This window comes from Sphingobium yanoikuyae (assembly GCF_034424525.1).
GTDB lineage: Bacteria > Pseudomonadota > Alphaproteobacteria > Sphingomonadales > Sphingomonadaceae > Sphingobium > Sphingobium yanoikuyae.
On record NZ_CP139979.1, the window covers coordinates 3299985 to 3357655 of the forward strand.

The window sequence follows — 57671 nt, forward strand, 5'->3', positions numbered from 1 at the left end:
ACGAGCCAGGTCATGATATCACCGGACATCAGCACGCCCCTTTCTGCAGTGCGCGACCGGCGCGCATGATGGAGCGATCGCCTTTTTGGATCAAGGCGGCGAATGTGGGGAAATCGACCATGATGTTAAACCATGCCTCTCTTCGGCGGAACCAGGATGCATGGGGGGCATGTGGTCATGTCCCCCTGCCCGACTAGACGAACGAGATCTTGGAACCCGCAAGAGAATCCATGGCGTTTATTTGACAATCGGGAAACAAAGCCCGGCGACGCGACGTCGCGCCAGACGAAAAACGGCGCAAAATAAAAGGACGCCAGCCCCGCAAGGGAGGGCTGGCGTCCTTTTGCCCGGCGCCTGTCGGGGACGCCGGGAAACAGGGGGCGGCGCGATCAGGCGATCGCGTCTTCCGCCGGGGTGTAGGGCAGGCCGAGATCGTCGGCGACGGCCTTGTAGGTGACCTTGCCGTCCCAGACATTGAGGCCCGCGAGCAGGTGCGGATCGCGGCGCAGCGCGTCCTTCCAGCCCAGTTCGGCGATGCGCAGCGCATGCGGCAGGGTCACGTTATTGAGTGCATAGGTGCTGGTGCGGGCGACCGCACCGGGCATGTTGGCGACGCAATAATGGACGATGCCGTCGATGATGTAGGTCGGGTCGGCATGGGTCGTGGCATGGCTGGTTTCGAAGCAGCCGCCCTGGTCGATCGCGACGTCGACCAGCACTGCGCCCTTCTTCATGGTCTTGAGCATGTCGGCGCTGACCAGCTTGGGCGCAGCGGCGCCCGGAATCAGCACCGCACCGATCACCAGATCCGCCTCGGCCACGCATTCGGCCAGGTTCGCGCGGTTCGAGAAACGGGTCTTGGCGCGCGCCTCGAAATACATGCCCAGCTTTTCGAGCACTTCGGGATTGCGGTCGAGAATGGTGACGTCGGCGCCAAGACCGGCCGCCATCTGCGCCGCGTTGAAGCCGACGACGCCGCCGCCGATCACGACGACCTTGGCCGGCAGCACGCCCGGCACGCCGCCCAGCAGCACGCCGCGGCCGCCATGCGCCTTTTCAAGGGCTGTGGCACCGGCCTGGATCGACATGCGGCCGGCCACCTGGCTCATGGGCTTCAGCAGCGGCAGGCCGCCGCTCGCATCGGTCACGGTTTCATAGGCGATGCAGGTCGCACCCGAGGCGATCAGGTCGCGGGTCTGCTCCGGATCGGGCGCGAGGTGGAGATAGGTGTAGAGGATCTGGCCGGGGCGCAGCATCGCGCGCTCGACGGCCTGGGGCTCCTTCACCTTGACGATCATCTCGGCGCGCGCGAACACTTCGGCGGCCGTCGCGATGATGGTGGCGCCGGCCCGCTCATAGAGCGCGTCATGCGCGCCGATGCCCTCACCCGCGCCGGTCTCGACCAGAACCGCATGGCCATGGGCCGTCAGTTCATGGACGCTCTCGGGGGTCAGGCCGACGCGATATTCGTGATTCTTGATTTCCTTGACGGTGCCGACGATCATGAGACGCTCTCCATTTTGCAGCGGGATGGCCCATCCTGAAAGGACAACGCAGCCCCGCCGGTTGTGGCCTCATCATATCGCCAAGCGGGTGGCGATTGTTCCCTGATTTGCGCTTGCGATCGCCCGCATGCAGGACGATATATTGCGAAATCTTATTTCATCGGGATGACATTGCATGGATCGGTTCGACATCGCGTTGCTGGAGGCGCTGCAAAGCGATTCCCGCCGGTCGATGAACGAGCTGGGCGAGCAGATCGGCCTCTCCTCCTCCGCCTGCCATCGCCGCATCCGCGCGCTGGAGGATGCCGGCATGATCGAGGGCTATGCCGCCCGGCTCGATCCGGCGGCGCTGGGCCTGACGCTCCAGGCCTTTGTCGAAATTTCGCTGACCAGCCAGAGCCGCGAGGCGATGGAACGGTTCGAGAGCGCGGTCGCGGGCTTCCCGGAAATATTGGAATGCCATCTGATGGCGGGCCAGGCCGACTATCTGCTGCGGGTCGCCGCCGCCGACCTCAAGGGCTTCGACGCGGTCCATCGCGACTGCCTCGCCCGCCTGCCTGGCGTGTCGGCGATCCGCACCAGCTTCGCCATCCGCCGCATCCGCGACTGGCGCGGCTATCGGCTCCGTGATCTGCCTATTTAGGGCGCGGGACGCACCGGCACCGGCGCGTTGCACAGATCAACGCCCCCGGCAGGCCGGTCGTAGAAATCATCCTTCCGGTTGGCGCGCAGCCGCAGATAGTCGGCAAAACTGGCCGAACCGGTATCCATCACCTGGAAGCTAGGGCGCTCCGTTTCGGGCAGATCGCTTGCCAGCCGCACCGAGATGATCGGCAGCTTGCGCTCGGCGTCGGTGTAGAAACCCAGTTCACCACTGCCGCGCGGCAGGCTGGTGAGCGCGGTCATCCCCTCGACGATACGGCCTACCACCGCGATGTTGCGATCGAGCTGGCGCGGCGCCTGACCGATCACTGTGTAGAGTTCCGCGCCCGTGCCAGCGTCGGGCGACATGTTGCGACCGACGCCGATCATGCCATAGCAGTGCGGCAGCCAGGCGGCCTCCCCGTCGATCGCCACCGGCCAGCCATCGATGAAGCCGGTCGCGCGCGCATAGGGATCGGGATAGGGCAGCGGCGTCAGCTTCGCCTTCATGCCTCCAAGCGACTGGACATAGTCCACCGGACTGGTCGGCGCGAGGCCGGCGGGCAGCGGCTTCTTCTCGGTCGCGTCGCCCCATTGGACGACATAATTGTCCTGCACCCGGTTGATGCTGGTGCCGTCCCACCAATGGGCGGTGGCAAGCGCGCGGATATTGGCGACATGGCGCGGACCGAATTGCGGCGCCAGCTGGATCACCACGCGCTTGCCACCCTCGATCGTCATCACCAGCAAATCCTGCGCCGGGACGGTGCGCCAGGCACTGGCCGGCGCCTGCGCCACGACCGCGCTGGGCGTGGCCGGCGGATCGGCCGCATCGGCAGCGGCAAGGGGCAGGATGGCGATGAAGGGCGCAAGCAGCGCAACACGGCGGCGAAGGGTCATGACCCGATCAAACAATTGCTGCGCAAGAAAGTAAAGCATCCCCTTGCCTAGTGCGTTGTCGCGCGATAGGGAGCCGCCTCCAGTGCATGCGGAGCGGTGGCCGAGTGGTCGAAGGCGCTCGCCTGGAAAGTGAGTATACGTCAAAAGCGTATCGAGGGTTCGAATCCCTCCCGCTCCGCCAAATTTTCCCGACCAAATCCGATACGATGCCCAAATTCGCAATTTGACAAGAATTCAGGCGTCCGCCTGTCCTGCCCGCCCAGGCCTGCCTAGATCGATATATCTCGGGCCCATCAGGATAAAATTTGGAGGGGTCGCGCTGGCTGAAAGAGTCAGCCACCAGGCAAAATCTAAGTACATATCTTCGATTTTCGTAAATATAACCTTAGATGGTCCGGAATTATTCGGACAGCCAACGCCAATTTTACGAAATATATTCAATCTCTACACGTCAACAAGCGCCTTGAGTGCCGTATCGACATCTGCCAAATTCGCAATGTCAGGTCTGACTCCTGCCTCGACCAGCTTGCGCCCCTGCACATAGTCCTTCACGCTGTTCACGCAGTCGAGCGCGATGACCTTGCCTTCCCTGAGGTAGACGATCGAGAAGGCGCCGTCGGCGGACGTGCCGCGCATCACCGTCTGGTCGAAACCTGCGTTTATCCCGGCGGTCTGGAGCTTGAGATCATATTGGTTCGACCAGAACCAGGGGAAGGCGCGATAGGGCCGTTCGTCGCCGCAGATCGCCTTCGCCACGCAGGTCGCCATGTCATTGGCATTCTGGACCGATTCCACCCGCATCACCTGCCCGCCGGCAAAGTCGCAGGCGAAGGCGGCGCAGTCGCCGATGGCATAGATGTCGGGCAGCGAGGTCCGGCATCCGGCATCGACATCGACGCCATTGGCGCCCTTGGCCCCGGCACGGATCAGCGGCTCGACCGCCGGTATGATGCCAATACCCACGATGACCGCCTGCGCGGGGATGCGCTCGCCATCCGCCATTCGCACCGCCGTCACCTGGCCGTCCGCCCCCTCCAGGCAATCGACCCTGGCATCCAGGCGCAGGTCGACGCCATGGTCGCGATGGACCTGCTGGTAGAAGGCGGACAATTCCTCGCCCGCCACCCGCGCCAGCACGCGCGGCAACGCTTCCAGCAAAGTGACCTTGAGGCCCATCTTGCTCAGCACCGCGGCCGCCTCAAGCCCGATATAGCCGCCGCCGATGACCACGATCTCGCGCTTGCCCGCGTCGATTTCGGCCATCAGCGCGTCGCAGTCGGCGCGGGTCCGCACCGCATGCACGCCGGCCAGATTGGCGCCAGCGCAGCTCAGCCGGCGCGGATCGCCGCCGGTCGCCCAAATGAGCTTGCCATAGCCAAGGCTACGCCCGTCGGAGAGCGTCAGTTGCTTGCCGGCCGGATCGACCGCCGTCACTTCGGTGCCGAGCAGGAAGTTCACATCCTTTTCCGCCCAGAAAGCGGCCGGCCGGATCAGCAGCCGCTCGAACGCCTTTTCCCGCGCGAAATAATCCTTCGACAGCGGCGGCCGTTCATAGGGATATTCCGGCTCGCGGCCGATCACCATGATGGTCCCGGCAAATCCGTTCTGGCGCAGCGCGATCGCGCATTGCGCGCCGCCATGGCCGGCCCCGACGATGACAATATCTGCGCGGTCCATCACACCCGCTCCAGCAGCAGGGCGAGGCCCTGGCCCACGCCGATGCACATGAAGGCCAGCGCATGGCGGCCGCCGGTCCGATGCAGTTGCTCGACCGCCGACAGGGCGATGCGCGCGCCCGACATGCCGAGCGGATGGCCGAGCGCAATCGCGCCGCCATTGGGATTGACGCGCGGGTCGAAGGGATCGACGGCCAGGTCGCGCAGCGTGGCGATCGCCTGGCTGGCAAAGGCCTCATTGAGTTCGATCACATCCAGTTGATCGACGGTCATGTCGTTACGGGCGAGCAGCTTGCGCGCCGCCTCGATCGGACCGGCGCCCATGATGCGGGGTGCGATGCCGGCCGCCGCCATGCCGATCACCCGAGCACGCGGCGTCAGGCCGTGCGTCACCGCAGCCGCTTCCGACGCGACCAACATCGCCGCCGCCCCATCATTCAGGCCCGACGCATTGCCCGCCGTCACCGTGCCGTCGGCCTTCACTACCGGCTTCAGCTTCGCCAGCGCCTCCAGGCTGGTGGCGCGCAGATGCTCGTCCGCCTCGAACAGCAGCGGATCGCCCCTCTTCTGCGGGATCGAGACCGGCACGATCTCGGCAGCGAAGCGCCCGTTCGCCTGCGCGCGTGCGGCCTTTTCCTGGCTGGCCAGGGCAAAGCGATCCTGCTCCTCGCGGCTGACGCCCCATTGTTCGGCGACATTCTCGCCAGTCTGGGGCATGGTATCGACGCCATAGGCGGCCTGCATCGCCGGATTGATGAAGCGCCAGCCGAGCGTCGTGTCTTCAATCTTCTGGTCGCGGCCAAAGGCGCTGCCGGCCTTGCCCAGCACATAGGGCGCGCGGGTCATGCTCTCGGCGCCACCGGCGATCAGGAAATCGGCGTCGCCGCTGCGGATCGCCTGCGCCGCCATGCCCAGCGCATTGAGGCCGGAGCTGCAAAGCCGATTGACGGTCACGCCCGGCACGGCCTCACCCATGCCCGCCAGCAGCACCGCCATGCGCGCGCAGATAGGCCAGCACATAGGCGCGAAAGGTGCCGATGTTGGTCAGCCGCCGACCATCCAGCCTGTTGCCCGCTGCATGATCCCCATTCCAGCGCGAGAGATCATCCTGCTTGTCGTGCAGATAGGTCCGGAGCAGGCCGAAGCGCGCGACCGCCGCCAACCCTGCCTCATCGAGAAACCCGACGCTGTTCTGGTCGATCACCAGCGCCCGCATGATCCGGCGGCCGCCCGATTCCTGCATCCCGCGCCAGTTGCGAAAACTCTCGCTGATCAGCCTGTGCGTCGGGATGGTGGTGATGGTGCGATCGAAATTCTGGACCTTCACCGTGTGCAGCGCGATGTCGATCACGTCGCCATTGGCGTCGAGTTGCGGCATCTCGATCCAGTCGCCCACCCGGACCATGTCGTTGGAGCCGATCTGGACGGATGCGACCAGCGACAGGATCGTGTCCTTGAACACCAGCATCAGCACGGCCGCCATCGCCCCCAGCCCCGACAATAGCAGCAAGGGCGACTGGTCCATCAGCGCCGCGATCATCAGGATGCTCGCCGCGCCATAGACCAGCAGCTTGGCCACCTGGACATAGCCCTTGATCGGCCGGTTCGCAGCGTCAGGGCGGCGCTGATACAGATCGTTGCCGAGCGTCAGCAGGCCGCTCAAGGCGATGGCCAAGGTCAGGATGATGAAGGCGGCGCACAGGCTGGCGATGAAGCCGGCGAGCCGCACCGGCAGATGCGGGACGGCGGCGACGCCCGACTGGATGATGAGCGCCGGCACGATGTTGGACAGGCGCGCGACGACGGCGCCGATATGCGCGGCCTCGACCCGGAACGGCAGGTGATCGATCAGCCGCAGCAACAGGGCCAGGACGATACGCTTGGCCACCCAGTTGGCCGCCCAGGCGAATGCGCCAAGCAGCAGCAATCCCGTCACGGCCTGCAACCAGACATTGTCGACATAGCCGCGGGTCAGGATCTGGAGGCTGTCCGACGCGATGTAGAGCTGACTGATCATGCGGCACGCTCCCGTCCGAACGGATCGTCATGGAGCGACCGGCCTGCCGTTTCCGGCATGAAGCGCAGCGCTATCAGGCCGATGATGCAGGCCGCCATCATGTAGAAGGCCGGCATGAGTTCATTGCCGGTCATGCCGATCAGCGCGCTGCCGATCGCCGGCGCGGTGCCGCCGAACAGCGAGGTCGACAGATTATAGGCGATCGCGAAGCCGGCGAAGCGCGCGGCGGTGGGGAACAGCGCCGGGAAGGTCGCCGAAATCGTCGACAGTTGCGGCACATAGAGCAGGCCGAGCAGGACAAAGCCGATGATCGCGCCGACCAGGCCCGTCGCCATCAGCATGTAGAGCGGCACCACCGCGACCAGCAGGCCGATCAGCGACAGCCGCCACATCGGACGCCTACCCACCCGATCGGACATATGGCCGGCGATCGGCAGGAAGATCATCATGAAGAGCATGCCGATGATCGGCACCACCAGCGCCTCGTCCGGAGACAGGCCGATGCGGCGCTGCAAATAGGTCGGCATGTAGCTGAGCAGCGTATAATTGACGACGTTGAGCGCCACGACCAGCCCGCCCACGACCAGCATCGGCCGCTTATGATCACGCAGCAGCCGGGAAAGGGACGGCGATCCACTGCCTTCGGCCGCCTGCTCGCGAAAGACCGGCGTGTCCTCCATCCTCGACCGCAGATACATGCCGATGAGGCCCATGGGCGCGGCCACCAGGAAGGGAATGCGCCAGCCCCAGGCATGCATGACCGCGTCCCCCAGCAGCAGCGAAAAGCCCAGCATCAGCGCCGCGCCGAAGGAGAAGCCGGCGAGCGTGCCGAACTCCAGGAAGCTGCCATAGAAGCCGCGCCGCTCGTCGGGCGCATATTCGGCCATGAAGGTCGCGGCCCCGCCATATTCGCCGCCAGTCGAAAAACCTTGCACCATGCGCAGGATGATGAGCAGCGCGGGCGCCGCCCAGCCAATCTGCGCATAGGAAGGGATGAGGCCGACGGCCAGCGTCGCGCCCGACATCAGCAAGATGGTCAGCGCGAGCACCGACTTGCGCCCCAGCCGGTCACCCAGCGGTCCCCAGAACAAGCCACCCAATGGCCGGACGAGGAAGGAAATGGCAAAGGTCGCCAGCGCGAACAAAATGGCATCGTCCACCGCGCCGGGAAAGAGCGCGGCGGAAATATAGGTCACGCCATAGGCATAGATGCCATAGTCGAACCATTCGGTGGCATTGCCCAGCGCCGACGCGGCGATGGCCCGGCGCAAGGTGGCCTTGTCGGCCTGCATCGGGGCAGCAGCGGTGGCAGGAACGGCGGAAGCGGTCATTCGGTCAGTCCGTCTACGGTATTGGGATCGAGCAGCGAGGCCACCGGCGTGGTGCGCGGCACGATCTGGAAGTCCTGCTGTTCGGGCACCGGCACGGGCGGGGTCGCCGTCTGGCGCCAGAGGCCGAAGGCCAGCGTCGCGCCGGCACACAGGGCAATGAAGAGAAAGAGGCCGCTCGTCGGCGCCAGGCTCATCAGCAGCGCAGCGCCGAGCGGACCGATCGCCGCGCCAACCGAATAGAGCAGCACCAGCCGCCCGCTCGCCGCGACCCGCTCGGTCGCCAGCAGCCGGTCGTTGCAGTGCGCGACGCAGAGCGGATAGAGGGCGAAGCTGAGGCCGCCGAACAGGGCGCCAAGCGCCAGCAGCAGCGGGCCGCCCGACACCAGCATCGCCAGCGCCGTGCAGACCGCCAGCGTCGCGGCAAAGCAGCCGACGATCACCCGCCGCCGGTCGAGCCGGTCCGACAGGCGCCCCAGCGGCCATTGCAGCGCGACGCCGCCCAGGATGACGATCATCATGAAGCTGGCGGTCGCGCCAAGATCCAGCCCCAGCCGGCGCACATGCACCGCCGCCATGCCATAGAAGGCGCCCAGCATCAGCCCGGTCGCGACCGAGCCGACCGTGCCAAGCGGTGACGCGGCATAGAGGGCGCGGATGGTGAAGGCCTGCGCATCGACCGGCGCGGGGGCGCTGCTGCGGGTCAGACATAACGGGATGATGGCCAGGGAAATGAGAATGGAGGCGATCTGGAACGGCACCGCCGGCAAGGCGCCGCTGGCGCCCAGCAGCAATTGCCCGACCGCCTGCCCCGAATAGAGGGCGACCATATAGGCTGCGAGCACGCTGCCGCGCGTTTCCGCCTCCGCCCGGTCGTTGAGCCAGCTTTCAAGGCAAATAAACACGCCCGCGACGCAGATGCCGTCGATCAGGCGCAGGCAGGCCCAGAAGAGCGGATATTGGACCAGCGCATAGGCCAATGTGCTGGCCGACAGCAGCGAGACAAAGGCGGCGAAGGCGCGGATATGCCCCACCTGTCGCACGATCGCTCCGGCCCGCAACGCGCCCACCACAAGTCCGCCGAAATAGGCGGTGGCGACCGCACCGATCGCCATCGTGCCTGCCCCTGCCCGCTCCAGCCGCAGGCCGATCAGCGTGGACAGGAAGCCGCTGCCCGCCATCAGCATGAAGATGGCGAGCAGCAGGCTGCGGACGGGGTGGATCGCGGCGAACATGGGGATGACCGGGAGCGGATCAGGCCGCGCGCCGATCCTCCGCCGGTTCCGCCCCGTCCTCCACCAGGGCACGGTGCAGCGCGCCCACGGCGGTCTCATAATGATCGACATCGACGATGAACTGCAGGTCGACATTGCGGATCTGGTGCTGCATCGCGACGATCGGCACATGGGCATCGGCCAGCGCCTGCAGGGCGTCGGGCACCAGCCCCGGCCGGGATATGTCGCTGCCGATGACCGACACGATCGCCACCGGCTGGGCCGATATGGCAGCGTCGGGATAGCGCGCCTGCAAATCGGCGATCACCCGCTTCACCGTCGCCGCATCGGCGGACAGATAATGGGTGATGGTGTTGGCGTTCGACGCCTTGCTGACGATCCAGGCGCCATGGCGGGCCAGCGCGTCCAATATCGCCGCGTCATAGCCTTTCACGCCGACCATATCCTGCTCGAAGAACATAAGCGCCTGCGCATGGCGCACGCCGGTGACGATCTCGACGCGCGGCGTGTCGGACACATAGGCGCCGCAGATCAGCGTCCCGCCATCCTCCCGGTCGAATGTGTTGCGCACCCGCAGCGGAATGTCGGTCTGGCGCAGCCCCCGGCCGGCGCCGGGATGGATCGCCTCCATGCCCAGATTGGCAAGCTGGTCCGCCACATCATAATTGGTGCGGCCGATCTTGCGCGCCTTGTCCGTGCCGACCAGGCGCGGGTCGGCGCTCGACAGGTGGAACTCCTTGTGGATGATCGCCTCGCGCGCCTTGGTCAGCACGGCAATGCGCGAAAAGGTCATTTCCGAATAGCCACGGGCATAAAGGCGCACCATGCCCTCGCTGCATCCGGCATAGCCGGTGACGATCGGCAGGGTGGTGGAAAGGTCGATCGGCGCGAACGCCTGGCCGATCCGGTCGTCCAGCTCGCGCATGTCCTGCTGGTCCCACAGGGTCAGGTCGACAAACTGCGCATTGACGCCCCGGTCGCGCAGCAGCAGCGCGGTCGAATGCGCGCTATGCGCTTCGCCGAGACCCGCCAGCAGTTCCCGCACCGTCACCAGTTGTTCCTTGACGCAGAAGCGACCATGGCTGCGCAGCCGCGCCAGATCGTCGAGACAGGCGGCGACCGCATCGATCCGCATGTCGACAAAGGCATTGGCCTCCGCCAGCCGGTCGGCGCGGACGAACATCGTCGCATTGCGCTCCTGCATGGCGCGGCGCACCGCCTCCATCGCCTGGCGCCAGCCGTCCGCATCCTCGTCCGCCACGAAACGGGCATAGACACCCGGCTCGCCGCTTTTCTTGTGCTCCAGCAGCAGGTCGGTCATGCCGGCATAGGCCGACACGACGAAGATGCGATGATAGAGGTCCGCGCCCTTGCGGCCGGCGATCAGCACATTGTCGAACAATGTCGCGGTCGCGGCCATGGATGTGCCGCCGATCTTCTCGACGCTATGCAGGCTGCTCATGCCAGCGCCTCCTGCATCAGGGGGCCGCTGATCGGCGTGATGACCGGCGGTTCGCCGCGCGCGGCGATGAACGCAGGGCGCGGCCGGTCGACACCAAAGGGCGCCTCCAGCCGGTTGGACACCGCATTATAGACCAGGAAGGCATTGGCGCGCGGGAATGGCGTGATGTTGCCGTTCGACCCGTGCATGATGTTGCAGTCGAAGATCACCACCGATCCGGGCTTGCCGGTCGGCGCGACGATGCCATGATGATGCGCCAGTTCGGCCAGGCTGTCCTCGTCGGGAACGCCATATTCCTGGCGCTTGAGCGACTGGCGATAATGGTCCTCGGGCGTCTCGCCGACGCAGGTCAGATATTGGCGATGCGATCCGGGGATCAGCATCAGCGGGCCGTTATGCGGCGTGTTTTCGGCCAGCAGCACCGACATGGACAGCGCGCGCATGCGCGGCATGCCATCCTCCACATGCCAGGTCTCGAAATCGCTGTGCCAGTAGAATTCCTTGCCCTGGAAACCGGGCTTATAATTGAGTCGTGACTGGTGGATATAGACATCGTCACCCAGCAGGAAGCGGGCCACGCCGACCAGGCGGCTGTCCGCCGCCAGCCGCTCGATCACCCGGCTCTGGGCATGGATGCGGAAGATGGAACGGACTTCCTTGCCGCCCGGTTCGGTGATCACCGTTTCGGCTTCCAGCGCATCGGGATCAGCCAGCAGCTTGCGGGCCTCGTGCTGGAGGAAGGCGACTTCCGCGTCGGAGAAAATGTCTTCCAGCACCAGATAGCCGTCGCGCTCGAAGGCATCGGCCTGGTCGCGGCTGATCGGCGCGCCGGCGCTCCAGTCGGCATGGACGACCGGATCGTGGCGCGGCAGGAATTCCGCCATGTCGGCATGGCGGGACGGGTAGAGGTCTTTCATGGGACTCCCCCTTTTTCAATCTAAGGTAATAAGGGCGTGGCTGGCTCAGGCAGCGCCCAAGCCAGAGCTTGATCCGTTCATACTGAACCGGATCAAGCTCCAATTTTCGTTGTTGTCCGCATTTTCCGAGTCAGCAGATGTGGCCATCTGCTTTGAAAATGCTGGAGCGTCACGCATCAGTCGGCCAGCGCAGGCTCGCGCGCGGCGCTGATATCGGCGGGATAGGCGCCATTCTCGTCATGCACTTCCTTACCGGTGACCGGCGGATTGAAGGTGCAGGCGCACAATATGTCGGTTTCCGGCCGCACGATATGCTGGTCATGGGCATTGAGCGCATACATGACGCCGGGCGCCAGCTGATGGGTGATGCCGGTGCCCAGATCCTCGATCGTGCCGGTGCCCTTGAGCACGAGCACCGCCTCCAGATGGTTCTGGTAGTGCATGTGCAATTCCTCGCCCGCGTACATGGTGGTGACGTGGAAGGAAAAGCCCATATTGTCGTCCTTCAGCAGAAGGCGGGCACTTTCCCAGCCCTTGGACTTCACATTGCGGTCGGACTTGCGGATGTCCTGAAGCTTGCGAACGATCATGTCTGAAATCTCCTCTTATTCTGCGGCGACGCCATAGGTGACGGTCAGCGCGGACCGGATGCTCTCCTCGAGAATGTCGAGCCCGGCCGACAGCACGGCGTCCTCGATCACGAGGGGCGCCAGCACTTTGACGATCTCGTCATGCGCGCCGCTGGTTTCGATGATGAGCCCCTGCGCAAAGCAGGCGGCGGTGATGGTCTGAGCGACTTCGCCCGATCCGACGTCGATGCCGCGCATCATGCCGCGGCCGCGCGTCGACAGGCCATGTTCGGCCGCCATCGCGTCCAGCCGCCGTTCCAGCAGCGCGCCGCGACGGGCGATATCCTGTTCGAACTGCGCATCGCCCCAGAAATGGCGCAGCGCGGCGGTGGCGGTGACGAAGGCATGGTTATTGCCCCGGAAGGTGCCATTATGTTCGCCCGGCGCCCATTGATCCAGTTCCGGACGGAACAGGGTGAGCGCAAAGGGCAGGCCCATGCCCGACAGCGACTTCGCCATGGTGACGATGTCGGGGGTGAAGCCCATGCCTTCGAAGCTGAAGAAATTGCCGGTACGGCCACAGCCGGCCTGGATGTCGTCGACGATCATCAGCGCGCCATGGCGCCTGGCGATCTCGGCGATCCGGCGCAGCCATTGCGGCGAGGCGGCATTGAGGCCACCTTCGCCCTGCACTGTCTCCACCAGGATGGCGGCCGGCGCGTCGAGGCCGCTCGACGGATCGGACAGGCGCCGCTCCAGCAGGTCGGCGGTATCGACATCGGGACCATGATAGCCGTCATAGGGTTCATGGGCGACATGGCTCAGCGGCACGCCCGCGCCGCCGCGCTTGGCGGCATTGCCGGTGCAGGCGAGCGCGCCCAGCGTCATGCCGTGGAAACCGTTGGTGAAGGCGATCACCAGTTCGCGACCCGTGATCTTGCGCGCCAGCTTGATCGCGGCCTCGACCGCATTGGTGCCGGTCGGCCCGGTGAACATGGCGCGATAATCAAGCCCGCGGGGACGCAGGATCACATCCTCCAGCGTGGCAAGGAAGTCGGCCTTGGCATCGGTGTGCAGGTCGAGGCCATGGGTGATACCGTCGCCGGCGATATAGTCGACCAGCGCGGCCTTCAGGACCGGGTGATTGTGGCCATAATTGAGCGTGGAGCAACCCGACAGGAAGTCGAGATAGCGGCCGCCCTGATTGTCGTGCATCCACACGCCTTCCGCACGGTTGAACTGGCGCGGCATGGCGCGGGCATAGCTGCGCACGGCGGACTCGCGTCGCTCATAAATGGCCGTGTCGGGCATGGCGCTGGTGGGTTTGGGCTGGGTCGTGACGGTCATGCTTTTCAATCTCTCTCAACTCTGTGCCGGGGTCGGCAACGGGCCGATGCGCGCCTGCCATTCGGTGGCGCGGGCGCCGGCAAAATGGGCCTGTTCTTCAAAGCGGGCGGTCTTTTCGATCCGAACGCCCCACCGCCGCGCCAGCCCCTGGAACAGGGCCCAGGAGGCGCGATTATCGTCGGTGATGGTCGTCGTCAGATGGGTGACGCCGGCCTGCGCGGGCCGGGCCAGCAGCGCCTCGATCATGCGCCCGGCAAGGCGCTGGCCACGCGCGGCGGACGACACCGCGACCTGCCAGACGAAGAAATTCTCGGGCGCTGCCGGCGGGCGATAGCCCGATACCCAGCCGACCACCCCACCGCCGCGCTCGGCGACGATGCAGCTGTCGGCAAAGTCCGTGCATTGCAGCAGGTTGCAATAGGCCGAATTGGGATCAAGCGGCGGACAGGCCGCAATCAATCCGCTGATGGCTGGCCCATCCGTGGCGACGGGCTTGCGTAAGACGATATCCTGCCCCTCGCCCGATCGAGAGCGCGCAGAAGCCCGTGGCGGCGAAGCAGCCGCTGTAGCTTGGGAATCGAAGATTGTTCATCTCCCGAATTATATTTTACTCGGAGAAGCAGATTCTCCGGCGAGACGGGCGGTTATATGCCGATCATCGACGCCACCTTCAACCCCAAAGCCGAAATTATATTTCATATGATGAAGTATATGATGAGGAACTTTTGGCCCCGTTGGCGCTTTGCGGGACTTCGCGCTATGCGCCTTCCCATGGATTCCGAAATCGCCTCCCTGACCCTGCGCGCGCTGCGCCGCGTCCTGCGCGCGACCGAAATCGGCAGCCGTCAGCTGGCGACGACGACCGGGCTCACGCCGTCGCAATTGCTGGTGCTGCGGGAAATCGACGCGCGCCTGTCCGTCACCCCCTCCGCCGTGGCGCAGGCGCTGCAATTCAGCCAGGCGACGATCACCGCGATCGTCGACCGGCTGGTCGCGCTCGGCTTCGTCCAGCGCCAGCGCGGCGAGCGCGACAAGCGCCAGATCCACCTGACCCTGCTGCCCGCCGGTCGTGATGCCCTGGCCGATGCCCCCGACCCGCTGCAGAAGCGCTTCACCGATCGCTTCGACGCCCTCCCCACCTGGGAACAGGCCATGATCCTTGCCGCGACGGAAAGGCTGGCGATGCTGATGGACGCAGATTCGATCGACGCCGCGCCCCTGCTCGACAGCGGCAGGATCGACCGGTCGGAGCCGCTTTGACGCCCCACGGCGCCCCGCCGTCAGCGTCCCCCCTTCATAGACTATGCATAGATTCCCTATTCGACGCATCGTCTGCCCTTCGGCCGCCGGTCAGGAATCGCTGTCAGTTGCCGCTTCGATCCGTTAGGAGGGCGCGATGAACGGGGTTATTTGCATGTTGCGCCATTCCGGCCGCACCCTCCTGATTGCAGGATCGATGGCCATCGGCACTGCTGCGCCTGCGCAGCAGGCCGCGCATGGCTCGCTGCTGGTCGGCGCGGTGGTCGTGCAGCCCTGCCGCATTTCCAGCGACCAGGCTGCTGGAAATTGTGGACAATATCATTATCGCATGGTGAAATCGTCCAGCGACAACGGAACTGTCGCCTCCCTTCGCAGCGGCAATATGGATCACAGCCGGCAGGACGACATCCTGTCCTATGAGTTCTGAGGGACCGCTCCCTTGTCTTGCGACGAACGCGATTTACGCAAAATATTGGTAAAGCCGCCTTTTGCCCAAAAGCGCGTTATTAACCGACATTGACGATACTCCCTCCATCAAAGCTTGAGGTGTTGGAGGACACATGTTTCGTTTCAAACTGGCCGCATCCCTCGCAGCCGCGGCCCTGCTGACGGGTCTTGCAGGCACGGCCCAGGCAGCCACCACCACCACGACCTTCCCGGTTACCGCAACCGTGATCAAGGCCTGCGTCGTGTCGGCGACGGCGCTGGCGTTCGGCAATTATGACCCGACCGCAACCGGACCGACCGACGCCACCTCCACCCTGTCGGTTCTCTGCACGGTCGGCACCACCTACACGGTCGGCCTGACCGCGGGCACTGCATCGGGCGCGACCGTGACCACGCGCAAGATGTCGAGCGGAAGCAATCTGCTGAGCTATGCGCTGTATCAGGATTCGGCGCACACGACGAACTGGGGCAACACACCTGCAACCGACACCGCCGCCGCGACGGCGCCGGTCGGCACCAATGCCCTGACCGTCTATGGCCGGATCACGGCCGGCCAGAATGTCCCGATCGGTTCCTATAGCGACACCATCACCGTCAACGTCGTCTATTGATCGATCCGGAGCGAGGCAGCCATGCCCAAGATGTTCGCACGATGCGCGGCGGCGGCCCTGCTCGCCCTGGCGCAGCCCGCCACCGCCTGGGCCGCGACGCTGAAAATCTATCCGGTCCTGGTCGCGCTTGACGACAAGACCCCGGTCGAGACGATGACGATCGAAAATAGCGGCGATGCGCCGGCCCGCATGCAGGTGCGGGTCGTGGCATGGCGGCAGGATAATGGGCAGGATCTGTTCGAGGAAACACGCGACATCCTGGCCAATCCGCCGCTGTTCGAAATAGCCGCAGGCGGGCAGCAGATTGCGCGCTTCGGCCTGCGCACGGCCGCCTCACCGACCGAGAAAAGCTATCGCGTCTTCCTGGAGGAAATCCCGACCGATCGCCCGACCGCCGCTGGCGAGATCCGCACATTGCTGCGCGTCAGCATCCCCATCTTCGTGACCGCGCCCGGTGCGCAGGCATCCCTGGCGTGGCAGCTGACCGCCACCAATGACAGGCAGCTGACGCTGACCGCACGCAATGAAGGCAGCGCGCACGTCCACCTCAATCGCCTCGACCTGAAGCGGGCCGACGGCACCGCATTGGCGACGAGGCAGGAATCGATCTACATCCTTCCCGGCGCGACACGCAGCTTCCTGTTCGACATGCAACGGCCGGTGCGCGGCGGAGAGAAGCTGACGCTGGAGGCGGCCACCGGCCAGCGCAGCCTGACCGCAGAGCTCGTCCTCCAGTCGGCATCCCATGCCGGTGGGACGCGCTAGCACCCTTCTTGTCCTGCCCTGCGTCGTGGCCAGTTGCGGCATTGCCAGCGCGCAAGACAGCGCGCCGACGACAGGCGCGGTTGCGACGACGGCAGACGCGACGGCGCCCACAATGATGCTGGCCTCGGTCACACTCAACGGCCGGCTGTTGCCAGGCGACTATCTGCTTGCGCGGCGCGCCGGCGCATTCCTGGTGCGCGTGAAGGATCTGGCCGCCTGGCGGATGCGCCCGCCGACCGGCACGGCAATGATGATCGATGGCGACGCCTTTGTCGCGCTATCCGCGCTCGGCGGCGTCGCGGCCGCCTTCGACGAGCCCAATCAGGCCTTGTTGCTGACGGTGTCGCCCGAAGCCTTCGAAGCGACCAGCGTTGCGCCCGCCAGCACCGTCGCCGCGCCCAGCGACAATATGCTCGCCGCCTTCCTCAACTATGACATTTCGGCCGAATATGCCGGCAAGGCGCGCCTGGGCGCCTTCGTGGAGGCGGGGCTGTCCGATGACTGGGGCGTGGTGTCGAACAGCATGCTGCTGGGCAACGGCACGGTCTATGGCCGGGCGACCCGGCTGGACAGCTATTATCTGCGTGACGATCCGATCAACCTGACGCGCCTCGTCATCGGCGATGGCGTGACGGACGCGCGCGACTGGACGCGGCAGATCCGCTTTGGCGGCGTGCGCTTCGGCACCGAGTTCGCCCTGCAGCCAAGCCTCCTGACCTTTCCGACCCCGTCCCTTGCCGGCAGCGCCGCCGTGCCGTCGAACGTGGAACTGCTGGTGAACGGCACCCAACGCTTCCAGACCGACGTCGGCCAGGGGCCCTTCTCCATCAACCAGGTGCCGCTAGTCACGGGTGCCGGCCAGGTGACGCTGGTGATCCGCGATCCGCTGGGTGTGGAGCGGCACGTCACGTCCAGCTACTATGTGAGTTCCCACCTGCTGCGCGCGGGCCTGGCGTCCTGGTCGATGGAGGCAGGAGCCGAACGGCGCGGCTATGGGCTGCGCAGCTTCGGCTATGACAATCCCTTCCTGGCCGGCACCTATCGCCGCGGCCTGACCGACCGGCTGACGATCGAGGGACGGGCCGAAGCCAGCGCCGACGTCACCATGGCCGGCGGCGGCGTCAACATGATCATCGTTCCGATCGGCGAGATCAGCCTGGCGGCAGCGGGATCGACGAGCCAGGCCGGTGAGGGCCTGTTGTATCGGGCAGCCTTTGCCCGCAACGCGCCGACCTGGAACGTCGCTCTCAGTTACCAGCGGGCGTCGAACCGCTATCGCGAAATCGGCGTGGAGCGCGACAGCGAGCGGATCGTGGAACAGGTGCAAGGCTCTGCCGGATGGAGCCTGGGCACCATGGGCACGATCGGCGCATCCTATACCAGCCTGACCTATGCCGACAGCCAGTCCGCCCGCGTCCTGTCGGGCAATTACAGCCTGTCCCTGCGCGACAAGGCCTTTGTCAGCGCCTACGCGATCCGCAGTCGCTTTTCGGAAAGCGGCCATGAAAACAGCATCGGCTTCAACCTGACCATCCCCTTCGGCCCGCGCAGCAGCGCCTATCTCCAGGCCGACCGGGGTGGCGTGCGGGCGGAAATGCGCAGCACCCCGCCGCAAAGCGGAGGCTGGGGCTATCGGGCGGCGATTTCGACCGGCAGCAACGCGCAACAGCAGGGCGAGATTCTGTGGCGCGGCAATGCGGCGGAGATGACCGCGCAGGTGGACCGTGCCGGCGGACAAACCGGCTGGCGTGTCACCGGCCAGGGCGGCCTGTTGCTGGCCGATGGCGCGCTGTTCCCGACCCGCCGGGTGGAAAGCGGCTTTGCCGTGGTGCGCGTGCCCGGCCAGGCCGATGTGCGCATCTATCAGGAAAACCGCCTGGTCGCGCGGACCGACGCCCATGGCATGGCCGTCATTCCCGACCTGCGCCCCTATGAAATCAATCGCCTCAGCATCGCGGCGGCGGACGTGCCGATCGACATCCGGATGCCCAATGACCAGATCAGGGTGGTGCCGCGCTACCGTGGCGCCGTCAGCGCGCGTTTCGTCGCGGTCCGGGAGCATCCGGCGACATTGCGCATCGTGATGCCGGACGGCGCGCCGGCGGAAATCGGCGCCAGCGTCACCGCGGAAGATGAAAGATCCTTCGTCGGCAATGATGGTGCCGTCTTCATCCGCAGCCTTCACCCCGGCATGATGCTGACCGTCGATACGGGGGACGGCCCCTGCCATGTTCGGGTCGACGCCGTGCCGGACGAAATGCTACCAGTGATCGGGCCGCTGACATGCGTGCCATAAGGAGGATGAGGATGCGCACTGGCCATGCCCTCTACGCCGTTGCGGTCGCGCTGGCGGCCCTGATCATGGCGCCCCCCGCGCAGGCGGCGTGCGATCCCCTGGCCCTGTGCACCTGTACCGTATCGGCAAGCGGCCTGAGCTTCGGCAATTACAACCCGGTCGCCAGCGGGGATAATGATTCATCGGGAACGGTGCGCGTGCGCTGCTCGCTGGTGGTCGCGCTGGGCGGCAGTTACACGATCCAGCTCAGCAAAGGGACATCGTCCACCTATGCGCCGCGCGTCCTGACCAGTGGCGGCTCGACGCTCGCCTATAATCTCTACACCAGCAATGCGCGCAACCAGGTCTGGGGCGATGGGACCGGCGGATCGCAGACGGTGACCAGCAATTTCATCGCGCTGCTGAACCTGGACCAGACCACGACGGTATATGGCCGTATCCCGGCCGGGCAGAATGTCCCGCCCGGCAGCTATTCGGACACGATACTGGTCACGGTCATCTTCTGATCAGGCGCCTCTGAACCCGGTCATGCGCGCCTGACAGCGCCTATTCATTGGCTGCCAGGGAATAGCCATGGCAGGTCTGCGCGTCGAACTGGATGGTCGTGATGCAATCGCGGCCGCGCTGCTTGCTGGCGTAAAGCTGGCGATCGGCTTCCGCCATCCACAGCTCGGCGGGCAGGTCGGCATGGCAACGGGCACTGGCGACGCCGATGCTGACGGTGATGAAGGGGCTGACCTGCGACTGGGCATGGGGAATGTTGAGCGACTGGATCTGCAGCCGGATTTCCTGCGCAACCAGTTCTGCCCCCTGGGGGTCCGCGCCGGGCAGGATGCAGGCGAACTCCTCGCCGCCATAGCGCGCCGGCAGGTCGGTCGCGCGCTTGACTGCACGGGTCAGCGCGGCACCGACCATCGCGATGCAGCGATCCCCGGCGGGATGTCCATAGGTATCGTTGAACTGCTTGAAGAAATCGATGTCGAGCATGATGACCGACATCCATTCCCCGGTCCGGGTCAAGCGCGCGCTTTCCGCCTGCAGCGACCGTTCCATGTGGCGACGATTGCTCAGGCCCGTCAGCGCATCGGTGACGGCCAGCGTCGCGAGCTGATCGCGCAGGCGCTTGAGTTCGACATGGTTGCCGACCCGCGCGCGCAATATCGCCGGCTGGATCGGCTTGGTCACATAGTCGATCGCGCCCAGCGACAGGCCGCGCATCTCATCTTCCGTATCGCCAAGCCCGGTGGTGAAGATGATCGGTATGTCGACCAGCATGATGTCCGCCTTGATCTGGCGACAGACTTCGAACCCGTCGATGCCCGGCATCAGCACATCCAGCAGGATCAGGTCGGGCTGCACCGTGCGCGCAATGTCCAGCGCCTGCTGGCCCGACGTGGCGAAGCAGATCTCATAATCATCCTCCAGCACGGCGTTCATGATTTCGATATTCGAAATCTCGTCATCGACGATCAGGATGGTGGCCTTGCTCATGATGTCGCTCCTGCCGGATCGATCGACCGGCCTGCTGTGCCCGCGCCCGGCGCATCGGCATCGATCAGCGCGAGGGCAGTTTCATAATCCAGTTGCTCCAGCGCCCGCTGAACCGGATGGCCAGCGCGCTGATCGGCCGTCAGCCCCATCGCCTGGGCCAGCCGCTCGAACCCGGCGCGGGCGCTCAGGCTCCGGCGCGCGATCAGCCCGCGCAATTCGGTGCGCGCCTGTTCGACCGCGCCATCATCCTGGTCGGTGACGATCGCGACGTCCGATGCCTCCGCGCCCCCCGTCAGGCTGCGCGCAGCGGCGATCGCTGGTGCTATCGCCACCTCCAGATCGACGACCGCGGCCAGCGCCGGCCCGGTTTCGCCCGCCGCCAGCATCCGTTCGATGTCCGACGCGATCTGCTGGACGCCGGGCAGTTCCAGCGATCCGGCCACGCCCTTCAGGCTATGGGCCAGGCGCCGCGCATCGGGCAGCAACCCTGCCGCCAAATGCGCCCGCAAATCCCGGCCGACATGGTCATAGCTGTCACCGAAGGTGACGATCAGCTTGCGCAGCAGCCCGGTCTTGCCATTGACCCGCGCCAGTGCGGCGGGCAGGTCGAAGGGCGGCAGCCGATCGGGCAGCGACGAACTGGCAACCGTCGGCACGACCGGCGACGGCAGCGGCGTGGTCACTCGTCCCGCCTTCAGCCAGCGATCCAGCACCCTGACCAGCACCGGCGGCTCGACCGGCTTGGCGATATGATCGTTCATGCCCGCAGCCTTGCAGCGCTGCTTTTCCTCCTCATAGGCATGGGCGGTCATGGCGATGATCGGCAGATCCTCGGCGCTCCACTGCTCGCGGATGATCCGGGTGGCGCTGATGCCGTCCATTTCGGGCATCTGCACGTCCATCAGCACGGCGGCATAACCCGCCCCCTTCTCGCGCACCATGTCGCAGGCGATGCGGCCATTTTCCGCGAAATCCACCTTCAACCCGGCATCGTCCAGCAGTTCGGCCGCAATCTCGCGGTTGATCTCATTATCCTCGACCAGCAGCACGCGCAGCCCGCGCAGCGCTTCGGCCACCATCGGCAGGGCGGGCGTGGCCGGCGCGGCGACATGGACGACGGGCGCATGTTCCTCGGCGAAAATCTCGGTGATCGTATCCAGCAATATCTTGGGCACGACCGGCTTGGTCAGGAAGGCGGCAACCTTGTCGGTATCGACACCCTGCAACAGATCGTCCGCGCCATAGGCGGTGATGATCAATGCCTTGGGCTGGGGATGGCGCAGCGCCGTGGCACGCAGCGCATCGACCGTCTCCATCCCGTCCAGGCCGGGCATCTTCCAGTCGAGCAGGGCCAGGTCATAGGGCTCGCCCCGTTCGTCGGCATGTTCGATCGCGGCGATCGCCTCGCCACCCGACGCCACCAGATCCACCGCCATGCCCCAGCCGGCAAAGACGTCATGGATGATCTGGCGCGACGCCGGATTGTCGTCGGCGGCCAGCACGCGCAGCCGGCGGACATGCGCCGACATCGGCATTTCCAGCCCCATCGCCCGGTCGTCCGCATCCATCAGCATGTGGCAGATGAAGCTGCTGCCCTGGCCGGGTGCGCTCTCGACCGCGATGTCACCGCCCATCTGCTCCACGATCTGACGGCAGATGGCGAGGCCAAGGCCGGTGCCACCGAACCGCCGCGTGGTCGAACTGTCCGCCTGGGTGAAGGAATGGAACAGCGATTTCTGCTGCTCGGGCGTCATGCCGATGCCGGTGTCGCGCACCGTCAGCTTCAGCCGCACCCGGCCATTCTGCTCGGACGCCGACAGGCCGATGGTGACGGTGCCTTCCTCGGAAAATTTGACGGCATTGCTCATCAGGTTGAGCACGACCTGACAGAAGCGCATTTCGTCGCCTATCAGCCGCTCGGGCACATCGGCGTCGACCCGCGAGACAACCCTGACCTGCTTTGCCTCGGCATTGGCCGCGACCAGTTGGATCTGGTTCTCGATCGCGCTGCGCAGGGTGAAGGGATGCGCCTCCAGCGTCAGCTTGCCCGCTTCATTCTTCGAGAAATCGAGGATGTCGTTGATCAGCCGCAGCAGCGACACGCCAGCCTGGTTGATCTTGCCGATATAATCCTGCTGCTTGGGGTCGAGGTCGGTCCGGGCGACCAGATGGCAGAAGCCCAATATGGCATTCATCGGCGTGCGGATTTCATGGCTCATATTGGCCAGGAACAGGCTCTTCGCGCGATTGGCCTCCTCCGCCTCGCGGGTCCGCGCCTCCAGCGCCTGATTCTTGGCCAATATCTCCTCGCCCATCTTCTGGTTGCGCTGAAAACTCTCGACCAGCTTGTCGCTCAGCCAGACCAGCACTGCCGTCTGGAAGGCAACGATGCCGGCATGCAGCAGCACCCGTTCCAGATTACCCTGCCCCGGAAACACCGCATAGGGCAGCAGATAGAGCAGCAGCAGATGATGCAGCGCCGTCGCCGTCGCCGCCGCCAGGATGGCCCGCTTGTCGCACCAGGCGATGGTCAGCGCCAGCATGGCGAAGAAATACATGTGCATGTCCATCTGCCAGGCATGGCCGCGCAGCAGGAACAGCAGGATCGCCGGCTCGCCCATCAGTGCGACGGCGGACAGATAGCGGGTCGCAGGGGCAATCCCCTGCCGCCACCAGGTCAGATGATAGGCCCCCGCCAGCAATGTGCCGCCCAGCGCCGCCGCGATCGGCGAATGGCCCGTGAGCAGGGCCACCGTCGCCAGCAACGGCACATGCGCCCAGAAGAGCGGCACGAGGAAGCGGCCGAAATGGAAACGCAGCTTGTCCAGCTCGATAATCATGATGCCTGCCCCCCCGGCAATGGTTCGCCGCATTCGATCCGCGACGGCGTCGCGATCACGCCCCAGGCCCCCGCCCTGCGCAACGCCGCCGCGAAATCCGGCCGGTTCGACCCGGCAATGATGATGTTGGACAGGCGCCCCATGCCGACCAGCCCCCCGTCGGCCGCCCGCACCAGGTTGATCGCCTCGGCCCGCGACGCACCCCAGGGCGCGATCACCAGATAGCGTCCCGAGCCGCTGCCGCTCATGATCCAGGCGGCCGCCAGCCCGACCAGCCCCGCCAGCAGCAGCAAAGCCGCAGGCAAATAGGCGGACATGGCGCAGGACGCGTCCATGCTGCCCGCGCGCGCGGGACGGTTCAAACCCTTGAGCAACCCTGCCTCATCCATCGCATTATTAAGCCATGGAAGCATTTTACAATGGTTAAGAGGCCTTTGCCTGTTCTGTTCGCAAAATGATCGCCTGCCTTTCTCGACATACCCAATATTTACATATGAAATTACAGAAAACGGGCTTGGATTGGCGGCATAATTTACAAGTTATACGTCAACCGCGCTCCCTTTTCTGCAATTCCGGCATCGGCTTGCCCGGCTCGCCCGAACATGGCATCTGCGCCGCCCGAACCCATATTTTTGCCGGACGAGCCCCTGTCTATGGTCGTGCGCAACGCTGCGCCCGGCCCTTGGAGGCGCTTCTCCGGCATTGCCGAGGACAATGCGCCAGCCTGCCCGTCATCCGTCCCTGTCTGCCCCTCAGCGCACCGGCGATGTCTCCATCGTCGCGGCTACGCCGGATCGCGCGTCCCGTCCGGCCGCGCGTGGTGCCGCCTGATGCTGTTCGGCCAACTCCATTCCGATATCTTCGCGCTGTTCGCCGGGTCGAACCGCTTTCTCTACGAGCGCGTGCTGATCGGCCTCTATGAAGGCTTCTACCGTTCCGACCTGCATTTCCCGACCCAGGGTGAGGTCGTCCAGCTGATCTATACGCTGCTGGGCGACAATGCGGAGCTGTGGCGCGAGGATGAAAGCCCGGTGGTGCTGGACAAGCTGGCCGCGCGACCGGGCCGCCGCGTGCGCCGGCACAAGCTGGAAGCCGCCGACGCACAGGCGACCAGCGCGGCGATGATGCGCGCCCGGCACATCTACAACCGGCTGCAGGCAACCGGCTGGATCGAGGAAAGCCGCTATGGCCTGAAGGTCACGGTCGACATGTCCGCCGGCGCCATGCGTCTGGCCGAATTTCTCTGCAGCCTGCGCGAAGGCCTGTCCGACCAGCTTGGCGGCCTTGTCATCCAGGTGAAGAACGAGCTGGAAGCGCTGCAGCGCAATGCGCGGGAAAATGCCCCCGGCCTGCACAAGGCGGCGCGCGATGCCGCCAGCTTCGGCCGCTATCTGCGCAGCGTGCTGAGCGCGCTGCGCGACATCGACAAGCGGGTGGTGGAAAGCGACAGCGTGGGCCGCCGGCTGCGCCATTATTTCGAGGATTTCGTCGAGAAGCTGCTGCTGCAGGATTATGCGGCCATCTCGACCACCTCCCACCCCTATCGCTTCCGCCATCGCATCTTCACCGCGCTGGACGCGATCGAGGATTCGATCGCCGACGTCGCCGCCATCGCCGAAGCCTATCATGAGGCCCGGCTGGCGCCCGATCCGTCCGCCGCCCGCGATCTGGTCTATGACGATCTGCACAAGGTGCGGCGCGTGTTCGACCAGATAGAGGAGGCTTTCGAGCGCATCCAGCAGCATCGCAGCCGGCTGGAGACGCGGCTGCGCAACACCGTCCGCTATGCCGGACGGCGCGGCAACAGCTTTCTCCAGCGCAGCGAGCCGATGCTGCTGCAACTCGACCGGCTGCTCGCGCGCACGGATGGGCAGGATATGGCGCCGTCCATGTCCGGCCTGCTGGAACCGCGCCGGTCCTATTGGTCCCCCGCCCTGCTCGCGCGGCCGCGCACCTATCGTTCGACGGTTTCGGGCGGCCTGCTGGTCCTGCCGCCGCCCGATCCCCTGCGCGAATGGCGCAAACGGCTGGACCGGGACTATCTGGCCCGCCTTGCCGTCACGCCCGAACAGGTCAGTCGATTCCTCGAACGGCGCGTGGCGCCCTTCGGATCGGGCGAGGCCAGCCGCTTCGCGATCGAGACGGTCGATGATTTCCTGACGCTCGAAGCCCTGCGCCTGTCCGTGCTGGCCGCTGATGCCGACGGCCGGGGCAATGCCATCGCCAACCATCTGGCGCCCCATTTCCGCTTCTCGGTCGATACCGGATCGACCATCGACAATGACTGGCTGCACTGCGCGGGCTTCACCGTCTCGCGCATCGGCGATGCCGTGACCCCAGAGATACAAGATGCTCAGTGAATTTCAGACCCTGGAGGCGCGCGATCCGCGCCGGATGCACCGCGTGACCCAGGCGATCAGCCAGTTGCTGCGCCATCAGTTCCTGCATGTGCAGGATCGCGGTTCATCGGCCCTGCTCGAAGTCCTGCTCCGCCCCGAGGTCGAGCGGCTGGTGGCGGATTATTTCGAAGTTGCGGGCTATCGGCTGGTGGTGCGCGAAAGCGAAGGCTGGGCCGGCATCCTGCCCGATACCGAACAGATCGGCCATCCGCGCATGCGGATCGACGAGACGCTGGTGCTGCTGCTGTTCCGCCGATTGTGGGAAGAGGGCATCCAGGAAGGCGATGTCGAACGCTATGGCAGCGTGATGGTGACGCTCAACGCCGCCTATGACGCCTATCAGGACATGGTCGCCCGCGCCCGCCGCGCGACGCTGGGCATCAACGAGTTCAAGGCGCTGGTCACCGCGCTCGACCGCCGGGCGATCGTCCATATGGGCGACATCGACGAAGAGCTGGAGGACATGCCGATCACCATCCGCGCGCTGATCGCGACCGTCGCGGGCGAGGAGTTCATGGCCCATCTCGAACAATTGCTGGCCGGCGGCGACTATCAGGAAAGCGAGACGGAGGAGCCCGTCATCGATCTGGATGATGCCGACGAGGAGGAGGTCGCATGATGCAGCTTGCCCATATCGCACTGGTGCAATGGCATCTGTTCGGTCGCGAGGACCTGGCCGTCGGCGGCGACACCGCCGTGCTGGGCCAGAACCGCTCCGGCAAATCGACGCTGATCGACCTCATCCAGGCGGTGATGACCGGCGGCTCGCGGCGCTGGTATCAGTTCAATCGTTCCGCCGGCGAAACCGGCAGCCGCAAGTCGGAACGCACGCTGCGCGGCTATTGCCTCGGCCAGCTCAACGAACATGAATTTCTGCGCCAGGAATCCGTCACCCACATCGTGCTGACGTTCGACGACCCCGATGGTGTGCGCCCGCCGGTGAGCGTGGGCCTGTGCGTCGAGGCATCCGCGATCGAGGATGCACAGGTGGTCGGCCGCTATATCGCGCCCGGCGTGCGGGTGGATACCGACCTGCTGATCGAGCATCTGGATAGCGGGCAGCAGCGCTCGGCGCCCTGGAGCCTGGTGCGCGAACGGCTGGAGCAGGCCTGCGCAGCGGCCGGCACCCAGCTCATTCGCCCCGACGGCCCGCGCAACCATATCCGCGAATATATGCGCCAGCTGTTCACCGGCCGGCGCCACAGCGATCCGGATCGCTTCATCCGCGCCTTCGTCATGGCCCTGTCGTTCGAGGACATGCGCTCGGTCGAGGGCTTCGTGCATAATTTCCTGCTCGCCCGGAACGACATCGACATCGGCGAGCTGCGCGAGGGCATCCAGCGCTATCGCGACATCCAGAAGGATGTGCATGAGCTGGAACGGCGGCTCGACGCGCTGCGGGCGCTGGCCGAACTCGTATCCCGCTTCGTCACCTTGCTGGAACGGGAGGATGTCGCCCGCGGCACCGCCCGCCTCGCCGCCATGATCGAGGCGGGCGCCGCGCTGATCGCCAATCTGCGCGAACGGCGCGACACGCTGGCGGAACTGGATGACATCCAGCAGGATATCGGCCGCTGCGATGCGGAGATCGCGGCACTGGGCGATCGGCAGGACAGCCTGCTCGCCCAGTCCGTGGCGGAGGGCGCCGCCGGCAAGCGTGCCGTGGTCGCGAGCGAACTCAAGGCCGTGGACCTGGCCCGCACCGGCGTGGTGCAACGGCTCGAAGCCCGTTTCCGTGCGGCCGCGCTCGGCGCCAGCCTGCTCGACCATCGCGAGCGGCTCGCGCCCCTGAAGCTCGGCGCCCTGTTCCAGGCGCTGGAGGCGCTGCGGCAGCACAGCGACGGGCTGGAGCCGCCAACATGGCCGCGAGATCCGCTGGCGATGGAGGACCTGATCGCCAGCGCCCGCCGCAGCGCCATCGATAGCATCGCCAAGATCCAGGAACGACGCGACCAGGCGATCGCCCAGCGGCGCGGCCTGCAGGACGAGCTGGCCGATCTGGTCGCGCGCCGCGACAAGGCGCGCGCCGGCCAGGTGAGCCTGGATGATCGCACCATCCGCCTGATGGGCGCGCTGGAGCGGGAGAATATGCGCCCGCGCACGCTCTGTCAGGTGGCCGAAATCGTCGATCCGCAATGGCGCGAAGCTGCCGAGGCCCTGCTTGGGCGCGACCGCGAGGCGATCCTGGTCGATCCCGAACATGCGTCCCGCGCGGTTGAGATCGTGCGCGCCAACCGTGACGGCTTCCGCGGATGCCGGGTCATCAACAGCCGCCGCCTCGCCGAACAGCCGCCCGGCTTCGACACCGATTCCCTCGCCACCGTCTTTGCCAGCGACGACCCATTGGCGATCGCCTTCCTGCGCTTCCGCACCGGCCAGGTGCGGCTCGCCGGCACCCAGGCGGAATTGCTGGCGGGCGGCCGCGCGATCATGCGCGATGGCGCCTATAATAGCGGCATCGTGGTCGAGGTGCTGCGCACCCGCGACCTCAAGATCGGCCGGGCCGCAGCCCCGCTGATGGAGGCCGAACTGCTCGCCCGGATCGAGGATCGGCAGGCGCTGATCGCCGTCCATGCCGAAACCGAGCGGTTCCATGACGATATTCATCGCAAGCTGCTGCCGCTGATGGCCGATGTCGATCCGGCCGACCGGCTCGACCTGCTGGTCGCCGCGATCGACCAGCATGAGGAAAGCCGCTCCGAATTGCAGCACCGGCTCGACAAGATCGCGATGACGGTCGATCCGGCAATCCAGCACAATCTGGACAAGGTGAAGCTGCAACTGCGCAGCGCCACCGAGGAAAAGGAAGAACTGATCGGCCGGCGCGGCCAGCTTGGCCAGGCCAGGATCGAAATCCAGCGGCGGCTGGATGCGGGCGATGCCCAGCCCGGCTCCTGGCTCTGCCTGCGCTCGCGGCGCGCCCTGTTCAAGGATCGGGTGCGCTCATCGGCCAGCCTCTCGATCCTGCGCGAGGCCTATCGCCAGCAGCGCGGACGCCCCCTGACCCGGCTGGTGCAGGAGATGATGAAGCGCGCGGACGAGGCCCGCGACGCCTATCAGGCGTTGCAGGGCGAAATTCGCGAGACGCTGGGCCATTACCGCGCCGATTTCGACAATAGCGCGCCCATTGCCCTGCCCGGCGCGATCGCGACCGAAGTGAAGCCCTGGCTCGCCGCCAATATCGCGGCGCTGGAGGAAAATGAGCTGATCCAGTATCGGCGCCAGGCCGACGAAGCCGCCGAGCAGATCGGCCAGCTGTTCCGCACCGCCTTCATCCATGAGCTGAACGCCCGCTTCAACGATCTGCGTTCGGAGCTGGACAACCTCACCCGCGCGCTGCGGATGCGGCCGCTTCACGGCGAGATCTACACGCTCCACGCCCGTCCCAAGGAGGAGTTTGCCGCGCTCCACCGGCTGGCGCGCGAGAGCGAGCATGACGAACTGACCTTCGACGCCCTCTTTGGCCGGGCCGCCCCGCGCGACGCCGAACATGCCCAGGCACTGGCGGAGGTCGAACGGCTGCTGAGCGACGAGTCCCTCGATTTCTCCGCCTATCAGGATTATCGCAACTATTTCACCTTCGACCTGCGCATGGAGGATGTGAACAAGGGCCGCACCACCAGCTATGACAAGCGCAAGGGGACGGCGAGCGGCGCGGAGCGGCAGGTGCCCTATTATGTGGTGATCGGCGCGGCGCTGGCCAGCATCTATCATGGCGCGCGCCGGCAATATGAGCGGGCGGAACTGGGCCTGGGCCTTGCCGTGTTCGACGAGGCGTTCAGCAAGATGGACGGCCCCAACCAGCGCACCCTGCTCGAATTTTACGACGATATCGGGCTGCAGGTGGTGATCGCTGCGCCATCGGAAAAGCGCGCGGTCGTCTATGAAAATCTCGACAGCGTGATCGACGTGTTCCGCCATGGCGACAATGCCAGCGCCGAAGCCGTCCGCATCAAGCCCCACGCCCGCACCCAGATGCGCGCCGCCAACCCGCAACATCTCGACGATGCCGCGCTGGCCGAACGGCTCGACCTCTTCGCGCTGGACAGCGCGGAATAGGACTGGCCGGCTTCAGGGGCGCCGTCCCGCGCCCCTGAAGCCGGCATTAGATCAGGGGCGGGTCGCCGCCACGCGGATCACGCCGACGCCCTTGACCGTCTCGATCTTCGTGCCGAACGGCGCGGACAGGCGCTGCAGCCGTTCCAGGATGCGCGCGCCGGTGGTGGCATCGGCCAGGTGCGGCACGCCCTTGCCCGCGCCCGTCGCATTGACGCCCAGGTCAACGGGATAGAGGCGAATTTCGCTCAACTGGCCATCCTTGTAATGGCTGACCGCGATCACCGTTTCATAGAGGTTGGGATCGCCAAATTCCTTCGCCCCGCGCGCCTGTAACAATTCGGGCGCGGTCACGCTGCCCGGCGTGATGCCGAACTGGTCGTACATGTCGGCCGGCAGGTCATCCAGGCTGTTGTTCATCATCGCAAAGTTGCCGAGCGAATAGAAGATCGGCTTGCCCTTGTAGATCTCGATCCCGCGCAGCTGGTGCGGGCCATGGCCGACATAGGCGTCCGCGCCGGCATCGATCGCCTGATGCGCCAGACCCTGGGCGAAATTGGCGGGCGTCTGGCTGGCATTGCCGGGCTCATGATTGTGCAGCGAGAAGACGGCGAAATTACCATTCTGCTTGGCCTGGCGCACGGCCAGCATGTTGGCGGCGACATCCCTGGCGTTGAGATCATATTCGATCGTCATCGGTGCGGTCGGGGTTGTCGTCGCCCGATATTCGCGGCCCTTCATCTTGACCGGCGCGCCCGCCTTGGTGCCCGCCAGCCGCGCGATCGTCGCCAGATCGGTGTCGGACACCAGACCGACCTCGACGCTGCGGATGGCGTTGGCGCCGCCACGGCCGGGCACCTGGCCCAGCGGATCGGAGGCCGGCGACATCGGCGTGAAGCTGGTGGTGGCCGACACCAGTCCGACACGGCCATGCGGCCCGTCATAATAGGCCGGGGCGCGGGCTGCGGTCATCGAACGGCCGGTGCCGGCATGGACGATATGCGCGCCGTCGAGCAGCGCCAGCGTGTCATACAGCCCCTCCACGCCCCAGTCGGTGGCGTGGTTGTTGGCATGGCCGACAATGTCGATGCCCATCTTCGCCACATCAGCCGGAACGGCGGGATCGGCCAGCATCCAGGTGCCACCCGACTCCGCCTGGGGCGAGCCCTTGAAGGTCTTGAGGTCGAGCGCGGTCGTCTCGAAATTGCCGAAGGTCACATCCGCACCGCGCAGGATGCGCAGCATGTCGGGCGACTGCTGCTCGATCGTCGCCAGCATCGGACGCAGATAGATGAGGTCGCCCACCGCCGCGAAGCTGAAATCACCGGCGATCGGGCTGGTCGGCACGCGGCTGGTCGACAGCTGGCCACCGCTTTCCTCTTCCTCGGCATGGGCCACGATCGGCGCGGTCAGCATCAGCGCGGCGCCGGCCAGCGACAGGCTGCGCACTGCGCGGCGGCGAAGAATCTTGGACAGCATCAACGGACTTCCCCTTTGTAACTTTGTGTCGGGGATAGCCGGTCGGGCTGACATGAACCTGTCGCCGGGACAGGCTTTTCTGTTCGGCGGCGCTATTCGGCGCGAAACGCGATGGTGACGCACAGCCCCCGGCCGGTCCGTCCGTCGGCGAGGCTGATCTGCGCGCCCATCCGGTCGGCGAGCGCGCGGGCGATCGGCAGGCCAAGGCCGGTGCCCGGCGTCGCGCTGTTGCCCGGCATGCGATAGAAACGGTCCCACACCTTTTCGCGCTGCGCCTCAGGAATGCCCGGACCATCATCGTCGATGTCGACCATCGCCTGCCCCTCGCGGCGATAGAGATGGACGGTCACCGTGCCGCCCGGCCGGTTGTAGCGGATCGCATTGTCGAGCAGATTGCCGATCAGCTCCGCCGCCAGCCCCGGCTGGCCGACCGCCATGGCCGGACCGACCATCGCCTTGTCATAGCCGATCTCGATATCGGCCGGCGCCTGGGCGGCGCGATCGGCGATTACGTCCGCGGCGACTTCGGACAGGTCGAACGGCCCCATGCGCATGTCGCCATCCTCCTCGCTGCGGGCGAGCGCGATCAACTGGCGCAGCAATTGTTCGAGGCTGTCGATGGCGTGGGGAATATCCTGCAACGCCGCCTTGCCCTGTGGCGAGGCCGCGCCATAGCGATCGAGCACGTCGAGATGGACCCGCGCCACGGCGAGCGGCGTGCGCATCTGGTGCGAGGCGTTGGAGGTGAACTGCCGCAGCGAATTGGTCGCCCGCTCCAGCCGCGCCATCAGCCCGTTGAAGGCCGCGACGAACGGCTTGATCTCGACCGGCGTGGCGTCCGCCATTTCCATGCGGAAAGCCGGCGACGCCTCGCGCCGGGCGGCCTCCACCTGCCCCGTCAGGTCCGACAGCGGCCGCAGTCCCCAGCGGATCGCCCACCAGAAGAGCAGCCCGGTGACCAGCAGCACCGCGACGCCGACCAGCAGCACCTGGCGCAGGAACAGCCTTTCATAGGCGGACCGATCATCCAGATAGTCGGCAATCTGGATCGCGATCAGCCTGTCATCGCCATAGGCGCGGCGCATCTCGGTCGCGATCCGCACCGGCTTGCCGTGCAGCGTGCCGCTGCGCAGATAGGCCGCCTGGGTAACATAATGGGCGTCCGCCGGATCGAGATAGCCGCGCACCAGCGGCGTCTTGCGATAGGCATTCTTGAAGGTCGCGGGCGGATGGCGATCGGTCACGCCATCCCAGTCCGCGCGATAGTCGGCGGGCGGCTTCAGGCTGGGATCGCCGGCGACCAGCGTATCGCCGCGATAGACGCTGTAATGGACCACCGGCCGGGCGCGACGCTGGAGCAGGTGAATGACCAGCGGCACCAGCCGCTTCTGGTCGGCGGGCGGGCTGTTATAGGCAAGGCTGAGCGTGCGGACCGACCCCACCAGCACCCGGTCGACCGTGTCCGCCTCGGTATTGTGATTGACCAGTGCGGTGATGACGGAAAAGACCAGCACCAGCGCCGTCAGCGGCATCATCACCGCCCCGGTCAGGCGCAGCCGCAGCGAGGAAGACAATCTGCGCATGTGTATGGCGGTCGATCAGCCCGGCGCTCAGGCCGCTTCGATCATATAGCCCAGGCCGCGGATCGTGCGGATCGACGGGCCTGACGGCTGCAACTTGCGGCGCAGGCGGCCGACATAGACTTCCAGTGCATTGGGCGTGACGGCATCGTCGAAGTTGAACACTTCGGCCGACAGCCTTTCCTTGGCCACCACCTTGCCCGGCCGGCCCATCAGCGTTTCCAGCACCGCCAGTTCGCGCCGGCGCAGGTCGATCATGCTGCCTTCCAGATAGACAGTGCGGCTGGACCGGTCGAAGCTCAGCGTGCCGATGCGCAGCACCGGATCGAGCGTGCCCTGGCTGCGCCGCACCAGCGCGCGGACCCGCGATTCCAGTTCGCGCGGATCGAACGGCTTGGCCATATAATCGTCGGCGCCGCGATCCAGACCATTGATCCGGTCGTCGATCATGTCGCGAGCGGTCAGGATGATGATCGGCGTCCGCGCACCGCGCGCACGCAGCCGGCTCAGCACTTCCAGGCCATCGAGATCGGGCAGGCCCAGGTCCAGGATGATCGCGCTATAGGGTTCCTGATCAGCCAGCCGCAGCGCATCCTCGCCGCTGGTCAATATGTCGACGGCAAAGCCCGCGCCTTCCAGCGAGGCCATGATTCCCCGCGCCAGACGCTCATCATCTTCCACCAGCAACAAACGCATTACAGCACTCCTACCGATCCCGGCAGGCACCCTCGATCGACATTAAATTGCGATACGCATCCACAGCAGGAATGCAAATACCAAATAAAAAGCCCTTATCTTGCCGTTGATTGCAAGATCGGCCGCCGCACCCCTCTCTGTGTCAGGTTCGTGACAGCGACTCCGGTTAGGACTCGCCAGGAAAGACGGACGACGACGGATTTTCCGCCGTACGCGCCGCCGGAAAAAACAGATCGCAGCGCGGCAAGAGCGCTTCGGGCGCACAAGGGGAACATTGATATGACGACCGTTCGGTCCTCGCTCGCGGGGGCGCTCATCTGCATGGCTGCGGCACTGCCCGCTGCCGCCATGGCGCAATCGGCCAGCCCGGCCCCGGCTGATGCCGCGTCGCTCGCCCGCCTCGACGCGCTGTTCGCGCGCTGGAACAGCAAGACCGCCCCCGGCTGCGCCGTCGCCGTCTCGCGCAATGGGCAGGCGATCGCCACCCGCGCCTATGGCATGGCCAGCCTGGAACTGGGCGTCCCCCTCACCCCGGACAGCATTTTCGAGGCCGGATCGGACTCCAAGCAGTTCACCGCCGCCGCGACCCTGATGCTGGCGCATGCCGGCAAGCTGTCGCTGGACGATGACATCCGCAAGGTCGTGCCGGAAATGCCCGATTACGGCACCCCGGTCACGATCCGCCACCTGCTGCACCACACCAGCGGCCTGCGCGACTGGGGTTCGGTCGCCGCGATCGAGGGCTGGCCGCGCAACAGCCGCACCGCCGACAATCAGGACATGCTGAACATCGTCGCGCGCCAGAAGGAACTGAACTTCGCGCCCGGCAGCCATTATCTCTACAGCAACAGCAACTATAACCTGCTCGCCATCATCGTCGCGCGGGTCAGCGGCCAGTCGCTCGCCGACTTCACCCAGGATCATATCTTCAAGCCGCTGGGCATGACCCACACACGCTGGCGCGACGATCATGGCGATGTCGTGCCGGGCCGCACCGGCGCCTATGAATTTGACGATGGCGTCTATCGCAACGACCAGGTGATCGAGGACGCCTATGGCAATGGCGGCCTGCTGACGACGGTCGGCGATCTGGTGAAGTGGCAGGCGGCGCTTGACGCCGAGACGTTCGGCACCGGCTTCACCGCGCAGATGCAGACGCCGACCAAGCTGAATGACGGCACGCCGATCGCCTATGCACTGGCGCTGGTGAACCTCGACCATCATGGCCAGCAGGAAGTCAGCCACAGCGGTTCGACCGGCGGCTACCGCGCCTGGATGGCCCGCTATCCGCAGCAGAAGCTGGCCGTGTCGCTGCTCTGCAATAGCGGCAATGCCGATACGCCGGTGCTGGGCCGCGATGTCGCCGACATCTTCCTGCCTGCCTACAAGGCCAAGGCCTATACCCCCAAGGGGCCGCTGCCCTCGGGCACCTATGCCGACGGCATGACCGGCTTCCCGGTGCGCTTCGACAGCGACGACAAGGGCAATCTGCGCGCCGACGGCCGGGTGCTGACGCCGGTGGGTCCGGGCCGCTGGGCGCAGCGCGAGGATATCTTCGCCTTCGACAAGACCGGCCTGACGCTGGAACATCGCGAGGGCGAGAAGATCGCCTATCGCAAGGTCGATGCCGTCACCGCCTTCGACGCCAAGCCCTATGTCGGCCGTTTCTGCGGCGTCGACACCTTCGCCTGCCTCAGCTTCAAGCAGCAGGGCAATACGCTGACCTATAGCGGCCCGCGCTGGTACAACACGCCGCTCAGCCCCGCCTATGCAGACGTCTTCACCGGCGAAGCCGCGCCGGGCGCAGGCCGCATCACCGTCAAGTTCGAACGCGACGCATCGGGCGCGGTCACCGCGCTGCGCTTTGGCGAAGGGCGTGCCTACGACGTCGCCTTCCGCCGCGTCGCCGACTGATTTTCAGCCATCACACAAGAGCCGCTCGGGTCGCGGCCACAACAAAGCAAGAGCAAAAGGGGACTATTGGAAATGCGTATTGAAGACACTGGATTTCGCCGCCTGCTGATGGCGGGCAGCGCCGGGGCCGCCCTGGTCCTGTCGCTCGCCACGGCGCAGGTCGCCCTGGCACAGGACAGCACGCCCGCCGCCGACGATGACGCCGGTTCGATCGTCGTCACCGGTTCGCGCATCGACCGCAAGGGCTTCGACGCGCCGACCCCGACCACCGTCGTGGGCGAGAGCGAACTGCGCCAGGGCGCCCGTCCCAGCATCGCGCAGGTGCTGAACGACCTGCCGCAGTTCCGCGCGACCCAGTCGCCCGCCAGCACCGTCGCCAACACCAACTCCTCCTCGTCGGCGATGGACCTTCGCGGCCTGGGCGTCACCCGCACCCTGACCCTGCTCAACAACCGCCGCTTCACCGGCTCGTCGGACCTCAACACCGTGCCGCAGGGCCTGGTGAAGCGGGTCGAGATCGTCACCGGCGGCGCCAGCGCAGCCTGGGGCTCGGGCGCGATCGGCGGCGTCGTCAACATCATGCTCGACGATGATCTGGAAGGCCTGACCATCGGCGCGCAGAACGGCGTGTCGTCGCGTGGCGACGGCTATCGCTACAGCTTCGACGGCACCTTCGGCACCCATTTCGCCGACGGTCGCGGCCACTTCATGATCGGCGCCGAATATCAGAATGACGAGGGCATTCTGGACCGCAACTCGCGCAAGAATGTCGGCAGCGCCAACCTCTTCTCGCCGACCACGGGCGACCATGACTATATCCTGGTGCGCGACGTCAACAGTTCGACCACCAGCCTCGGCGGCCTGATCACCTCGGGCACGCTCAAGGGCCAGACCTTCAATTCGGACGGCACGCTGCGCGCCTTCCAGTACGGCAGCCAGATCAGCGGTTCGACCATGGTCGGCGGCGAAGGCGTGGCCACCAACGACGAATATGCGCTGACCAACCCCTATCAGCGCGTCAACAGCTATGCCCGCGCCAGCTTCGAGGTTGGCGACGCCACCTTCTGGGCGGACGGCAGCTACAGCCGCATCTGGGCCAAATATCCCTTCTATGCGGAAAATGGCACCTACACCCTGTCGGCCAGCAATCCCTATCTGTCGCAGTCGATCCGCGATCAGCTCGCCGCCGCCGGCGAGACCAGCATCAAGGTCGGCCGCTTCTTCGAGGATTATGGCTATCGCACCTTCGGCTATTATCGCCAGAATGTGGAAGGCGCGATCGGCGTCGATGGCAGCTTCGCGGACGGCAAATGGCGCTATTCGGCCTATTACAGCCATGGCGAAAACCGCAACATGCAGAGCTATGACAACCAGATCACCGGCGCGAACCTGACCGCCGCGCTGGATGCCGTGACCGACAGCAGCGGCAATATCGTCTGCCGCACCGCGCTCACCGATCCGACGACCGCCTGCCGCCCGCTCAACATCCTGGGCGAAGGCGCCGCCAGCCAGGACGCGATCGACTATGTGTTCGGCAATGTCGCCCGCGTCGTCTACACCACCAAGCTCGACAGCGCCGGCGCCAGCCTGCGCGGCGACCCCTTCTCCACCTGGGCCGGTCCGGTTTCGGTCGCCTTCGGTGCGGAAGCCCGCTGGGAAGAGCAGGTCACCAACAGCCTCGACGCCACCTCGGCCGCCAAGGGCTTCAGCCGCTTCAACTTCTCGCCGCTCGACGGCGGGTTCAACGTCCAGGAAGCGTTCGGCGAAGTCGCCATCCCGCTGCTCGACCAGCCGTTCAGCAAGCTCGATGTCAACGGTGCGGCCCGCTACAGCCGCTACAGCACCAGCGGTGGCATCTGGTCGTGGAAGCTGGGTGTGACCGATCGCATCTTCGACAATCTGCTGCTGCGCGTGTCGCGTTCGCGTGACATCCGTTCGGGCAGCCTGGCGGAACTCTACACCACCACCACGACCAGCTTCACCACGGTCGCGGAAAATGGCAGCACCTACTCGATCACCCGCTATGGCGGCGGCAATGCGAACCTGAAGCCGGAAATCGGCAGCACGCTGACCGCCGGCGCCGTGTTCACGCCGACCTTCCTGCCGGGCTTCAACCTGTCGGTCGACTATTACAACATCAAGCTCAAGGACGCGATCACCTCGCTGGGCGCACAGGACGTCATCAGCGGTTGCGCCAACGGCAATACCGACCTGTGCAGCCAGATCGTGCGTGACACTGCCGGTGCCCCGACCACCATCTACACCACCTATATCAACCTGGCCGAATACAAGACCGCCGGCGTGGATATCGAGGCCAGCTACACCCTGCCGCTGAGCAAGGTGAGCGGCGGCCTGGGCGGCACGATGCGCTTCCGCGGCCTCGCCACCTATGTCGACAAGGTGCTGATCAACGACGGCATGACCAGCGTCGACCGTGCCGGTGACGTGGGCGACAATGTCAGCTTCGGCACGCCGCACTGGCGCGCCACCGGGTCGATCAACTACAGCAGCCAGGACGTCTCGGTCGACGCCCGCGTCCGCTATGTCGGCGGCGGCAAGTTCAACCATGCGCTGGACATCGCCAACAACGACATCGCCGCCCGCGTCTATGTCGACCTCGGTGCCCAGGTGAATGTCGACAAGTTCACCCTGTTCGCCAACGTCAACAACCTGTTCGACCGCGATCCGCCGCTGACCACCTATGGCGCGATCCACTATGACACGATCGGCCGTTACATGACGGTCGGTGCCAAGGTTCGCTTCTGATCCCTGGCTGATCGATGTGCGCGGGCACCCCCTTGCCCCCTGCCCGCGCACATTGAAAACCCGTCTTCGAACGACCGGCACCCACGCGGCGGGCTTTCATGCGCCGCTCCGCTGGGCTAGCACGCGCTATCCATCCGGTGCAGGATCATGGACGTTCGATGCTCACGGTTCGACAGATAGAAATTTTCCGCGCCGTCATGATTACCAAGACGGTCAGCGGCGCCGCGCGGATGCTCGGCACGTCCCAGCCCGGCCTCAGCCGGATGCTCGGCCATATGGAGGACAGGCTGCAGTTCCGCCTGTTCGACCGCACCCGCGGCCGGCTGGTGCCGACCCAGGAAGCCGGCGTGCTGTTCGAGGAGATCGAACGCATCTACAAGGGCTTCGACGATCTCGCCCATGTCATCCGCCGGCTGGCCAAGGGGGAGGACAAGACCTTTCGCGTCGGCGCATCGCCCTCGCTCGGCCATTCGATCCTGCCCCAGATGCTGGCCCGCCTCAGCGCCAATTATCCCGGCCTCACCATCCAGTTCGATATTCTCTCGGTCGAGCAGGCGATCGATTATCTCGCACTCCAGCGTGGCGAATATGCGCTGACCGTCTTTCCGATCGACCATCCCAACATCCTGTCCAGCCGGATCGGCGCCGGGCGCATGGTCTGCGCCGTGCCCAGCCATCATCCGCTGGCGGATCGCGGCCGGATCGGCGTGGCCGACCTTGCCGGCGCGCAACTGCAATCCTTCCGCCCCGATACGCCCCATGGCCGGATCATCGCCGACATGTTCGCCCGCGCCGGGCAGGAGCCGGACGTTTCCACCTATATCCGCTTCGCCGAAACCGCGGTCGCCTTCGTCGCCAACGGCATGGGCGTGGCGCTGGTCGACAGCTTCACCGCGATGCAGCCCCATGCCGACACCGTCCGCTTCCTGGAATTTGAAGACCCCGGCGTGCTTCCGGTCTATATCAACCGCAATATGGAATCGCCGCGCGCCATCATCGGCGAAACCTTCGAGGAGATTGCCCGCAGTGCGATGCTCGCCCTGCCGCGCCCGCCAAAGCCATAACATAGCGATATAGCGAAGCGCATCTGGAGCGGTGGAAATTACCTATTGAATGGATGAGGCATAGCCATCCGCAGAATAGAAGCCGACAGGCCACCGGACAAGCAAGGCAAGGGCGCAGGGCGCCGCGAGAGGATGAAAGGCATTATTCGAGATGGCCAGCTATTCCGCCACCGGCAGCGTGTCCGTGCGGCCCTATGTGACCGTTGACGGCCAGGCTGCGCCCGTCGCGGCGGACAGCCTATGGACCGCGCGCCAGATACTGGTCGTCGCCATCTGCTTCATCCTCAACATGCTCGACGGCATGGACGTGCTGATCCTGTCCTATATCGCCCCCGCCCTGTCGACCGACTGGCAGGTGACGCCCGAACGGCTGGGCGTGGTGTTCAGCGCCGGGCTGGCCGGCATGGCCGCCGGTGGCCTGCTGATCGCGCCGATGGCCGACAGGTTCGGTCGTCGCAAGCTGATCCTCGCCTCGCTGGTGATGATGGCCGGCGCCATGTTCGGCTCGGCCATGGCCGCCAATATCGGCGAACTGATCGTCAGCCGCTTCATCGTCGGCATCGGCATCGGCACGGTGCTGGCCAGCATGGCGGCGCTGACCGCCGAATATGCCCCGCCCCGGCACCGCACCTTCGCGGTCGGTTTCCTCCAGGCCGGCTATCCGGTCGGCGCCACCATCACCGGCTTCGTCGTCGCCAACCTGCTGCCCATCTATGGCTGGCAGGCGATGCTGCTGGGCGCGGCGATCCTCTGCACCCTGTCCCTGCCCTTCGTCTGGCTGCTGCTGCCCGAAAGCATCGACTTCCTGCTGACCCGCCAGCCCAAGGGCGCGCTGGAAAAGGCCAACCGCCTGCTCCGCTCGATGGGCCAGCCGGCGGTCGATACGCTGCCCGCCAAGAAGGTGCATGAAGCCAACAAGGCCGGCGTGCGCGGCCTGCTGGCCGATGGCCGCGCAACCGGCACCATCCTGCTGTGGATGGCCACCATCTCGGGCTTCATGACGCTCTATTTCGTCATCAGCTGGATTCCCAAGCTGGCGGTCGAGGCCGGCCTGCCGGCCAAGGACGCCATCTATGCCGGCGCCATCTATAATATCGGCGCCTTTGTCGGCGTGACCCTGATCGGCATCGCCGGCACCCATTTCGACCTGCGCCGCCTGATCCTGGGCTATATGTCGGCCGCTGCCGTCACGCTGGTCCTGTTCGGATCGGTCGCGATGCCGCTGGTCGCGACGCTCGCCACCGCCTTCCTGATCGGCGTCTTCGTCCAGGGCGGCTTCAACGGCTGCTACCCGCTCGCCGCCAGCCTCTATCCGCCCGAAGCACGCGGCACCGGCATCGGCTGGGCCATGGGCGTCGGCCGGATCGGCGCAGTGATCGGGCCGATGCTGGGCGGCTTCCTGCTCGCGGCGAAAGTCTCACTGCCTGTCATCTTCGGTGTCTTCGCGGTGCCGGCCGTCATCGCGGGCATCTGCGCCGCGATGATCCGCCTGCCCAAGGCCGACTGACCGCCCCTCTTCCAAGGATAATGCCATGTTCCAGTCCCCCGCGCCCGTCGCGGATCGCCCCCGCGCGTCCATTCTCTGCGGCCTGATCGGCCAGGGCATTGCCGGATCGCGCAGCCCGCACATGCACGAGACGGAGGCAAAGGCGCTCGGCCTGACCCTCGTCTACCGCATCCTCGATGCCGATCGGATGGGCTATGACGCGGACGACCTGCCCCGCCTGCTGCCGATGCTGGGCGCGATGGGCTTTGACGGGATCAACGTCACCCATCCCTTCAAGCAGGCGGTCATCCCCTTGCTCGACAGCCTGTCCGACGCGGCGCGGGCATTGGGCGCGGTCAATACCATATTGTTCCGCAACGGCCGGGCGCATGGCGACAATACGGATTGGTCGGGCTATCGCGCCCATTTCCTCGCAGGCCTTGCCGATCGCCCGCGCGGCCGGATCGCGATGATCGGTGCAGGCGGCGCTGCGGCAGCGGTCGGCTATGCCCATCTCGACCTTGGCGCGACGCATCTTGCCATCGTCGATCCGGCACAGGACCGCGCGGCGGCGCTGGCCGATCGGCTTGGCGCGCTCTTCCCGGCGGCGCAGGTGCAGGCCATGGCCCATGCGGCCGATGCCATTGCGGACGCCGATGGCGTGGTCCAGACCTCCCCGATCGGGATGCTCAGCCATCCCGGCCTGCCCTTCGATCCCGATCTGCTGACGCCCGATCAATGGGTGTCGGACATCATCTATTTCCCGCTGCACACCCCGTTGCTGGTGGCGGCACAGGCCAAGAGCTGCGCCATATTGACCGGCGGCGGCATGGCGGTGATGCAGGCGGCCCATGCCTTCGCCCTGTTCACAGCGGTCGCACCGGACAGCAACCGCATGCTGGCGGACTTCGCCCGCGCGACCGATGCGGCTGTCGCGCCATGATCGCCGACAGCCCGCCCGCCATCGTCCTGCCCGTCCAGGTCGCCGAAGCGGTGAAGCCCGCGCCGCAATTGCAGGGGCCGCCCGCCGGACCACAGACGCCCCCACCCCAGCCGCCGGCCGCGCCCCAGGCCGGCTGGCGCACACGGCTCAAGGACAGCGGCGTCAACCTCACCTTCTCCTATGTCTCCGAAAGCGCCGCATCGATCAGCGGCGGGCGCGATCAGGGCGCAGCCTATACCCAGCAATTGCTGGCATCGGCGGTCGTCGACACCGGCAAGGCGTTCGGCCTTTCAGGCGGGAAGATCATCGCGACGATCATCCATCGCAAGGGGCAGGATCTGACCGCCACCCGCATCGGCAATCTGTTCGAGGTGCAGGAACTGTTCGGCGGCGGGCAGGATCTGCGCCCGGCGGAACTCAGCTATGAGCAGCAGTTGAATGGTGGCAGGACCGCGCTCAAGATCGGCCTCTATCATACGGGCGACGATTTCGCGACCTTGCCCTCGGGCTGCCAGTTCCAGAATTTCGCCTTCTGCCCGCGCCCGACCACACTCTTCTACAATAGCGGCTTTTCCGGCTTCCCGATCCCGCGCTGGGGCATTCGCGCCCGGCAGGACATCGGCCATGGGCTGAGCATCAGCGTCGCCGCCTTCGAAGTGAACAGCATCCGCGCCCAGACCGGCAATGGCTGGCAACTGGCGCCGCGTTTCGACAGTGTCGTCCTGCCGGTCGAACTGGGCTGGAAATCGGGCCAGGGCGCGGGGCAATTGCCCGGCCTGGTCCGGCTCGGCGGCCTCATCGACACGACCGACAAGCCCGATGTCTATGCCGACGCCAATGGCAATTCCTACGTCCTGTCCGGCCTCGCCCCGGCCACCCGGCGCGAACGGTGGAGCGCCTGGGCGATGGCGGAAAAGATGATCGTCCGCTTCGGCCCCGGCGAACGCGGCCTGTCGCTGTTCGGCACCATGACGCTGTCCGACCGGGCGACCGCGCGCGTGCCCTTGTTCCTGAGCGGCGGCTTCGTCGCGCGCGGCCTGTGGGACAATCGGCCCAGGGACAATTTCGGCCTCGGCCTCGTCTATGCCAGGGTCAATCCGCGCATCGCCGATCGCCAGCGCGACCAGCAGTCGTTGGGACAGGATGTCGATCCGCAGCGCTGGGAGGCAAGCGGCGAAATCTTCTATGGCTGGCAGGCGACCCGCGCATTGCTGCTGCGCCCCAACCTCCAATATATCCACCGCGTCGGGGCGACGAGCCGCTATCCCGATGCGGTGGTGGCCGGCATGACGATCAAGCTGATCCTCTGATCCCGCTCAATCGACGGGATTCTCGTCGCGGAACCGGTTCTGTGCGGCCAGCCGGACGCCGGCATTGGGCGCGCCATAGCCCGTATAGCCATGATCGCGCTGGACGAACTCGAAGAAGAACAGCTTGTCGAAGGCGCGGCTGTAGAGCTGCCAGAAGCCGTGACCATCGGCATCCTCGTCATAGAGGATGCCCAGCGCCTGCATCCGCGCCACCAGCGCGTCGTCAAAGCCGAAGCGCGCGGCGATGTCCGCATAATAATTGGCCGGAATGGTCAGCACCGCCGCGCCCTCGTCCCGCAATGCCTGCGCGGTCGCGAAGATATCGTCGGTCGCCAGCGCCACATGCTGATAGCCGCCGCCAATTCCCTGGTCGAGGAAGCGGGACGACAGCGTCTCGCGCGCGTCCGATGCATTGAGCGTCACCCGGAAAGCGCCGTCGGGCGCCTGCAAGGCCTGGCTATGCACCAGTCCCGACGGATCGATCACATCCTGCGCCGCCTTGGCCTCAAGCCCGAACAGGGCGCGCCAGTAAAGCTGCCAGGACAGGAACTCGTCATTATGAATGACGGCAGCGAGATGGTCGAAGCCATGGGCATGGACCGGCGCATCGGGCTCCGCCTCGATCGCCTGGAACTCGCGCGCCCACAGCCCTTCGACCTCATTATCGTCGATCAGATAGACCAGGCTGCCGCCGACCCCGCGCAGCGCCGGCATCGCCATCCGGCCGGGGCGCCCTTCCGCGCTATAGGCCTTGATCCCCAGCGCCGCCGCGCGCGCCTGCACCGCCGCCTTGTCCCTCACCCGCACGCCGATCGCGCAGATGGACGATCCATGCGCCGCACGATAGGCGCTGGCAAAGCCCTTGGGCTCGGCATTGACGACCAGATTGACGCCGTCCTGACGCCATCGCGTCACCTTCTTCTGGCGATGCTCGCCGGCAAGACTGAAGCCCAGTGTCGCCAGCGTGCGGCCCAGCCGCGCGGAATCGGCGCTGGCGGTGGTGAATTCCACGAACTCGGCGCCCAGCACCGGCTCCGGCGCGGGCATGGTCGACGGGCGCCCCAACTGCCGCAGCGCCGCGTCGCGCACATAGTCGAGCGAACGATGCCCGTCCTCCGCCACCAGCGTCGCGGCATTGGAGCGGAACCGGTCGTTGAAGATTTCCAGCGACAGTGGCCCGTCATAGCCGGTGGCCAATATCTCCGCGACGAAGCCGGCGACATCCAGCCCGCCCTGCCCCGGCAGGTTGCGGAAATGGCGGCTCCAATAGAGCAGGTCCATGTCGAGCAGCGGCGCATCGGCCAGCTGGACGAAGACGATCTTGTCGCCACGAATCTCGCGGATGCTCTCGCTCGGAATCTTGCGCGACAGCGAATGAAAACTGTCGAGGATGATGCCGATATGGGGATGGTCGACCTGCTCTACGATCGACCAGACATCGCGATGATCGAACACATGCCGGCCCCAGGCCAGCGCCTCATAGCCGACCAATATGCCGCGCTTGGCCGCCCGCTCGCCCAGATCCCGGAAATCGTCGACGATCCGCTCCCGCTCCCCCAGCGAAGCGGGCGAGCAGTTGGAGCAGACCAGGATGCGATCGGTGCCCAGTTCGCCCATCAGGTCGAACTTACGTTCGGCCCGGTCGAAGGCGCGCTGGCGCAGCGCGCCCGGCATCCCCTCGAAATCGCGGAAGGGCTGGTAGAGCATGCAGGCAAGGCCCAGATCGTCCAGCATGCGCCGCACGTCCCGCGGCGCCAGTTCCGACCCGATCAGGTCATTCTCGAATATCTCGACCCCGGCAAAGCCGGCCGCGGCAGCGGCGCGCAATTTCTCTTCGAGCGTGCCGCGCAGCGAGACGGTGGCGATGGCGTTGGACATGGGGGATCTCCTTGGAGCCCCCTTATCCCACAGCCCGGCACCGCCATTTAACCGCTCAAGACCGACTATCCCATAGCATAGAGTTATAGGATGGCCGCCCGGATCAGGACGGGATCAGCCCCTTGCCCGCCAGCCGACCGCGCTCGGCCGCGACCTGCGCCGCGGTCTGCTTGCCGCCGGCGCGCACCTTGGCGACCTCCGCCGCGGTAAAGGGCGCGGCGGGCTTGGCTGCCTTCTTGAGCGACACGGCGTGGTTGAGCACGTCGGCAATATCCTGATCGGACATGGTGCCCATGCCCGGCATCAGGCCGGTGATCTTCCTGTCGTCCACGGTGATCGGGCCATAAATGCCATAGAGCAGCACCATGGCGAGATAGCGCCGCCCCTCCGGACTGGTCGCGATCTGCGCCACCCGGCCATTGAGACGCGGAAACTGGCCCGGCAGGCCCGCGCCCGAGGGCTGATGGCACATGGAGCAGCGATTGGCGAAGGTCTGTGGCCCGGTCGCCTGTGCCGCCCCGGGCAAACCAACCGCCGCAACCGCCAGCAGAGAGAATGTGACGCGCTTGATACCCTGAATCATCGCCTGAAATGTCCCCGCACATATGGACGTTTGCCCCGGAAGCCGCCCCCGCCAGGGTGCCGCACCGGATTTCACGCCTCTTCCCAAGATTATGTGGATGAGCGAATACTGGACAGTCTTCAAATATTCGTCAAGCCCGCCGTTGCGAGCGATGCGCAAAGGGTGGCGAACCGGGCCGCGCCGTGGTAGGAGGGCCGCCAAGGCAGATGTGATATGATACTCGCTCCCTCACGGCCCGGCATCTATGCCCGCGGGTCCGAAACGGTGGACCAGATCCTCAAGGCGGCGCTGGACGTGCTGATCGACGAGGGTGCCGATGCCTTCACCCTGCGCCGCATCGCCGCGCGCTGCGACATGAAGGTCGGCAATGTCAGCTATCATTTCCCGCGCAAGGAAATGCTCATCCAGGTGATGCTGGACGAGATGCTGGAATCCTATGACAAGCTGCTGGAGGAGATGGTGCGCAAGCCCGGCCTCACCGCCGAGGAACGGCTCAAGCTGGTCATCATCCTGTGCCTGGAGGATATCCAGACCAAGCGCACCACCCATTTGTTCACCGAGCTCTGGGCCCTCGCCAACCAGAGCGAGTTCGTCGCCGACCGGGTGCGCCTGTTCTACAGCAAGGTGCATGAGGTGATCGGCGAATATGTCGCGCAGATCAATCCGGCCCTGTCCCCGGACGAGGTGCATAGCGTCGCCCTGTTCATCAGCGCATCGATGGAAGGATCGACGCCGTTCCTGGGGCATCAGAAGCCCTGGGCGGCCAAGATGCCGGTGTTTACCGCGCTGGCCGCAATGTCGTTCGTGCATCTTGCCAAGACGGTGACTTCGCGCGATCTTGCAGGGCTGATGACAGAAGCGGCCTGACGCCGCCCCAGGGGGGAGAGATGGTCTGAACGGCAGGAGCGCCACCGGCGCCTGTTCATGCTGTGGGGGCCATCATGACGCAAAGCCGTATATTGCCCGGATGGGCACCGGACCGGACCATCGCCTGCATCGCCGCCGCCGCGCTCGCGCTGCTGCAACCCGGCATCGATCCCGTCTTCCTCACCCTGCTGACCGCCGCCACCGGGCTTGATCCATCCGACCATGGCTGGATCGTCGGCGCGACCCAGGGCGGCATGGCGATCGGCGCGATCCTGGTCTGGCGCGGCGGCGCGCATCTGCCGACTGGCGCGCCGGCCTTCGCCGCACTGATCGCGCTGGCCGCCAGCCTGATAACGCCGGCGCTCGACGAGCTGGCAACGCTGGTCGTCGCGCGCGGCCTGTTCGGCGTCGGCATGGGCGTCGCCTATACCCATGCGATGAGCGCCGCCGCCTCGCAGCGTCCGACCGGCGCCTATGCCGCCGTCTTCCTGGTCCAGTTGCTGCTGTCCACCCTGGTCGCGCTGGCGCTGCCGGCGATCGGCGACCGCGCCGGGCCGGCCGCGGCGCTGCGTCTGCTGGCACTGGCGCCGATCGGCGTGCTGCTGCTCAGCCTGATGATGCCGGCCGCCGATCCGGCGCAGTCACAAACCAGCGACGCCGATGAACGCGCACCCACCCCGGCCCGCGCCTGGGCACTGGCCGTCGCCCTGTTCTGCTTCATCGCCGGCACCATGATGGTCTGGAGCTTTTCCGGCGCGCTGGCGCTGGCCGCCGGCATTGACGACAGCGTGATCGGCGAGGCAGTGGCGATCGGATCGGTGATCGGCGCGCTGACCGCGATCGCGCTGATGCGCGAACAAAGCATCGTGCCGCTGCCGCTGACCGGCCTGCTGTCCGCCGTCTGCCTGCTCGCCCCGCTCGCCCTCACTCGCCCCGGCGCACCGACCCTGTTCATCCTGGCGATCGGCCTGCTCAATATCGGGTCCACCGCCACCATCATCCGCTTTTCCGGCCTTGCCACGGCAGCGGGCGGCGGCAGTCCGCTGTTCCGCCGCTTCGTCGCCTGCGTCCACAGCCTGGGCATGATCGCCGGGCCGGTGGCGGGATCGCTGCTGTCCGACGGGTTGGGGCAGCAGGGGCTGATCGATGGCGCGCTGGTCGCGCTCACCGGCGGCTGTTTCGCGCTGCTGGTGGCGGCCTCGCCCGACAGGCTGCGCCTGCCCCGGATCGAAGGCGTTCACGAGATTATCGCTTAGTTTTGCTGCGGCGCAAAAATATTTTGCGGGGAGCGTCTCCACCTCCTTGACCAATCCTTGACACTTGTCCAGCCTTCATTCCAGCGGCGAAACGCGGACCAGATGAGTCCAGCGCCGCCGCACCGATCAAGGGGGATCACGCCAGATGTCGAGCGCCGCCGTCAGGGGATTTTTCGCCACCGCCGCCATGGGTTTCGTCCTGTGCGCAGCCATCACCGCCCAAGCCGCGCCCGCCGACACCACGGCCGCGCTGGAGCCGGAAACGTCCGATGTCGTGACGATGGAGCCGCCCAAGCCCAACTGGTTCTTCGTCGACGGCGGATGGGACATGCCGGGCACCAGCATCTTCGACGGCGACAGCGGCAAGATGGTGGGCATGGTCGAAACCCGGCGCCTCGCTGACATGGCGATCGATCCGGCCGGCCAATATTATTATGTCGCCGAAACCATCTGGTCAAAGGGCGATCGCGGCACGCGGCAGGACATGGTGTCGGTCTATGACACGCGCGAGCTGAAGCTGGTCACCGAAATCACCATTCCCGACCGTATCCTGATCGGATCGCGCAAGAACAATTTCATCATCAGCGACGATAGCAAGACCGGCTTCGTCTATAATCTCAGCCCCGCTTCCTCGGTGAACATCGTCGATCTGGTGAAGCGCAAGTTCGTCGCCAATGTCGAAGTGCCGGGCTGCGCCAGCATGATGCCCAATCCGGGCGTCGGCTTTTCCGCGCTGTGCGCCGACGGATCGCTCGCCACCGTGAAGCTGACCGGCAGCAAGGCCGACATTACCCACAGCGCGCCCTTCTTCTCGGCCACCGACGATCCGATCTTCGACAATTTCACCTATGACCGGAAGAAGAAGGAAACGACGTTCCTGAGCTACACCGGCCAGATCTGGACCGCGAAGCTCGGCCCGGCGCCGACCATCTCCGCCCCCTTCTCGATCCAGGCCGCCGCCGGCATCCGGCCGGGCGAAACCAAGCCACTGGAGCTGAACTGGTATCCGGGCGGGCGCCAGCCGATGGCGCTGCACCGCGCGACCGGCCATCTGTTCGTGCTGATGCACATGGGCGAATATTGGTCGCACAAGGCGTCCGGCACGGAAGTGTGGGAGGTCGATCTCGCCACGCAGAAGGTGGTCAAGCGCCGCCCGCTGGAAGAGCCGATGAACAATATCGAGGTCACCCAGTCGGACAAGCCGCTGCTCATCATGGACGGCGAGAAGGGCACGGCCCTCGTCATCGACCTCGCCACCTGGGAGGAAAAGCACAAGATCGAGAAGGCCGGCGGCAGCACCATCACGGTCGTGGACCCGTCCTGACCATGACACTGGGTCTGGCGATCGCCGCGCTGGCGGCTGCCATCGGGATCGGCCTCATCCTGTTGCAGGCGGGCCTGTCGAAGTTGCGCCATCGCATCCTGTTGCCCGGCGTGATCGCCAATTACCGGCTGCTGCCGCCGGCGCTGGTGGCCCCCGCCGCCATCCTGCTGCCGCTGGCGGAGATCGCCATCGGCGCCACGCTGATCGCCGGCCTGGCTCCGGTGCCTGTGCTGCTTGCCATGCTGCTGCTTAGCCTCTTTGCCGGGGCGATGGCGATCAACATCGCGCGCGGGCGCAGCCATATCGACTGCGGCTGCGGACGTTCTCAGTTACGCCATCCGATCGGCTGCCCGCTGGTGATCCGCAACCTGCTGCTGATCGCGCTGGTCGCGCCGCGCCTGCTGCCCGCCCCGCCGCTGTCCGCGCTGGACATTGCCACCGCGGCCGCTGGCGGCATCGCCCTGTTCCTCGCCTTCCATCTGCTCGGCGCCATCCTGGCGCTGATCGCCACGCCCGCCGCCGCCTACCGGAGATAGAAGACCTATGCTGACCTCGCTCATCATCGCGCAGATCCTGTCCTGGGTCGCCATTTTCGCGCTCGGCATCGCCCTGCTGGCGGTCGCGCGGCAGGTCGGCGTGCTGCATATCCGCGTCGCGCCCGCCGGCGCACTCGCCACCAGCGGCGGCCCGGCGGTGGGCGACGCCATCGTCAAGATCGATACCCGCACCATCGACGGCGCGCCCGTCACGATCGGCGGCCATGCCCATGGCACGGCGCTGCGCCTCTTGATGTTCGTCTCCGCCCAATGCCCGCTGTGCAAGAATATCATCCCGATGGCCAAATCCTTCGCGCGGGACGAGCGGGTCGCGCTGACCTTCGTGGGCGACGATGATGTCGCCGCCCAGCGCGCGATGATCGCCCAGCACGGGCTGGAGGGCCATGCCTTCGTCAACGGGCCGGAGGCGGGCCAGGCCTATGGCGTCGCCAAGCTGCCCTTCGCCGTGCTGCTCGATGCCGAGGGCACCATCCTGTCCAAGGGGCTGGTCAACAGCCGCGAGCATCTCGAAAGCCTGGTCGTCGCCCATGAAATGGGGATCGCCACGGTGCAGGATTATATCGGTTCGCTCAAAGCCCAGGCGGCCTGATCGCAAGTTCAAAGGGGGTCCGTGACATGAAGAAGTTCGACGCCGACGCCATGGGGGAAAAGCTGCTGCGACGCCTCGCCGGGGGGACATCCCGCCGCTCGATGCTCTCGCGCCTGGGGGCCGCCCTGGTCGCTGCGCCCGCCTTCCCGCTGCTGCCGGTCAGCCGCGCCGAAGCGGCCAAGCCCGACCGCTCGCCCGAGGCCAAGACCGCCTTTGCCCGCACCGCGCAAAGCAAGGACGAAACCAAGTGCGACTATTGGCGCTATTGCGCGATCGACGGCGCGCTCTGCACCTGTTGCGGCGGCGGCATCCACAGCTGCCCGGCGGGTTCGGAGCCCTCGCCCGTCTCCTGGGTCGGCACCTGCATCAACCCGGACGACGGCAAGGCCTATCTGATCGCCTATCGCGACTGTTGCGGCAAGCCGGCCTGCGGCCAGTGCGGCTGCGACAATACCGACCGCGAGACCCAGCTCTACATGCCCCAGCTCAACAATGACGTGATCTGGTGCTTCGGCACCAGCAGCATGGAATATCATTGTTCGACCGCCGTGCTGGTCGGCGCGGCGAGTTGAGGCGAGCAGGGCATGCGGCATGCGCTGCTGATCGGATCGCTGGCGCTGCTCGGCGCGGTCGGCATCGGCCGCGCCGCCCTGCCGCCGATGGGGCTGTTGCCCAGCGCGATCACCGATCCCGATCTCGCCCGGTCCGATTATGTCGAAAATTGCGGCGGCTGCCACGGGGTGCAGGGCAGCGCCGCGCCTGCGGCCCTGCCCGAACTGCGCGGCCGGGTCGGCTGGTTCCTCTGCACGCCGGAAACCCGCGCCTATCTCATCCGCCTGCCCAATGTCGCGCTCAGCCGGATCAAGGATAATCAGCAGCTCGCCGACATGATGAACTTCGTCGTCTTCGGCCTGGGCGGCGGCAGCGTGCCGCAGGGCAGCACGCCCTTCACCGCCGAGGAAGTCGCCCATGAACGGCGCTTCGCCCTGTCCGCCGCCTCGCTGACCGCCGAACGCGCCCGCCATGTCGAAACCGCGATCCGCAAATGCCATGCGCCAGCCTCGCTCAGGCAGATGTTCCCGTCTGCAGGGCGATAGCGCTGCCACGGGCATCGCTGTCCTACACGCCGCTTTTCTGATCTATCCCTCGCCATGCGACAGAGGCTGTTCCCCCTCGCCCAACCCGGCCGCCCGGCGCGTGGCAGGCGCCTATGTGGCGCGCGGCTGTCGCGTCACAGGCGCGCGACAGGGGCAAGGGCGACGCGCGTCAATGCCCCTCCCCCCGCCACCCCCGGCGCGGCACAGGCGCGTTACCGACGCGTTACAGGTGCGCGACAGGCGCAAATGGCCCCGATAGGCCGTTTACACTGTGAACTTCGGCAGACGCGCGCCCGATCGCGGGCGCCGCCATGCTTCAGAATTTCGCCTTCACCCCGGCATACCAGCGGCGCGGCGCACCCGCGCCATAGGCCCTGGGATCACTCGCCCCCGGCGCCTCCTCCAGTTCGATCTCGTCCACTTCGGTAAAGGTGCCGAAGGTCGCATAATGGCGGTCAAACAGGTTGCGGACCTCGCCGAACAGGGTGACACCGGGAATGATGTCGATGCCGGCGCGGATATTGGCGATCAGATAGCCGGGCACCCTGGCATTCTGGTTCGCCTCGTCGCCGACCAGATATTGGCCCGACCGGGCAATCAGGTCGCCGCCAACCGACCAACGGCGCTGGCCGCCCAAGGTGCCAGCATAATCCAGCGTCAAGGTCGCACTATGGCGAGGGATACCGGGCAGGCGATCGCCCTTGCGAACGTCGATCGTGCTGTCGTCATTCGCCTCGGGATTGGCCGGGCTGCTGAGTTCCAGCGCGCTGCGATAGGTCGCATCGGTAAAGGCATAGCTCAGGCCCGCACTAAAGCCACCCCGCGCCGCCTTGACCGACGCCTCGACACCCTGGCGCCGGGTCTTGCCGATATTCTGGAAATAGGCCCGGCCGCGAATGTCCGACGCGATATATTGGATGTCATCATGATTGCCGGTGCGATAGGCCGAGAGCAGCCAGTCGGCGGTCCATCCCCCGACGGCGAAGCGGCCCGAACCGCCCGCCTCCCAGCTTTTCGCCACCACCTGCTTGAGCGGCGGATCGGCGATGAAGAAATTGGTGAGGCTGCATGGCGCATTCTCGTCGGCGCAGGACAATTCCGCCGGGGTCGGCGCGCGGTTGGTCTCGGCATAGCCGGCCCGCAGCGACAGCCCGTCCGAAACCCGATAGTCCAGCTCCGCGCCGGGGTTCAGTCGCTGGAACCGATGCCGCCCGTTCAGCGCCGTGCCGATCTGGTCGACCAGTTCGATCCGCGCATGGTTCCAGCGCAGCCCCAGTTCCGCCGTCAGCCCCGGCGCCAGCGGCAACCGGTCCTGCACGAACATACCCCAATAATCGCTATGCGCGACCAGCCCGACCGGCGCGATTGCCCCATCCGGCTGGACGATGATCGATCCCAGCCCCTCGACGCTGCGCTCGTCCGTCATCGCGCCCAGTTCGGTCGATGTGTCGAAACGGGTGCGGCTCGTGTCGTAGCTCATGCCGATCGCAAAATGATTGGTCCCGCCCATCAGCGCGCGATCGTCGATCAACTGCACCAGCGCGCCCATCGCATCGGTCCGCGTCCGCCCCCGATTGAGCACGCCATAGCCTTCGCCTCCCAGGCTGTCGGCAATGGCATTGCCGTTCGCGTCGGTCAGGACCGACTGCGCCTCATCCTCATCATCGCCCCCCACCGTCTCCAGGCACAGCAGCCCGGCGTCATCCTCATCCTCGCACCCTTCGATATCGGCAGCATCGCCATTGACCGTGCGCAGGGTCAGCCGCTGGGCATAGAGCGTTCCCTCGATCCGGGTCGTGTCGGAAAGCGCGACCCAGGGGTGCAGGCTGATCCGGCCATAGCGGCTGCGACTATTATCGGGCCAGGTGAAGACGGCGCGCCGGTCCGCTGCCAGCAGTTCGACCGGCGATACGCCATTGCCGGTCAGGTTGGTCTTTGCCCCGACCAGCTTCATGTGCAGCCCGCCCTTCTCCGTGTCGAAGCCCAGGTCGGCATAGCCATTATAGAGATGCGACGGGCTATGATCCCGCCATCCATCGTCATGACTATATTGGAAAGCACCGAACGCACTGAAATTGCCGCGCGCAAAGCCGCCGGCGATGCTCGCCTCGGCATAGCCGAAACGGCCGCCGGTTATGCTCGCCTCCAGCCCCGGATCGCTGCGCCCGTCCTTCGTCTCCAGCAGGATCGCCCCGCCCAGCGCATTGAGGCCATAGACCGGGCTGGCGTCGAGCAGGCTCAGCTTGCGGATCGCCGCCTCGGGGATCAGGTCGAACTGGACGGTATCGCCGAACGGCTGGTTGAAACGGGCACCGTCCATATAGACGGCCAGCCCCTGCGCCTGCCCCTGCAACGGCGAGGCGACGAAGCCGCGATAGAGAAGATTGGGCTGCCAGGGGTTATTCTGCGCGTCCTGCAGCGTGATGCCGGCGATATTGCGGGTCAGCGCGCCGAGCAGGTCGGGCGTGCCGCCAATGCCGATATCCCGGCCGGAAATGGACAGCGCATCATCGACATCGATCGCCCCGCCCGGCGCCGTGACGATGATCGTCTGTGCCGGGCCAGCATCGGGCTCTTCCGCCCATGCCAGCGCCGGTATCAGCGCCGCGCCTGCCAGACCCGCGCAAAGCCAGCCCCTGCCCCGCATATTCCTCTCCCATCTCTATTTATGAAAAGGACGCTAGGGAGGGCTGGCCATCGCCTCCATTATACCTTGGGTCGCATGCGACAATCAGGCCGCGACCCCGGCGCGGCTGCGCACCAGGTCCGCGACCACGCTCGGGTCGGCCAGCGTGCTAACATCGCCCAGCGCCTGCGCCGACACCTCGCCTTCGGCGATCTTGCGCAATATGCGGCGCATGATCTTGCCCGATCGTGTCTTGGGCAGGCCCGGCGCGAACTGGATCACGTCGGGCGTGGCGATCGGCCCGATCTCGCTGCGCACCCATTGGGTCAGGGTTCGGCGCAAATCCTCGCTCGGTTCCTCGCCCACATTCAGTGTGACATAGGCATAGATGCCCTGCCCCTTGATGTCGTGCGGCATGCCGACCACCGCCGCCTCCGCCACGGTCGCATGCAGCACCAGCGCGCTCTCGACCTCGGCCGTGCCCATGCGATGGCCCGACACGTTGATGACATCGTCGACCCGGCCGGTGATCCAGTAATAGCCGTCCTCGTCCCGCCGTGCGCCGTCGCCGGTGGTATATTTGCCGGGAAAAGTGGTGAAATAGGTCTGGAAGAAGCGCTCATGATCGTTCCAGACGGTGCGCATCTGCCCGGGCCAGGACCGGGCGATCACCAGATTGCCCTCGCTCGCGCCATCCTGCACCGCGCCTTCGCCATCGACGATCTGCGCCTCGACGCCGGGCATGGGGAAGGTCGCGCTGCCGGGCTTCAGGTCAGTGGCGCCTGGCATCGGCGCGATCATCGCGCCGCCAGTCTCGGTCTGCCACCAAGTGTCGATGATCGGGCAGCGTCCCTCGCCCGCAACGCCATGATACCAGCGCCAGGCTTCGGGATTGATCGGCTCGCCGACGCTGCCCAGCAATTGGAGCGACGCACGGCTGGTCTTCGCGACATGATGGTCGCCCTCCTTCATCAGCGCGCGCAGCACGGTCGGCGCGGTGAAGAGGGTGTGGACCTGATGTCGGTCGACCACCTCCCAGATGCGGCTGGGCGTCGGCCAGCTCGGCAGGCCTTCATACATCAGCGTCGTCGCGCCATTGGCCAGCGGACCATAAACGATATAGCTGTGCCCCGTGACCCAGCCGACATCGGCCGCGCACCACCAGACGTCACCCGGCCGATAGTCGAAGCAGAGCGCGTGGGTGAGGCTGGCCCAGAGCAGATAGCCGCCGCTCGAATGGACCACGCCCTTGGGCTTGCCGGTGGAGCCGGAGGTATAGAGCAGGAACAGCGGGTCTTCCGCATTCATCACCTCGGCCGGACAATCGGGCGCGACGCCGGCCATCGCCTCGTCATACCAGCTGTCGCGGCCCGGCTGCATCGCCACCGCCCCGCCGGTTGCGCGCACCACCAATACGCGGCGCACGCTGGTGCAATGGTCGAGCGCCAGCGCCGCGTCGACATTGGCCTTGAGCGGCACGCGCTTGCCGCCGCGCCGGCCCTCGTCGGCAGTGACGACGATGCTGGAATCGCAATCGGTGATGCGGCCTGCCAGCGCCTCGGGCGAAAAGCCGCCGAACACGACGCTGTGGATCGCGCCGATCCGGGCGCAGGCGAGCAGTGCCATTGCCGCCTCCGGGATCATCGGCATATAGATGGTGATGCGGTCGCCCCGGCGTGCGCCAGCATCCTTGAGCACATTGGCGAAGCGGCAGACCTCGGCATGCAATTCACGATAGGTCAGGCTACGCGGCGCTTCAGACGGATCATCGGGTTCCCAGAGGATCGCGGTAACGTCGCCCCGCTCGGCCAAATGCCGGTCGAGGCAATTGGCCGACACGTTGAGCGTGCCGTCGGCGAACCACTGGATGCCGAAATCCGCTTCGTCGAAGCTGCTGTCCGACGCGCGGGTCGGCGGCGTGATCCAGTCCAGCCGCTGCGCCTGTTCCAGCCAATAGGCATCGCCGTCATCAAGCGACCGGCGATAATCGGCGGCGCGCGCCGTCTGATTCATGCGGGCATGGGCCGCCCAGTCGGCAGGTATCGGAAACAGGTCTTCGGACATGATGGCTCCCTTCATTGGCCGAACCGCACGCCGATCCAGAGCGTCCTGGGCGTGCCCAGGTCGATCGATCCGCCGGCATTGCGGGTGACGATATCCTCGTCGAACAAGTTCTCGCCGCGCGCAACCAGGCTGATGCCATGGCCGATCGGCAGCCGGGCGAGGGCGTCGAGCGTCAGCGCATCGGGCAGCACATCGCTCTGCAGGTCATCCTCATATTGCTTGGCCGTGTAGCGCAGCGTCGCCGACAGCTCCGGTCCGGCTTTCGGTGCCCAGGCCAGCGTCGCGCTGGCGGAGTGACGCGGCACCTGCGCCGGCGCGAAGCCATCGAAGGCCATGCCCGGCGCATCGACCTTGCTGTGGCTATAGGCATAGGAGGCGAGCAGCGAGAAATTGGCCGGCAGTTGCGCGCTGGCGGTCAGTTCCACGCCCTTCGCCACGATCGCATTCACATTCTGGCGCTCACGGGTGTTGGCGACGCTGGTGAGGGTGACGTTCGCGATCGCATCGTCGAGCCGGTTGTAGAAGAGCGTGGCGGAGAGCTGCACGCCCGATGCCGGGGTCAGATCGATGCCGCCTTCCACGCCCTTCAGCTTTTCCGGCTTCAGTGCCGCATTGGCCTGGGTGGTGATCGGGAAGACGACGAAGGGGCGATACAGCTCGTTGAGCGTGGGCAGGCGGAAGCCGCTATAGGCCGCGCCGCGCAGCGCCACCGCATCGCTCACATGGTAGAGCGCGCCGGCCCGGCCGGAAAAGGCCCAGTCGGAGCGATTGGCATAGCTGCTGTCCTGCGTCACCAGGCCGGCCGCACTGACCGCCTTGTAGAAGCCGTTGCGGATCGACCAGCGATCGGCCCGCACCCCGCCGGTCAGGACAAGCTTGCCGCCAAAGACATCGGGGCTCCAGTCATCCTCCGCGAAGATACCGGACGTGATCTGGTCGCCGCCAGCATGACGACGCGATGTCAGCGGGTTGGTGGCGATGCCCGCATTATAGGCGTCCTCATACATGTCGCCGGTGGCAAAGCGGGTGTCCATACCGATGCGCAGCACATGATCCTCGCCGACCGGCGGACGCAGCTCGATCTTGCCGCCGATCCCGGTCGAGGGGGTGTTGCGCTGGTCAAGCGACTTGCGGAAGCTGGTGGAGGAGATGACGATATTGGAGAAATTGCGCGCCTGGAGATAGGCAAGTGCATCGACCTGCCAGCGGCCGCGGCTGATATAGCGGATGCTGGCATCCTGGCCCTGGCTCATGCTGTCGGCGCCGGCAAAGCGCAGGGTACGGTTGTCCTGGAACAGGGTACCGCGAAACTGGATTTCCGAGGTCGCGTCGATCGGCGCGACGGCGCGCAAATTGGTCGACCAGCTATCATAGGCGGCGGGCACGGTGGCGGCGACGCGCTGGTCACGGGGCGTGGTCTGGAAACCGTCGCCCCGGTCCCAGCGACCCGAGAGCGAGACATAGCCCTGGCCCAGATCCGGCGCGATGCTGGCGGACAGCTCGGTCGCGTCCCTGCTGCCATAGAAGGCGCTGGCGCCGAAGTGCGGCATCTGGTCGCGGGTGGCGCTGGCCAGTTCGATCGTGCCGGCAACCGCGCCCGCGCCAAAGGCACCGCTGCCGCCGCCACGCGTCACCCGCACCAGCGCCAGCCGGTCGGGCACCAAAGCCGAGAAGGGGATATAGCCGAAGAAGGGATCGGCCACCGGCACGCCGTCGAGCAGCACCAGGGTCCGGCTCGACGCATTGCCGCCCAGCGCGCGCAGCGTGGCGCCCTGGTTCGAGGGATTGGACGCCCGGCTGTCGGACCGGCGGAACTGCTGGAAGCCCGC

Annotated in this window: 45 protein-coding genes, 1 tRNA gene and 2 pseudogenes (2 of these 48 cut by a window edge); 24 read left to right on the top strand and 24 right to left on the bottom strand. The window is 66.1% G+C overall.

Annotated features, from left to right (window positions below):
* Both U0025_RS15295 and ald read right to left on the bottom strand, forming a co-directional pair.
* On the bottom strand, nt 1-29 hold the 5' portion of the coding sequence (locus U0025_RS15295; protein ID WP_004208288.1) for a sulfite exporter TauE/SafE family protein. The gene continues 802 nt to the left of window position 1, outside the view; 29 of the gene's 831 nt are visible here — the first part of the coding sequence; it begins with the start codon at nt 27-29; the stop codon falls past the left edge of the window.
* A gap of 360 nt (nt 30-389) precedes the next feature.
* Nucleotides 390-1505 (bottom strand): alanine dehydrogenase, encoded by a 1116-nt coding sequence (ald, locus tag U0025_RS15300; RefSeq protein WP_004208289.1) that lies wholly within the window; start codon nt 1503-1505, stop codon nt 390-392.
* A 175-nt stretch (nt 1506-1680) separates the two neighbouring features.
* Here ald and U0025_RS15305 point away from each other — a divergent pair, with 175 nt between their 5' ends.
* The gene (locus U0025_RS15305) at nt 1681-2148 is read left to right on the top strand and encodes an Lrp/AsnC family transcriptional regulator (protein WP_004208290.1); all 468 of its coding nucleotides are present in this window, start codon (nt 1681-1683) and stop codon (nt 2146-2148) included.
* Here the strand turns inward: U0025_RS15305 and U0025_RS15310 are convergent.
* Nucleotides 2145-3047, bottom strand: a complete 903-nt coding sequence (locus tag U0025_RS15310) for a peptidylprolyl isomerase (RefSeq protein ID WP_037490477.1) — start codon at nt 3045-3047, stop codon at nt 2145-2147. The genes U0025_RS15305 and U0025_RS15310 overlap by 4 nt on opposite strands.
* 90 nt (nt 3048-3137) lie before the next feature.
* Between U0025_RS15310 and U0025_RS15315 the strand changes: the two genes are divergently transcribed.
* Nucleotides 3138-3228 (top strand) — tRNA-Ser (locus tag U0025_RS15315).
* A 263-nt stretch (nt 3229-3491) separates the two neighbouring features.
* Here U0025_RS15315 and U0025_RS15320 read toward each other — a convergent pair.
* The 10 genes and pseudogenes from U0025_RS15320 to ectA all read right to left on the bottom strand — a co-directional run bounded on the left by U0025_RS15320 (nt 3492) and on the right by ectA (nt 14105).
* The gene (locus U0025_RS15320) at nt 3492-4724 is read right to left on the bottom strand and encodes an NAD(P)/FAD-dependent oxidoreductase (protein ID WP_004208292.1); all 1233 of its coding nucleotides are present in this window, start codon (nt 4722-4724) and stop codon (nt 3492-3494) included.
* A pseudogene (locus U0025_RS15325) lies at nt 4724-5725 on the bottom strand (acetyl-CoA C-acyltransferase); the annotation flags it as partial. The gene U0025_RS15320 and the pseudogene U0025_RS15325, both read right to left, overlap by 1 nt.
* A pseudogene (locus U0025_RS15330) lies at nt 5718-6740 on the bottom strand (mechanosensitive ion channel family protein); the annotation flags it as partial. The pseudogenes U0025_RS15325 and U0025_RS15330, both read right to left, overlap by 8 nt.
* Nucleotides 6737-8071 (bottom strand): MFS transporter, encoded by a 1335-nt coding sequence (locus tag U0025_RS15335; protein ID WP_004208297.1) that lies wholly within the window; start codon nt 8069-8071, stop codon nt 6737-6739. The pseudogene U0025_RS15330 and the gene U0025_RS15335, both read right to left, overlap by 4 nt.
* Nucleotides 8068-9303, bottom strand: a complete 1236-nt coding sequence (locus U0025_RS15340) for an MFS transporter (protein WP_004208298.1) — start codon at nt 9301-9303, stop codon at nt 8068-8070. The genes U0025_RS15335 and U0025_RS15340 overlap by 4 nt, the downstream gene beginning before the upstream one ends.
* 19 nt (nt 9304-9322) lie before the next feature.
* The gene (locus U0025_RS15345; RefSeq protein WP_004208299.1) at nt 9323-10765 is read right to left on the bottom strand and encodes an aspartate kinase; all 1443 of its coding nucleotides are present in this window, start codon (nt 10763-10765) and stop codon (nt 9323-9325) included.
* A complete protein-coding gene (gene thpD, locus U0025_RS15350; RefSeq protein WP_004208300.1) occupies nt 10762-11682 on the bottom strand; it encodes an ectoine hydroxylase in 921 nt (306 codons plus the stop codon). The genes U0025_RS15345 and thpD overlap by 4 nt, the downstream gene beginning before the upstream one ends.
* Nucleotides 11683-11858: 176 nt before the next feature.
* Nucleotides 11859-12272: an ectoine synthase gene (locus U0025_RS15355; RefSeq protein WP_004208301.1), complete on the bottom strand. Its 414-nt coding sequence runs from the start codon at nt 12270-12272 to the stop codon at nt 11859-11861.
* 15 nt (nt 12273-12287) lie between these two features.
* Nucleotides 12288-13598 carry a diaminobutyrate--2-oxoglutarate transaminase gene (ectB, locus tag U0025_RS15360; RefSeq protein WP_004208302.1) on the bottom strand — a complete coding sequence of 437 codons (1311 nt, stop codon included), beginning with the start codon at nt 13596-13598 and terminating at the stop codon, nt 12288-12290.
* Nucleotides 13599-13613: 15 nt separating this feature from the next.
* Nucleotides 13614-14105 carry a diaminobutyrate acetyltransferase gene (ectA, locus tag U0025_RS15365; RefSeq protein WP_072893792.1) on the bottom strand — a complete coding sequence of 164 codons (492 nt, stop codon included), beginning with the start codon at nt 14103-14105 and terminating at the stop codon, nt 13614-13616.
* 264 nt (nt 14106-14369) lie between these two features.
* Between ectA and U0025_RS15370 the strand changes: the two genes are divergently transcribed.
* From U0025_RS15370 to U0025_RS15395, 6 genes are all read left to right on the top strand, one after another.
* Nucleotides 14370-14858 carry a MarR family winged helix-turn-helix transcriptional regulator gene (locus tag U0025_RS15370; RefSeq protein ID WP_174320747.1) on the top strand — a complete coding sequence of 163 codons (489 nt, stop codon included), beginning with the start codon at nt 14370-14372 and terminating at the stop codon, nt 14856-14858.
* 136 nt (nt 14859-14994) lie between these two features.
* Entirely contained in the window at nt 14995-15285 is a 291-nt protein-coding gene (locus tag U0025_RS15375; RefSeq protein WP_004208306.1) for a hypothetical protein, read from the top strand.
* A 133-nt stretch (nt 15286-15418) separates the two neighbouring features.
* A complete protein-coding gene (locus U0025_RS15380) occupies nt 15419-15916 on the top strand; it encodes a Csu type fimbrial protein (protein ID WP_004208307.1) in 498 nt (165 codons plus the stop codon).
* A gap of 21 nt (nt 15917-15937) precedes the next feature.
* Nucleotides 15938-16681, top strand: a complete 744-nt coding sequence (locus U0025_RS15385) for a fimbrial biogenesis chaperone (protein WP_004208308.1) — start codon at nt 15938-15940, stop codon at nt 16679-16681.
* Nucleotides 16682-16793: 112 nt separating this feature from the next.
* A complete protein-coding gene (locus tag U0025_RS15390) occupies nt 16794-18977 on the top strand; it encodes a fimbria/pilus outer membrane usher protein (RefSeq protein WP_037491712.1) in 2184 nt (727 codons plus the stop codon).
* Between the two features lie 11 nt (nt 18978-18988).
* Nucleotides 18989-19483 carry a Csu type fimbrial protein gene (locus U0025_RS15395; protein WP_004208310.1) on the top strand — a complete coding sequence of 165 codons (495 nt, stop codon included), beginning with the start codon at nt 18989-18991 and terminating at the stop codon, nt 19481-19483.
* A 40-nt stretch (nt 19484-19523) separates the two neighbouring features.
* Here the strand turns inward: U0025_RS15395 and U0025_RS15400 are convergent, their stop codons facing one another.
* Genes U0025_RS15400 through U0025_RS15410 form a run of 3 tightly spaced genes read right to left on the bottom strand, consistent with a single transcriptional unit; the run spans nt 19524 to nt 23682 of the window.
* Entirely contained in the window at nt 19524-20468 is a 945-nt protein-coding gene (locus U0025_RS15400) for a diguanylate cyclase (protein ID WP_004208311.1), read from the bottom strand.
* Entirely contained in the window at nt 20465-23308 is a 2844-nt protein-coding gene (locus tag U0025_RS15405; RefSeq protein WP_004208312.1) for a response regulator, read from the bottom strand. Before U0025_RS15405 ends, U0025_RS15400 begins: the two co-directional genes overlap by 4 nt.
* Nucleotides 23305-23682 carry a hypothetical protein gene (locus tag U0025_RS15410; RefSeq protein ID WP_004208313.1) on the bottom strand — a complete coding sequence of 126 codons (378 nt, stop codon included), beginning with the start codon at nt 23680-23682 and terminating at the stop codon, nt 23305-23307. The genes U0025_RS15405 and U0025_RS15410 overlap by 4 nt, the downstream gene beginning before the upstream one ends.
* Nucleotides 23683-24138: 456 nt before the next feature.
* Here U0025_RS15410 and U0025_RS15415 point away from each other — a divergent pair, with 456 nt between their 5' ends.
* From U0025_RS15415 to U0025_RS15425, 3 genes are read left to right on the top strand one after another with little or no spacing between them, the layout of a single operon-like run.
* Complete coding sequence (locus U0025_RS15415) at nt 24139-25668, top strand: Wadjet anti-phage system protein JetA family protein (RefSeq protein ID WP_004208314.1); 1530 nt, start codon at nt 24139-24141, stop codon at nt 25666-25668.
* Nucleotides 25658-26326: a DUF4194 domain-containing protein gene (locus tag U0025_RS15420; protein WP_004208316.1), complete on the top strand. Its 669-nt coding sequence runs from the start codon at nt 25658-25660 to the stop codon at nt 26324-26326. The genes U0025_RS15415 and U0025_RS15420 overlap by 11 nt, the downstream gene beginning before the upstream one ends.
* Nucleotides 26323-29766 carry an SbcC/MukB-like Walker B domain-containing protein gene (locus tag U0025_RS15425; protein WP_004208317.1) on the top strand — a complete coding sequence of 1148 codons (3444 nt, stop codon included), beginning with the start codon at nt 26323-26325 and terminating at the stop codon, nt 29764-29766. The genes U0025_RS15420 and U0025_RS15425 overlap by 4 nt, the downstream gene beginning before the upstream one ends.
* Nucleotides 29767-29817: 51 nt before the next feature.
* Here the strand turns inward: U0025_RS15425 and U0025_RS15430 are convergent, their stop codons facing one another.
* The 3 genes from U0025_RS15430 to U0025_RS15440 form a co-directional block, all read right to left on the bottom strand.
* Nucleotides 29818-31242 (bottom strand): CapA family protein, encoded by a 1425-nt coding sequence (locus U0025_RS15430; RefSeq protein ID WP_004208318.1) that lies wholly within the window; start codon nt 31240-31242, stop codon nt 29818-29820.
* A gap of 92 nt (nt 31243-31334) precedes the next feature.
* Nucleotides 31335-32825 (bottom strand): sensor histidine kinase, encoded by a 1491-nt coding sequence (locus U0025_RS15435; RefSeq protein ID WP_004208319.1) that lies wholly within the window; start codon nt 32823-32825, stop codon nt 31335-31337.
* A 27-nt stretch (nt 32826-32852) separates the two neighbouring features.
* Nucleotides 32853-33518 (bottom strand): response regulator, encoded by a 666-nt coding sequence (locus U0025_RS15440; RefSeq protein WP_004208320.1) that lies wholly within the window; start codon nt 33516-33518, stop codon nt 32853-32855.
* Between the two features lie 279 nt (nt 33519-33797).
* On the opposite strand from U0025_RS15440, the gene U0025_RS15445 reads away from it, so the two are divergent.
* The 6 genes from U0025_RS15445 to U0025_RS15470 all read left to right on the top strand — a co-directional run bounded on the left by U0025_RS15445 (nt 33798) and on the right by U0025_RS15470 (nt 43001).
* Nucleotides 33798-35432 carry a serine hydrolase domain-containing protein gene (locus U0025_RS15445; protein WP_004208321.1) on the top strand — a complete coding sequence of 545 codons (1635 nt, stop codon included), beginning with the start codon at nt 33798-33800 and terminating at the stop codon, nt 35430-35432.
* Between the two features lie 72 nt (nt 35433-35504).
* Nucleotides 35505-38198, top strand: a complete 2694-nt coding sequence (locus U0025_RS15450; RefSeq protein ID WP_004208322.1) for a TonB-dependent receptor domain-containing protein — start codon at nt 35505-35507, stop codon at nt 38196-38198.
* 158 nt (nt 38199-38356) lie between these two features.
* Nucleotides 38357-39262, top strand: a complete 906-nt coding sequence (locus U0025_RS15455) for a LysR family transcriptional regulator (RefSeq protein ID WP_004208323.1) — start codon at nt 38357-38359, stop codon at nt 39260-39262.
* Between the two features lie 151 nt (nt 39263-39413).
* Nucleotides 39414-40769: an MFS transporter gene (locus U0025_RS15460; RefSeq protein ID WP_004208324.1), complete on the top strand. Its 1356-nt coding sequence runs from the start codon at nt 39414-39416 to the stop codon at nt 40767-40769.
* A 25-nt stretch (nt 40770-40794) separates the two neighbouring features.
* A complete protein-coding gene (locus tag U0025_RS15465; protein ID WP_004208325.1) occupies nt 40795-41691 on the top strand; it encodes a shikimate dehydrogenase in 897 nt (298 codons plus the stop codon).
* Entirely contained in the window at nt 41688-43001 is a 1314-nt protein-coding gene (locus U0025_RS15470; protein ID WP_004208326.1) for a carbohydrate porin, read from the top strand. Before U0025_RS15465 ends, U0025_RS15470 begins: the two co-directional genes overlap by 4 nt.
* 6 nt (nt 43002-43007) lie before the next feature.
* Here the strand turns inward: U0025_RS15470 and U0025_RS15475 are convergent, their stop codons facing one another.
* Complete coding sequence (locus U0025_RS15475) at nt 43008-44879, bottom strand: bifunctional sugar phosphate isomerase/epimerase/4-hydroxyphenylpyruvate dioxygenase family protein (RefSeq protein ID WP_004208327.1); 1872 nt, start codon at nt 44877-44879, stop codon at nt 43008-43010.
* Nucleotides 44880-44982: 103 nt separating this feature from the next.
* Nucleotides 44983-45462, bottom strand: a complete 480-nt coding sequence (locus tag U0025_RS15480; protein WP_004208328.1) for a c-type cytochrome — start codon at nt 45460-45462, stop codon at nt 44983-44985.
* Between the two features lie 213 nt (nt 45463-45675).
* Between U0025_RS15480 and U0025_RS15485 the strand changes: the two genes are divergently transcribed.
* From U0025_RS15485 to U0025_RS15515, 7 genes are all read left to right on the top strand, one after another.
* On the top strand, nt 45676-46329 hold the full coding sequence (locus U0025_RS15485) for a TetR/AcrR family transcriptional regulator (RefSeq protein WP_004208329.1): 654 nt from the start codon (nt 45676-45678) through the stop codon (nt 46327-46329).
* 74 nt (nt 46330-46403) lie between these two features.
* Nucleotides 46404-47585, top strand: coding sequence for a hypothetical protein (locus U0025_RS15490; protein WP_004208330.1), 1182 nt, complete (start codon nt 46404-46406; stop codon nt 47583-47585).
* A 145-nt stretch (nt 47586-47730) separates the two neighbouring features.
* Nucleotides 47731-48909, top strand: a complete 1179-nt coding sequence (locus tag U0025_RS15495; protein WP_004208331.1) for an amine dehydrogenase large subunit — start codon at nt 47731-47733, stop codon at nt 48907-48909.
* A gap of 2 nt (nt 48910-48911) precedes the next feature.
* Nucleotides 48912-49445, top strand: coding sequence for a MauE/DoxX family redox-associated membrane protein (locus U0025_RS15500; protein ID WP_004208332.1), 534 nt, complete (start codon nt 48912-48914; stop codon nt 49443-49445).
* Between the two features lie 7 nt (nt 49446-49452).
* Nucleotides 49453-50055, top strand: a complete 603-nt coding sequence (locus U0025_RS15505; protein WP_004208333.1) for a thioredoxin domain-containing protein — start codon at nt 49453-49455, stop codon at nt 50053-50055.
* Nucleotides 50056-50081: 26 nt separating this feature from the next.
* Nucleotides 50082-50627, top strand: coding sequence for a methylamine dehydrogenase light chain (locus U0025_RS15510; RefSeq protein WP_004208334.1), 546 nt, complete (start codon nt 50082-50084; stop codon nt 50625-50627).
* A 12-nt stretch (nt 50628-50639) separates the two neighbouring features.
* Nucleotides 50640-51152 carry a c-type cytochrome gene (locus tag U0025_RS15515; RefSeq protein WP_004208335.1) on the top strand — a complete coding sequence of 171 codons (513 nt, stop codon included), beginning with the start codon at nt 50640-50642 and terminating at the stop codon, nt 51150-51152.
* A 316-nt stretch (nt 51153-51468) separates the two neighbouring features.
* Here the strand turns inward: U0025_RS15515 and U0025_RS15520 are convergent, their stop codons facing one another.
* From U0025_RS15520 to U0025_RS15530, 3 genes are all read right to left on the bottom strand, one after another.
* Nucleotides 51469-53799, bottom strand: a complete 2331-nt coding sequence (locus U0025_RS15520) for a TonB-dependent receptor (RefSeq protein WP_004208336.1) — start codon at nt 53797-53799, stop codon at nt 51469-51471.
* An 84-nt stretch (nt 53800-53883) separates the two neighbouring features.
* Nucleotides 53884-55842 carry an acetate--CoA ligase gene (gene acs, locus U0025_RS15525; RefSeq protein WP_004208337.1) on the bottom strand — a complete coding sequence of 653 codons (1959 nt, stop codon included), beginning with the start codon at nt 55840-55842 and terminating at the stop codon, nt 53884-53886.
* Between the two features lie 11 nt (nt 55843-55853).
* Nucleotides 55854-57671, bottom strand: partial view of a TonB-dependent receptor gene (locus U0025_RS15530; RefSeq protein WP_004208338.1) — the 3' portion only. It continues 228 nt past the right edge of the window; only the last 1818 of its 2046 coding nucleotides appear in the window; the start codon falls outside the window, past its right edge; the stop codon is at nt 55854-55856.

Coding starts and splice junctions, on each gene's coding strand:
- U0025_RS15505 (WP_004208333.1), top strand. CDS start 49,453: ATGCTGACCTCGCTCATCATCGCGCAGATCCTGTCCTGGGTCGCCATT.
- U0025_RS15390 (WP_037491712.1), top strand. CDS start 16,794: ATGATGCTGGCCTCGGTCACACTCAACGGCCGGCTGTTGCCAGGCGAC.
- U0025_RS15455 (WP_004208323.1), top strand. CDS start 38,357: ATGCTCACGGTTCGACAGATAGAAATTTTCCGCGCCGTCATGATTACC.
- thpD (WP_004208300.1), bottom strand. CDS start 11,682: ATGAAAGACCTCTACCCGTCCCGCCATGCCGACATGGCGGAATTCCTG.
- U0025_RS15310 (WP_037490477.1), bottom strand. CDS start 3,047: ATGACCCTTCGCCGCCGTGTTGCGCTGCTTGCGCCCTTCATCGCCATC.
- U0025_RS15335 (WP_004208297.1), bottom strand. CDS start 8,071: ATGACCGCTTCCGCCGTTCCTGCCACCGCTGCTGCCCCGATGCAGGCC.
- U0025_RS15305 (WP_004208290.1), top strand. CDS start 1,681: ATGGATCGGTTCGACATCGCGTTGCTGGAGGCGCTGCAAAGCGATTCC.
- U0025_RS15340 (WP_004208298.1), bottom strand. CDS start 9,303: ATGTTCGCCGCGATCCACCCCGTCCGCAGCCTGCTGCTCGCCATCTTC.
- U0025_RS15495 (WP_004208331.1), top strand. CDS start 47,731: ATGTCGAGCGCCGCCGTCAGGGGATTTTTCGCCACCGCCGCCATGGGT.
- U0025_RS15515 (WP_004208335.1), top strand. CDS start 50,640: ATGCGGCATGCGCTGCTGATCGGATCGCTGGCGCTGCTCGGCGCGGTC.
- ectB (WP_004208302.1), bottom strand. CDS start 13,598: ATGACCGTCACGACCCAGCCCAAACCCACCAGCGCCATGCCCGACACG.
- U0025_RS15430 (WP_004208318.1), bottom strand. CDS start 31,242: ATGCTGTCCAAGATTCTTCGCCGCCGCGCAGTGCGCAGCCTGTCGCTG.
- U0025_RS15355 (WP_004208301.1), bottom strand. CDS start 12,272: ATGATCGTTCGCAAGCTTCAGGACATCCGCAAGTCCGACCGCAATGTG.
- U0025_RS15400 (WP_004208311.1), bottom strand. CDS start 20,468: ATGAGCAAGGCCACCATCCTGATCGTCGATGACGAGATTTCGAATATC.
- U0025_RS15490 (WP_004208330.1), top strand. CDS start 46,404: ATGACGCAAAGCCGTATATTGCCCGGATGGGCACCGGACCGGACCATC.
- ald (WP_004208289.1), bottom strand. CDS start 1,505: ATGATCGTCGGCACCGTCAAGGAAATCAAGAATCACGAATATCGCGTC.
- U0025_RS15425 (WP_004208317.1), top strand. CDS start 26,323: ATGATGCAGCTTGCCCATATCGCACTGGTGCAATGGCATCTGTTCGGT.
- U0025_RS15520 (WP_004208336.1), bottom strand. CDS start 53,799: ATGCGGGGCAGGGGCTGGCTTTGCGCGGGTCTGGCAGGCGCGGCGCTG.
- U0025_RS15485 (WP_004208329.1), top strand. CDS start 45,676: ATGATACTCGCTCCCTCACGGCCCGGCATCTATGCCCGCGGGTCCGAA.
- acs (WP_004208337.1), bottom strand. CDS start 55,842: ATGTCCGAAGACCTGTTTCCGATACCTGCCGACTGGGCGGCCCATGCC.
- U0025_RS15450 (WP_004208322.1), top strand. CDS start 35,505: ATGCGTATTGAAGACACTGGATTTCGCCGCCTGCTGATGGCGGGCAGC.
- U0025_RS15445 (WP_004208321.1), top strand. CDS start 33,798: ATGACGACCGTTCGGTCCTCGCTCGCGGGGGCGCTCATCTGCATGGCT.
- U0025_RS15320 (WP_004208292.1), bottom strand. CDS start 4,724: ATGGACCGCGCAGATATTGTCATCGTCGGGGCCGGCCATGGCGGCGCG.
- U0025_RS15480 (WP_004208328.1), bottom strand. CDS start 45,462: ATGATTCAGGGTATCAAGCGCGTCACATTCTCTCTGCTGGCGGTTGCG.
- U0025_RS15345 (WP_004208299.1), bottom strand. CDS start 10,765: ATGAGCAGCCTGCATAGCGTCGAGAAGATCGGCGGCACATCCATGGCC.
- U0025_RS15460 (WP_004208324.1), top strand. CDS start 39,414: ATGGCCAGCTATTCCGCCACCGGCAGCGTGTCCGTGCGGCCCTATGTG.
- U0025_RS15420 (WP_004208316.1), top strand. CDS start 25,658: ATGCTCAGTGAATTTCAGACCCTGGAGGCGCGCGATCCGCGCCGGATG.
- U0025_RS15475 (WP_004208327.1), bottom strand. CDS start 44,879: ATGTCCAACGCCATCGCCACCGTCTCGCTGCGCGGCACGCTCGAAGAG.
- U0025_RS15435 (WP_004208319.1), bottom strand. CDS start 32,825: ATGCGCAGATTGTCTTCCTCGCTGCGGCTGCGCCTGACCGGGGCGGTG.
- U0025_RS15510 (WP_004208334.1), top strand. CDS start 50,082: ATGAAGAAGTTCGACGCCGACGCCATGGGGGAAAAGCTGCTGCGACGC.
- U0025_RS15470 (WP_004208326.1), top strand. CDS start 41,688: ATGATCGCCGACAGCCCGCCCGCCATCGTCCTGCCCGTCCAGGTCGCC.
- U0025_RS15405 (WP_004208312.1), bottom strand. CDS start 23,308: ATGATTATCGAGCTGGACAAGCTGCGTTTCCATTTCGGCCGCTTCCTC.
- U0025_RS15370 (WP_174320747.1), top strand. CDS start 14,370: ATGGATTCCGAAATCGCCTCCCTGACCCTGCGCGCGCTGCGCCGCGTC.
- U0025_RS15385 (WP_004208308.1), top strand. CDS start 15,938: ATGCCCAAGATGTTCGCACGATGCGCGGCGGCGGCCCTGCTCGCCCTG.
- U0025_RS15440 (WP_004208320.1), bottom strand. CDS start 33,518: ATGCGTTTGTTGCTGGTGGAAGATGATGAGCGTCTGGCGCGGGGAATC.
- U0025_RS15465 (WP_004208325.1), top strand. CDS start 40,795: ATGTTCCAGTCCCCCGCGCCCGTCGCGGATCGCCCCCGCGCGTCCATT.
- U0025_RS15415 (WP_004208314.1), top strand. CDS start 24,139: ATGCTGTTCGGCCAACTCCATTCCGATATCTTCGCGCTGTTCGCCGGG.
- U0025_RS15395 (WP_004208310.1), top strand. CDS start 18,989: ATGCGCACTGGCCATGCCCTCTACGCCGTTGCGGTCGCGCTGGCGGCC.
- U0025_RS15380 (WP_004208307.1), top strand. CDS start 15,419: ATGTTTCGTTTCAAACTGGCCGCATCCCTCGCAGCCGCGGCCCTGCTG.
- U0025_RS15500 (WP_004208332.1), top strand. CDS start 48,912: ATGACACTGGGTCTGGCGATCGCCGCGCTGGCGGCTGCCATCGGGATC.
- U0025_RS15375 (WP_004208306.1), top strand. CDS start 14,995: ATGAACGGGGTTATTTGCATGTTGCGCCATTCCGGCCGCACCCTCCTG.